The sequence below is a fragment of the Planococcus koreensis genome (assembly GCF_004761975.1).
Classification (GTDB): Bacteria; Bacillota; Bacilli; order Bacillales_A; family Planococcaceae; genus Planococcus; species Planococcus koreensis.
Window position 1 is genome coordinate 1 of record NZ_RQII01000057.1, and the last position, 50,904, is coordinate 50,904.

Here is a 50,904-nt window from a genome sequence, read left to right on the forward strand (position 1 = left end):
GATATGGAGCAAAACAGTGGAGACGCCTGCGGGATAGTGAGACAGCCGAGACCCCGCAGGGAGCGAAGCGACTGAGGAGGCTTGGCGCTCGCCCGCGGCAAGCGCAGCTGTTTTGCGGAACATTGGTCGAATATCCCACTTTTCTTCACCCACAATTTACAGATAATTATTGACAGAAAGTTTCAATCGTGGAATAATCAGAATTACTTTGTATAGCGAAACCAATTGAATACGCATTCTTATTCAGAGCAGGTGGAGGGACAAGCCCTATGACACCCGGCAACCGGTCCAGCAAATGGACACGGTGCTAATTCTTGCAGCCCGTTTAACGGGCTGAGAAATAAGAAGTTGTTAAGCCCATTAACCTCTTCTTGTTTGAAGAGGTTTTTTATATTTTCACAGCAAAACAGATCAATTTAAACGGAGTGTGGATGATTTGAGCAGATTGACAGCGACTTACCAGCTTTACGGAAAACCAGGTTCTTTCGAGAAAAAGGCGGAAGGCATCGCGCTCGGCTTGACGATCGGTTCTTGGACCGATTTGCCGTTGCTGGAGCAGGAGCAATTAAAACAACATAAAGGCGAGGTCGTATCGGTCACCGAGTATGAAGGTACGCCGCATCCGCTGAATCCTGGACTGATCCGCGCGGAAGCGAAAATCTCGTATCCGAGCGCGAACTTCTCGCCGGACCTGCCGGCCATCTTGACGACGGTGTTTGGAAAATTGTCGCTCGACGGCGAAGTGAAGCTGCTCGACCTGGAGTTTGACGATGAACTGCTCGGGCATTTCCCTGGACCGCAATTCGGCATCGAAGGCGTCCGCAATTTGATTGGCGTCCAGGACCGGCCGCTTGTGATGAGTATTTTCAAAGGCGTGATCGGCCGGGACTTGGAATTTTTGAAAGCCCAACTCCGCCAGCAGGCGCTTGGCGGCGTTGATCTTGTGAAAGACGATGAAATCCTTTTTGACAATCCGTTAACGCCATTTGAGCAGCGGATTACCGCCGGCAAAAGCGTGTTGCAGAGCGTATTCGAAGAAACGGGCCACCGCACTTTGTATGCAGTGAATCTTTCCGGGCGCACGTCCACTCTGCGCGACAAGGCGAAAAAAGCGCGCGAACTGGGTGCTGACGCGCTGCTGTTCAATGTCCATGCTTACGGGCTCGACGTACTGCAGGAATTGGCGGAAGACAAGGACATCCGCCTTCCGCTGATGGCCCATCCGGCATTCAGCGGCGCATTCACTTCTTCTCCAACATACGGGTTAGCGACAGCGCTCGCACTTGGCAAATTGACGCGCATTGCCGGAGCGGATTTCTCGTTGTTCCCCTCCCCTTACGGCAGTGTTGCGCTCGAAAAGAGCCAGGCCTTGGCGCTTGGCGAAGAGCTGGTGAAAGCAAACCCGTTGAAACGCTCTTTCCCGGTGCCTTCAGCCGGCATCCATCCTGGCCTCGTGCCGCAGCTGTTCGAAGATTTCGGCACTGACAGCATCATTAACGCAGGCGGCGGCGTCCACGGCCACCCGGACGGCGCGGCAGGCGGAGGCAAAGCATTCCGCCAGGCAATTGACGCCGTGCTTAAGGGTCAGTCACTAGCGGAAGCCGCAAAACACCATCACGAATTAAAAACAGCCTTGGATATGTGGGGGTAACAACTATGAATAAAACAGTCATCTTCTGTGATTTTGACGGCACCATCACCAACTCAGACAACATCATCGCCATCCTGCAGCATTTTGATCCGCCGGGATGGAATCCGATAAAAGACCGAATCCTGTCCCAGGAAATATCCATCCGCGATGGCGTGGCGCAAATGTTCTCGCTGCTGCCAGCAGCGAAAAAAGATGAAGTGATCGAATTTGTCCTGGAACAGGCACAAATCCGTGAAGGATTCGCCGATTTCGTCGCCTATACGCGCGAACGCGACATCCCGCTTTATGTCGTCAGCGGCGGCATCGACTTTTTTGTCCATCCGCTCATTAAACCGTTCGGCCTTTTTTCCGGCGTTTATTGCAACGGAGCGGATTTCTCGGGTGAGACGATCCGCCTTGAATTTCCGCATGGCTGCGACGAAAAATGCCCGAGCCAAGGCTGCGGCTGCTGCAAGCCGTCCATCATTCGCGAATTGCTCGAGGACGGCGCACAAAGCATCGTTATCGGCGATTCCATCAGTGATTTAGAAGCCGCAAAGCAAGCCGATTTCGTCATCGCGCGCGATTATCTTATTGGCAAATGCGAAGAGCTCGGCCTCCCGTACAAGCCATTTGAAAACTTCCATGACGTCATGACGATCATCGATGAAAAACTGGGGGTGAAGTCATGACCGTATTCCAGGAAAGATGGCAGGAGCTCGCAGACATCAAAGACGAATTGGCATTGCGCGATTGGTTTATGGGAACAAGCGGCAACCTGGCCATTAAAGTTCAGGACGCGCCGCTGGAATTTCTCGTCACAGCGAGCGGCAAAGACAAACGAAAGCGGACATCCGAGGATTTCCTGTTGGTGGACGCGGCCGGCAAAGCGGTGGAAGAGACGCCGCTGAAGCCTTCAGCTGAAACTTTGCTGCATTGCGCAATTTATCAAAAGACCGCGGCCGGCTGCAGCCTGCACATCCATACGGTCGCCAATAACGTCATTTCCGAAATCTACGGCGACCGAGGCAAGATTGACTTTAAAGGCCTCGAGCTCATCAAAGCATTCGGTTTATGGGAAGAAGATGCAGTGCTGACGATTCCCATCATTCCGAATCACGCCCATATCCCTGACCTAACGGAAGAGTTCCGGAAATACCTTTCTGCCGACAGCGGTGCGGTGCTGATCCGCAACCACGGCATCACAGTATGGGGCAAAGACCCGTTCGAAGCGAAGAAATTACTGGAAGCCAGCGAGTTCTTATTTCAATACCAGCTCGCTTTATATCAAATACAATCCCATTAAGAGAGGAAGATTATCATGGCAATCATCAAAATCCAAGGCACAAACGAAACAATCGAAGCGCAAAACGAAGTAGCTGCATTTTTAGAGCAACAGGAAGTCGTCTACGAACATTGGGACATTGAAAAACTGCCGGAGCATTTGCGTGAGAAATTCGACCTCAGCGACGCTGAAAAAGAAGAGATCTTAGCGGCATTCAAAACCGAAATTGATGACATCTCCAAGCGCCGCGGCTATCAGGCTGCAGACATCATTTCGCTTTCCGATTCCAATCCGAAGCTCGACGAATTACTGAAAAACTTCCAGCGCAAGCACATCCACACAGACGATGAAGTCCGCTATATCGTCAGCGGCCACGGCGTCTTTATCATCCAAGGCAAAGACGAGCGCTTTTTCGAAGTCCATTTGACGCCTGGCGACTTGATTTCCGTTCCTGAAAACATCACGCATTACTTCACATTGGCTGACGACCGCAAAGTTGTCGCAGTGCGCATCTTCGTTACTACTGAAGGCTGGGTTCCTGTTTACCAAGAAGAAGAAGGCGTACAATCGTAAAACAAAAAAGAACCGGCGAAAACGCTGGTTCTTTTTTGTGCCTTATTTCCGGAACTTTTCCCCTCTCCACCCGTAACTTATATCAAGAGCGTTTGAAGGGATGTGAGGAAAAATGAAAGAAAAGGCGGCCCGTCTGAACTTCGGAACCGGCATAGCGATCGGATTGCCTTTCCTGATTCTCGGCATCGTCCAGAAAAACCTCGCGTTTGTCATCATCGGCGTGGCGTTGGCGATTTCCCTAAGTGCTTCTTCCGCCCTAAAGTCAAAAAGCGAGAAAAAGTCTGATAAATGATCATGTAAAAAGCAGGTGCCTCTTCTTCAAAAGGCCCTGCTTTTTATGTGGTTTGATTTAATAAACAAAAATATTTCGAAACTGAAGCATTTAACTTTAAACCCACTAAACGACTTGGTATAATAATGAATAATTAAAGGAGGCTAACGTATGTCCATTCCAAAACCGCTTGTGCAATCCAACCAAGCATTCATCGTCCTCACTGTCATCCTTGCCCTTGTTTTCCATAAAGCGATCCTTTTGCTGCCGTTCTTAGTCGGCGCTTATACATTAATCACCAAGAAGAATCCGGTCATCCAGTTCAATAAACGATTTTTGAAAAAACCCGCGAACACGTATATCCAGGAAGACCGCGACCAGCAGCTCTTCAATCAATGGATTGCTACAATCTGCCTCGGGCTGTCGCTGCTTTTGTTTGCGCTCGGTGCAACAACGGCGGGCTACGTGTTCAGCATCATGGTGCTGATCGCTTCTGGCGTGGCGCTGATGGGCTATTGCATCGGCTGCACGATCCGCTACCGCTATATGATGTGGAAGCACAATAAAACCAAAATCCAGTATTAAGGGGGTGTCCAATAAATCGAATATTAGACTTATTGAACAGCCCTATTTTCTAGCGTAGGTGAAGGGAATACTATTGCTCCTGTCTCTGTCTCTTCAACGCTTCGCTAGCTTCGAGACATTTAAGACCGTCGCAACGCTGTGCTAGCTTCATCGCCAAGGAGGTGCCCCAAATCACTATTGGGGCACCTCCTTTTTTGCTTTATTTGATTTGGCCGTTGCCGCGGATCAGGTATTTTGTCGAAGTCAATGCCGGCAAACCCATCGGCCCGCGGGCATGGAGTTTCTGGGTGCTGATGCCGATTTCGGCGCCGAAGCCGAATTCAAAGCCGTCCGTAAAGCGGGTTGAGGCATTGTGGTACACAGCAGCTGCGTCGACTTTATTGAAGAATTCCACGATGCTGTCATCCGTCTCCGAGATAATCGCCTCTGAATGCTTCGTACCATAGGTGTTGATGTGATCGATCGCTTCTCCGGTGGTGTCGACAACTTTCACTGCCACTTCAAGGCCCAGGTATTCCGTCGCCCAATCGGTCTCGGTTGCTGTCGCTACACCGTCCCATTGCTGAGCGGCTTTGTCACCGTGGATTTCCACGCCTTGCTGCTGCAACGCATCTATCAGCTGCCCAAGATGCTGATCCGCCCATGCTTGATGGACGAGAACCGTTTCACAGGAATTGCAGACAGATGGGCGCTGGGTTTTCGCGTTCAGCGCAATCTTTAAAGCCATGTCCACATCGGCCGTGTCATCGATATAGACGTGGCAATTGCCTGCGCCTGTTTCAAGCACCGGAACGGTGGCGTTCGAAACAACCGTCTGGATCAGCTTAGCCCCGCCTCTTGGAATCAGTACGTCCAGATAATTATTGAGCTTGAACATCTGCGCCGCCGTCTCTCTGCTGGTGTCTTCGATCAATTGCACGGCATCGATTGGCAGCGCACTTTTTTCCAGCGCATGGTGGATCACGCTGACAAGCGCTTTATTGGAATGGATGGCGGTCGAACTGCCGCGCAGCACAACCGCGTTGCCCGTTTTCAAGCACAGGCTCGACGCATCGACGGTGACATTCGGGCGCGCTTCGTAAATCATGCCGACAACGCCGAGCGGTACCCGGATTTTCTCCATCTGCAGGCCATTCGGGCGCTCCCATTGCTCGAGCACTTCACCGACTGGATCCTTAAGCTCTGCCACTTGGCGCAGTGCCGAAGCAATTTCCGCCAGCCTGCTTTCATCCAGCTTCAAACGGTCGATGAGCGATTCGCTCATTCCCGCACCGCGCCCCGCTTGCACATCTTTTTCGTTTTCTCCCAAGATGAATTCCTGCTCTTTCAGCAATTGCGCCGAAATCAATCTCAGAGCCTCATCTTTTTGTGCCGTGGTCATTTGTGCCATGATCGCTGCTGCCGCTTTCGCTTTCCGGCCTTTTTCGATCAGGCTATCTTTTTGAACTGTTTCAAGAACTCCGCTCATTCATCAGATCCCCTTTCCTGCGTGGCTGAACCACTGGCTTCGGTGGATAACCACCTGCCGTTTTCCGGTTTTGGTAATGACGCGGGCCGCTTTGCTGCACAGCCCTTTAATTTCCTGCAATTCTTCTGAAGAAAAGTTTACCTGCCCGCGGCCGATGACTTCCCCCGCAGGATCGACGACTTCCACGACCTCTTCGGCTGTAAAGCGTCCGAAGATCTCCGTGATGCCCACCGGCAATAAACTCCTGCCTTGCTGCGAGATGGCCAATGCTGCACCGTGATCCACTTCGATTTTGCCATGCGCCACCGAATGCAGCGCCAGCCATTGCTTTGAATTTTTCACTGTTGCCTGCGGCTCATCTCCGATATACGTCCCGTCGCCATTGCCTTCAACGATATCGAGCAGCTTGTCCGGGCCGCTCCCTGAGCCGATGAAGATATGGGTGCCAAGCGCAAGCGCGGTCTGCGCAGCTTCGACCTTCGATTTCATGCCACCGGTGCCCACAATCGATCCTTCGCTCGACGTTTCTTCAATGAGCTGGTCCGGTATTTCCGATAAGAAGTCATAGCGTTCGGCATCTGGGTTGCTGCGTGGATTGTCGCTGTAAATGCCATTGATATCTGTCAGAATGATCAACATCTGTGCCTGCACCAATCCACTTACCAGCGCCGAAAGCATGTCATTGTCTCCAAACGTCAGCCCTTCAACCGACACCGAGTCGTTTTCGTTAATGATCGGCAGGATATTGCGCTTCAATAATTCCGCCAGCGTAGCGCCGGCGTTCTGGTAAAGGTCTTTCGCAAGGAGGTTCTGGCGTGTCAGCAATAATTGGGCCGTGACAATGCCATGCTTCCTGAACTCCTCTGAATAGGCATGAAGCAGCTGTCCTTGGCCGATAGCGGCAGCTGCCTGTTTGCCGACGATGCTGACCGGACGTGTGGAGTAGCCTAAATCGGTGAAGCCGGCCGCTACTGCTCCGGAAGACACCAAAATCACCTCATGCCCCTGTGCTTTCAGCCGCGCCAAAGCCTGGCCATGCTCCTGTAGCTTTTCAATGCAAAGCCCGCCGTGAGTATTGGTCAATGAACTGCTGCCTATTTTCACGACAATCCTCTTCTTCTTCACAAACTGTCACCCCTGTCTTTAATCGTTGTCCGCTCAACCAAAAATCAATAATAGAATTATTATGCGTTATTATGCATTTTTAGTCAATATATTTTGATTATTTATACAATATCCTTATAAATAAGCATAAGATGCGTATATTCTTAATGAAAAATACATAAGCTTCATATTGAAAATCGCTCCAGATGCGTTGGGCGCCGCCCTCGGTATCGGGGCGCATTCATTAACAAGGATTAAATCGGACTTAACATGAATTAATTTTGATTTAACATGACCTAAATTTGATTTAACATGCAGCAGCTGGCCGTTAACATGAATTGGCCGAATTTTAACCGGCATTAGCCAAGTGGCGTCCCTGATTCTAGTTCAAAAATTAGCTTATAGACAGCCGAATATCCGAATCACCCCACAAAAAACCCCAGATTCAATGGAATCCGGGGTTTGAAGAAAATCAGGCAGTATTCGGTTCGGCGTCAGCGGCTTTCAACGCTCTGTATTTGATGATTTGCGCCGCGTACCATAACAGGACGACCAATGTGATGCAGAAGCCGATGATCATGGAAAGCTGGTAATCCATATTCAGCCCTTCAGGTGCGTAGAAGATGTAGGTCGCTACGACGCCTGTCATGAAGCTTGCCGGAATTCCGGCGATCCAATGGAATTTGAAATTGCTCAATAGGTAGACGGTCGCTGTCCATAGCATGACGGTCGCCACGACTTGGTTGGTCCAGCCGACGTATCTCCAAAGGAATGTGTAGTCGATTGTCGCCATGAAGAATGTCGGAATCCCCAATGGAATCGTCACCAATAATATTTTCCACTTGCCTTCCATGTCCATGAATTTGGACATGATATCCGTTACAATCATGCGGGACGAACGCAATGCCGTATCGCCCGTCGTAATCGGCAGGATGATGACCCCGAAAATCGCCAGGATGCCGCCCATCGTGCCAAGCAGCGAAATGGAGATTTCGTTGACGACGCCAGAAGGTCCACCGGCTGCAAGCGCTGCTGCCAATCCTTCTGTGCCGCTGAAGAAAGTCATGCCGGCTGCTGCCCAGATCAAGGCGATGACGCCTTCAATGATCATGGCACCGTAAAAGATTTTGCGGCCGTCTGTTTCTTTCTTCATGGTGCACGCCACAATCGGGCTCTGCGTGCAGTGGAAGCCGGAAATCGCACCGCAGGAGATAGTCACCATCAGAAGCGGCCAAATCGGCAGTTCGCCGGGATGCAGATTCGAGAACGTCAGGTTCGGCATCGGCTTGCCTGAGAATACAAGCGCCACCGCCACCGCGATTGCCATGAACAATAGGATGCCGCCCAAAAACGGGTAGATGCGGCCGATGATGCGGTTGATCGGCAAGATTGTCGCCAGGATGAAGTAGAAGAAAATGAGCCCCAATGCCACCATGAAGCTGATCGGCGAGATTTGGGAAATCAACTGCGCCGGACCTGCGGTGAACGCCGCTGCCACCAGCAGCATCAACACGAGCGACAGGCCATTGATGAAAAGTTTCATGTGCTTGCCAAGGTAGCGGCCGACAAGCGACGGAAATTGGGCGCCGCCGTGGCGCATGGACATCATGCCGGAGAAATAATCATGTACAGCTCCTGCAAAAATCGAGCCAACCACGATCCAAATAAATGCAACCGGCCCGTATAAAGCGCCCGCCACTGCTCCGTAGATCGGCCCGAGCCCCGCGATGTTCAATAGCTGGATCAAGTTCCCTTTCCACCAGCTCATCGGGATGAAATCCAAATTGTCCCTTTTCGTATAGGCAGGTGTCGGCGTATTGTCGTCCACCACAAAAACCTTTTCAATGAATTTCGAATAAAATACGTAACCAAGAATAAGAAATAAAAGTGCGCCAAAGAAAGTTACCATATGCCGTGTCCTCCTGTTGTGTGTTTTAAGATACGACTATGATAACATGAATTTTCAGAATATAAATATAATATTTTGAAAAAACAATATTTTCTTTCAACTTTAATCAATTTGACCCTTTTTTTCCCTCCCAAATAATAAAAAAGAAGGAATAAATGCCCCCAAACCGCGGCTTCATTCCTTTAATTGAAGATATTTTAATTCGAAATACTTTGCCAATAAAACAACAGAAGAAGCGGAATTTCGCAAAAATGCTATTCGAAATGAGGCAGGAAGTGAATTATAAGGTATTTTTCCGCTGGCTTTTATACTTTTTTCCAGTCTTTCAGAGGCATTTTCTCGCGTACCGCGGCTTTCCGGAACCCTTGGAAAATGTCGATCGCCGATAATAGCGCAACTGTAAAAATGAGGCCGCCGACGACCCAATTCAGCCCTTCCAAAGATCCGAAAAGATTCTCGAGCCGCGACAGAAAACCAGAAGCGAAAATGTCGGGATTCCTGAAAATCAGAAAGAAAGCGAGCACCGACAGCGCCTGGGCAGCCAAATTGAACGTGGCCAGCTTCATATCCCAACGCCGGCGCACCCATTTCCATAAATCCAGGGCCACTTGCAAAATGATGACGAGCAGCACGAGCGGCCAATAGGACAAGAGAACGCTTTGGCTGAACACCGGCGCCACCATTTCGAGCCCATTCGAGCCTTCCTCATAGATGCCGACCAATTTATCCGCGTTAAAGTAAACGGACGCCCAAATGGCGGTCCAAATTAAATCGGCCGCTGGCTCGCTCCGCGCAATCGTTCTTTTCTTCGGCATCATTTCCGGGCTGGATTCCAAATCAGCAGGCGTCCACCCTTTTTCCGGCAATTGCAGCGGCGGTTTTCCGGCCGCGCGATTTGTGCGGTCCACCCATTCGATGATTACAAATACCAGCGTCACCCAGAACAACACATGGAGTGCCACGTCAAAAGCGGCTGCGATCGAATCCCCAATGAGCCCTGCAATAACGCTGACCACTGAAGCTTCACCGGCACTGGAAAAAATGGTCGTGATGATCAAAACCACCACCACAACAGTCACGACGACGGGTATGATGATTTTCAGCAAGGTGAGATACACGTCAAAAAAGCGGGGACCGACCAAATACATCGGCTGCGAACGGTATTTGCCAGCCAGCACAGCCGGGTCGCCGAACTTCGCCAACAATTCCCGCTCTTCTTTTTCCGAATAGCCCGCCGGCAGCAAATCTTCTATTGTCGAACGCAGCTCCTGGCCAATATCTTCGCGTTCTTTAGCCGGCAGCCTGCGCGTGACTTCTCCGATATAGCGGTCAATCAATGTCATGGCGGCCATCTCCTTCAATGAGAACTTGAAGTTCCTGTGTGACGTTCTGCCAATCGCTGTTCAATTGCTTGAATGCTTCCGCCCCAGCTTCACTCAGCGCGTAATACTTGCGCGGCCGGTTCCCGGTCTGGTCCCAGCTGCCTGTCAGCAGCTTCTGCTTTTCAAGGCGGCGCAGCAATGGCGGCAATGCTCCAGGATCCATTAACAACCCATGCTTCTCCAACATTTTCACTAGCGCTGAACCGTATTGAGGCGTTTTTAATTGGCTCAGGACTGCGAGCACCAAGACGCCGCTGCGGAGCTCGGATGCCCAGCCATCCAGTGATGATTTGTCCATCCTATTCACCTCCAGGTTTTCCTCTGCTTAACGAATTGCCTTCTACTATGTATCCTAAAGCATTGGAAAAACAATGGCAAAATATAAACTGATTATTCTATAAATTAACCTGAATCGGCATTCCTCTCATCATTCTCCTCATAAAAAAAACCCCTTTAAAGGGGTTTTTAGCTCAAAATGCGATCTCAATTTTTTCGGCAGCCTGGATTTTCTTTTCATCTTCATCGAACAAGTCGCTGGTGGTGATGGTGATGGCATCGATGTCAGGGTTTTCAACGATAAAGCCGATGCTGCCTTTTTTCGTCTCGCCCGGTGCCACTTCACCGTTCAGTTCTTCAAGGTAAATATCATCTTCCCATAATTTCGTTTCGCCCGCACTCGTCTCCAACAATGCGACCGGTGCGAAATTCAGTGGCTTTTCTGTCGTATTTTTAATTTCCACAAAGAATTTCACCACGTGGAAATCCGTGTCGTGCGTGTAGGAATGGTAAAAGTCGATCAAGCCATAAGACGGTTTGTAATGGAAGAGCTTTGCTTCTCTCAGCGTCAACTCGATGCCGCCGATTTGATGTGTGCCGCTTTCCGAATTGGATGCGTTCAAGACGATTTCACCTTTATCATCGCGGATGCTCTGGCCGGCTTTCAGCAGGCTTTGGTCTCCCGTCACTTGCGGATTCTCTACATGGCCTTCGTAATAGGCCGGAACCTCACCGTTCGTTGCTGCAGCTTCCGCAATTTGGGTTTCCCCTTTATCGGAACATCCTGCCAGCAAAAGCGCGGATGCCAGGAATACATAGATGGCTTGTTTTTTCATAGCGGCTCCTCCTTTTAAAAAGCCCCTTCGCCTTTACAGGCAAAGGGATGCTTTCAGTTTTTCCAATTTACTTGTCGTCGATCTCGACTTTCGCTTTCAGTAAGTCGAATATACCTTTGGCCATGTCGGTATTTTCAATATTGCCGGCAAACTTCTCGCTCGATGGCCCGAACGCGTAAACCGGAACGTCTTCACCTGTGTGCCCGCCAGTAGTCCAGCCGGTATGCGTGCGCTCGTTGAAGATTTCCTCAATTGCGTTATCGATTTGTGTCAGGTTTTTCGTTTCTGCCGCTTTCTTGACTGCGTTGATTTCTGCGTCAGTCAGCTCCAAATCGATGAACTCGCTTAATGTCTCTTCTACACCCGCGCCGTCCAGAATTTGCTGTGCCATAAAGTCAGGTGTGCGTTTAGCAGCTTTGATCGGCTCGCCAAACCAGTTGTAGATGCCATCAGAGCCGATTGAGAATCCACCGGTCGAATGGTCAGCTGTTGCAATGACCAATGTGTTCTTGTCTTTCTTCGCAAATTCGATTGCCGCTGCGTATGCTTTTTCAAAGTCCTGCATCTCGCTCATAGCGCCAACGATATCATTGTCATGTCCAGCCCAGTCTACTTGGCTTCCTTCGACCATCAGGAAAAAGCCGTCTTCGTCTTTTTCGAGCCTGTCAATTGCCGATGTCGTCATTTCTTCAAGCGACGGCACTGACTCTTCACGGTCAATCATTTTCGGCAATCCCGCCGGAGCGAATAAACCCAGAACCTGCTCATCGTCATTGGCCAATAGCGCTTCACGATCGGTTACATAGCTATAGCCATCTTTCTCAAACTCTTCCGTAAGGTTACGGTCTTGGCGTTCAAACAATTTTGTTCCGCCGCCAAGCAGAACATCCACTTTATGTTTGCCGTCAATCATCTCATCATAATAGTCATCTGCGATGGCGTTCATGTTTTTGCGCGCCACGTCATGTGCACCGAATGAGGCTGGCGTTGCATGCGTAATTTCAGATGTCGCTACAAGGCCGGTTGCTTTGCCTTTTTCTTTCGCGGCTTCAAGAACCGTTTTCACTTCGCTCTCATCGTTATCGACAGCGATGGCATTGTTATATGTTTTAATCCCTGCAGACATTGCCGTTGCAGCAGATGCCGAATCCGTCACGTTTTGATCCGGATCTTCCGGATACGTCATTTGCTGTCCGACGAGGTGTGAATCGAATGCCGTGCCTTCAGCAAATTTCGTTCCCGCATTGTCCTGCATATAACGGTAAGCTGAAGTATAAGAAGTTCCCATGCCGTCGCCGATCAGAAAGATGACGTTTTTCACTTTCCCTTGATTATGCGCTTTCCCTTGGCTTTTTCCAGGTGCTTGCGCTTCGGCGCTAGGGACTGAAACAGCGATTCCTGACAATGCGACTGCTGATGCGATGATGAATGGAAGTACTTTTTTCTTGAACGGTTTGCTGGTCATTTTTCCGCCTCCAATAAGTTAGTTGCAAGAACAGCATACTTTTTTATTGTTAAGGACGCATAACTGCTATTTATGGTTTTTGTAAATTATTTTAAAATAAAATTACAAAGTCTTTTGTAAAAAGTTTTGGCTTTGCCTTTTTGGACAACGAAAAAGCCGTCCCACAGTCGATGAAATGACTTTGCGGGACGGCTTTTTGGCTGGCTTGAATTTATAGACGTTCATTCACCTGTTGCTGATCGGCGTTCTTTGCAAGGAAAAGATAGGCGAGCAATGCAATAAGGCACATCGTGAAAATCGTGAGCCCCATCGGCACAGCCGTTTCTTCTCCAGCGATCCCGACTAGCGGAGCCGTCGCCGCACCTAGGATGAATGGCAGCAAGCCGAGCAATGCAGAAGCGCTGCCTGCTGCTTTGCTCTGGCTTTCCATAGCGAGTGTAAACGAAGCCGTTCCGACTACACCAATTGATGTGACGAAAAAGAAAATCGGAATGGCGACAGCCCATAGCGGACCATTGAAACTTACCACAGCAAGGAGAACTGCGCCTGCGGCTACTGCTGCATATAAGGCGCGTTCCAGAAATTGCTTTTCAGAAATCCGATGGGCAAAGCGGCCAACCGCATAGCTTCCGATGATCAACCCGATGCCGTTCATACCGAACAGCAAACTGAAGACTTGCGGCGATACGCCGTAAATGTTCTGATAAATAAAAGGCGTACCGGAGACATAAGCGAATACCCCACCGATCAAAAAGCCCTGGGCTAACGCATAGCCGGTGAACTGCCGGTTTTTTAAAATGGTGGAGAAACTGCTGAACGTCGACAGCAGATTGCTCGGGATGCGTTTTTCCACTGGTAAACTTTCCGGCAACCGGAATGCCGAGATGAGCAGCAAGATCAGGCCAAGCAAGGACAATGCCAAGAAAATGCCTTTCCAATCGGAGAACAAAAGCACTCCGCTGCCGACAGACGGCGCAAGCAACGGCACAAGATTATTCACGACCATCAATAACGCGAATAAACGAGTCAGTTCTGCCCCGCTGCTGACATCGCGTACTATTGCCCGGGAAATAACGAGTCCGGCTGAAGCCGCAAACCCTTGTGCAAAGCGCAAAAGGACAAAGATGAAAATATTCGGTGCAAAAATACAAGCGGCTGAGGCAATGACGTATATTGCCAAAGAAATGATCAACGGCTTGCGGCGGCCGTGCATATCGCTGAGCGCACCTGCAAATAATTGGCCAATAGCCAGCCCCAGCAAAGTTGCGGTCAAGCTGAGCTGGACGGATGAAGCTGAGGTATCGAACACATTTGCCAATATTGGAAAAGCCGGCAAATACATATCGATTGTAAAAGGGATCAGCGATGTAAGCGCCCCTAAAAGTATAATGAAACGTGCTCGTTTGAAACCGGTCAAGTCGCCCATATATAAACATCCTTCTTTCTTCCAGGAACCATTCCCGTTCTTTTGATTTATTTTCTTAGATTATTACGGAATACGAAGAAAATAACTGTTTCTACAATAGCATAATTTGCGGAGTGTTCATCTTTTTTTGACTTGAAAAACGAAAAAAAGAACCAGCTGCATTAGCCGGTTCTAATATCTTATGAATATCAGTTACTTGATTATGCCTTCTTCTTTTAAAACTTCTTCAAATGCTTCAACTACTTTTCTATCGTAATGAGTATCTGTCATTCCTTTAATTTCATCGAGTGCAAATTGTGCATTGAAAGCTTTGCGATAAGAGCGATCTTCAGTCATAGCATCGAATGTATCGCTTACTGCGATAATGCGGGCTTCCAAAAGAATCTCTTCTTCTTTTAAGCCGTTGGGATAGCCACCTCCGTTGAGGCGTTCATGATGCTGGGCTAAAATAGGATAAGCTTCTTCATAAACAGTCCCTTTTAACATTTCAGCACCATCCAATGGGTGTTTTTTTATTATATTGAACTCTTCGTCGGTTAAAGGAGTTGGTTTATTGAGTATTTCTGCCGAGATGTAAACTTTTCCTATATCGTGAAGCGAAGCGGCAATATTAAGATTTTCCAATTGAACTTTGCTCAACTTCATTTTTTTCGCAATTTTAATGGAATAATTGACGACCCGATCTCCATGATTATATGTATACCGATCTTTTTTCTCCACTTGTTTAACAATATCCATAAGAGCTGAAATTTCCTTGCTGAGGTGAACAAAAACAGGCTCTGTACTTACCCATATAAAGCTTGTATCTGTTAGAACTTCGAAATGGACAGGCTCCTTTATTCCACTGACAGAAAAGTATTCATGAGGGCCAAACTCTATTTTTTGCCCATCAATTTCCCCAACCACCTTGCCGGTAAGAATGTAACAGAATTCCATCACTTCAGAATTATCGGCTGGATACATATAAAATAGTTTGTCTTTTTCAAGAAATTGGAGCATGACTTCCGTGCCGTCCCCTCGTGAGAGCAGGCTGATGTTTGAGACATCTAATTGAACACTATCCAGCACAGTGCCGTTCTTCCCTACTTTAAAACCCTCCAAGCCAATCACCTCGGTAGCATTAGAAAAAGAGCTCTTTCCTAAGAACTATTTTTTCATAATTATACAATAACTTTTAATGCTTTAATATTTTTATTTATAGCCGACGATCCGAATTGGATCAATCCAAACGGATTTATGTGCAAATTGTACCAATCTCCAGCTGCATTCTGCCAAGACACCATAGCCAGCGGCCTTTTCGATGGCTTTCTCAGACATCTCTAAGGTTTCGTTATAGACTTTTTCAATAATTTTGTCGAGCTCCTCTAAATAGCGCTCTGTTTTCGCTTCTGCTTTTTCTGTTTTGCCAAGCAATTGCTTTTTCAATTTCTCGATTTTTCCGTTCAGTTGCTCACTGTCCTGACTGTGGCCGGATTCAAATGACTCGTTGAATGCTTCAATATCCTGTTCAAGCGCCCCGATTTTCTCATTGATCCGATTTTCTTGGACGGCCAGAGATGACTCCAATTGGCTGATTTTGTCGATGTGGCTCTTCGTGTCTTTGCCTTCATCAGCAGCCTGCGCCAATTCTTCCCGTACCTTTTTCAATTCTTCCTGGATTTTCACTGCTTCTTTACCTTCTTCAATTCTGCGCAGCTCCAATAGATAGTCTTCCTGCAGTTTATCCGCTTTTTCTACAGCCTGGTTAATTTTCCGGTCGATTTGTCCGTTTGCTTTTTCGATAATTTGATACCCTTTTTCATAATCATAATTCTCTTCTGCTAAAGCGCTCGTTCCAAATGCTAAAAATAACACCATTGCCAGCATCGCTGTAAAAAATTGTTTCATCCTTGGACCTCCAGTGTACTGTATTAGGTAATTAAGTTTATTAGCTACCATAAAAAGTAATTCTTAAGTTCTATACTATCTCCGCTACCTCTTTTAGTCAATTAATTTAAAATGTTCAGTTTTATTATAATAAGCCCATCCACAACAAAAAGTGGACAGGCTTCTAGTCAAGAATGGCGGTTGATGAATTCACGAATTTTGTGTCTGTATATTTCAGGCGTTTCGTACCCCGGCATGTGCGAGCAATTTTCAAATACTTGAAATTCCGCTCCCGGAACCAAGCTCGCGTAGTATTCCGTTGCTTCAGGTGTAGCTTCATCATGGCGGCCGCAAGTGAACAGCGCAGGCACATGGATTTCAGAAAGCCGGCCAGTGACGTCAAAGTCCTTCAACGTTCCTGTTACGGTGAACTCGGAAGCTCCCCACATGAAATTGTAGATTTGGGAATTCAGCTTCTCCAGCTCTTCCTTCATTTCTTTCGGCCATGGATCCAAGCGGCACATATGCTTACTGTAGTATGCCATCATCGCCTGCTGGTATTCCTCTGTATCAGTCGTTTTGAGCCGTTCGTTCTTTTCGATGATGTTTTGGACTTCAGCTGGAAATTCCTCTAAGCAACTCCGTTGATCCGCTTCCCAACGCGGCGCGCTGAGTGCTGGGCCGGAGAAAATAACACTCTTGACGCCTTTTGGCTTCTTATTCACCAAGTAGGAAGCTGCAAGCATCGTGCCCCACGAATGCCCCAATAGATGGAATTCTTCCAATTCCAATGCTTCGACCACATGTTCCAACTCTTCCACGTAGCGTTCAACTGTCCATAATTCCGTATCAGTAGGATGGCCGGATCTGCCGCATCCGAGCTGATCGTACTGGATGACCGGCCGTTCGGATCCCAGCTGCCTCAACGGATCTTTCTCTGAGCTCATCCCCCCTGGCCCCCCATGCAGCAGCAAGAGCGGAATGCCCGGGCCGTCTCCTGTGATGCGGAACCAGACGTTGCCGCCTTTGACCGGTATAAACCCTTCTGTCACATGTTCCATTGGTTCAACCCCTTTCTCTTTAAGTAATTCCATGCAAGCCGCCATATCCCTTTAATCGATTCTGGCCGTTGCGCTGTAAAACAAAAAGCACCGATCCCCATAGGAACCGATGCCTTACTGATTTTATTTATTTCACTTCTACTGTCCAGCCAAGTGCATCTTCCACTTTGCCAGTCTGGATACTCGTGATCGTATCGTATAGTTTTTGCGACAGCTCGCCAATTTCGTGGTTATTGACGACCATTTTGCGCCCCTGCCAATTAAGTTCTCCAACAGGAGAAATGACAGCCGCGGTGCCGGTGCCGAACACTTCTTCGATCTTGCCATCCGCAAAGGCCTGGTAAATTTCCTGAATGGAGATTTTCCGCTCCGTTACCGGGATGCCCCATGAATTCAGCAATTCGATGATCGATGTGCGCGTAATGCCTTTGAGGATACTGCCATTCAGTTCAGGCGTCAGCACTTCTCCGTCAATCTTGAAGAAGATGTTCATGCTGCCGACTTCTTCGATGTATTTCTTTTCGACGCCATCGAGCCATAAGACATCTGCATTACCCGCTTGTTTCGCTTGGGCTTGTGCCTGATAGCCGGAAGAATAATTCCCCGCAGTCTTTGCCATTCCCGTGCCGCCTTTTACCGCACGCGTGAACTGGTCTTCAACATGGATGATGACCGGTTTCATGCCGCCCGGGAAATAAGAACCCACAGGTGACAAAATCACCATGAATTTATACGATTGTGCAGGTGCTACGGCCAAATTGGCTTCTGTCGAAATGATGAACGGACGGATATATAAAGATGTACCTGGTGTTGAAGGCACCCAGTCCTTCTCCAGTTCAATCAATTTCGTCAAATATTCCAGCATCAATTTTTCGTCGACCGGTGGAATGCTCAAGCGTTCGCTCGACAAATTCAGGCGCTCAAAGTTCTTTTCCGGACGGAACAGTAAAACGCGTCCGTCTTCCGTGCGATAAGCCTTCATGCCTTCAAAAACCGTCTGCCCATAATGGAAAATCATCGCTGCCGGATCCAGTGTTATCGGAGCGTACGGCGTAATCTTCGGTTCATGCCAGCCTTGGTCGGACGAGTATTCCATTGTGAGCATATGATCCGTAAAAATGGTCCCAAAGGGCACCTGATCCTGTGAAGGCTTCTCTTTCTTATTCGTGCTGTTAACAATTTCAAGTTCAAATGTACTTACCAATGTCAGGCACTCCTTTCGAAATCGTGGATGGGATTGGGTAATGCGGATAATTATACACTCCCTCTCTGCCAAGTTAAAGCGTTTTTTATAAAATAAAGAAAATTAAGAGAAAAGGCCTGACATTGGTTTTGATTAATCATTCATTTGTTAATCTTCTATAGGAACTAAACCACTGAATTCTTCGAAGCCTCCATACTTTTCATGCATTTTTTCTCTGTACTCCTTAAACGACAAATGAAAATTTTCCGGCGGGTTTCCAAGTATGATCTCAAAGACGCCGTCTAAAAATGTGACAAGATAGCTTTCTTTTAATTCCGGATCGCCGTTCTCGATTTCCAGCTTGAACTCCTCCAAGTTATCGGGGTAGCAATTGAATAGAATCATATTGCGTTTGCCCTCTGAAGATACCTGGCAACAGACGCCATAGCCTAAATTCTCTTGGATTTCATGACCATATCTTATAGCTTCTTCCGGCATGCAGGATCGAACAGCATTATATCCGCAACGGCTGCAGACAATGTACCCCACACTAATTTTATAATAATAATCTTCCATAGCGGATCTTTCGCAATGCGGGCATTCAACAGCAGAATAAACTGAAGCCATTCTTGGATTCTTCCCTTCTATTTTTTGATGATTACAATAGAAAGGGCAAGGTGTTCCGTCTGGAAACAAGGTGATTATGGGGGTTTGAAGAGCAGGGGATTGCGAAGATGCCACTCTATTCAGTTTAAACTGATTATATATTCTGTCAATATCGGCAGCGAGAAAAAAGCACTGCCTCGAGGCCGTCCGGCTCCTGCGGCAGTGCTTTTTATCGGATTACGTCAATAAAATGCGCAAGAATCCGGGCCGTCAGCCCCCAGATCACTTTGTCTTCATAGAGGTAGAAATACTCCTCCATTTCGCGTGCGCGCCAGCTGTAATCCCGGCCGCCTTCGATCAATTCGTACGGAAAATCGTCTTCCGGCTGCACATCGAACTGGATTTGGTAGACCCGCGGCCCGTTGTTGATGAAAAACGACAACGGCACGCTGAACAAGCTGTCGACTTCTGCCGGGTTCGGCTCGAATGTCGCAGATGGTGCGATAAATCCGGCAAAGGCATAGACGATCATGCCGAACGGCGACACGATATAGTCGAGTGCGAACACTTCGGAAATCTCGTCTTCACTGATGCCGAGCTCTTCGTTGGTTTCCCGCAGCGCGGCGGATTTGGCCGAAGGGTCCCCGGGATCGATCCGGCCGCCCGGGAAACAGACTTCACCCGGCTGTTTGCGGAGCGTATGTGCCCGCGTTTCGAACAGCACGTGCACTTCGCCGTCCTTTTCGATCAATGGCAGCAAAATGGAGAATTTCGAGAAATCCCGGCTGCCGAGCACTTGCGGTTTATGGCTTTTTATTTTTTCGGTAATTTTTTTGGCGTCCATCATCCAATCACCTCTCACTTAATCATCAGTATTTCCCGAATGTCTTCTTCTGTCAAGGCGGCCAGGGAGTCCTGCCCCGAATGGATGATTTCATCGATCAAGTTCTTTTTGCGCTCTTGCAAGTCGCTGATCTTCTCTTCGATCGTCCCTTTGGCGAGCATGCGGATGACCTGCACTTCGTTCTGCTGGCCCATCCGGTGCGCCCGGTCCGCTGCCTGCTGTTCGACCGCCGGATTCCACCACAGGTCGTAGAGGATGACCGTATCCGCACCGGTCAAGTTCAATCCTGTACCTCCGGCTTTCAATGAAATCAAAAACAAATTCCCTTCCCCGTCATTGAAACGGTCGCATAATTCGACGCGCTCGATCGGCGGCGTCTGGCCGTCTAAATAGAAGTAAGGGATGGCGTGCTTGTTGAGATTCCTGCCGATCAACCCGAGCATTTGTGTAAACTGCGAGAAAATCAAGACGCGGCGTCCCGCAAGCCGGCTTTCCTCTATTATTTCCATCAATTGATCGAATTTGGCAGAGCCGCCGTCGTAGCCTTCGACAAACAGCGCGGGGTGGCAGCAAATTTGGCGCAGGCGCGTCAAGCCGGCCAGAATCTTGATGCGGTTTTTCCGCAAACTGCCTTTTGCCAGATGCTTCAATGCATCTTGCTTTAATTCCGCTAAATAAGCGGCGTATAATTTTTTCTGCTGCGGCTGGAGTTCGGAATATTGGGTGGTCTCCACTTTTTCCGGCAGCTCCGCGAGCACTTCTTTTTTGGTGCGCCGCAAAACGAACGGCCGGATGCGCTTCGCGACATTGTCCCGCCGCAATTCGCTGAAAGCTCGGCGGTTCGGCAGCAATTCCGGAAAGACGACACGGAAAATCGACCATAACTCATCGAGCGAGTTTTCGATCGGGGTGCCCGTCAGCGCGAAGCGGTATTTCGCCTGGATGGCGCCTGCCGCTTTCGCCGTCTGGGTCACCGGATTTTTGAAAGCCTGCGCCTCATCGAAAAAAACGGTATGGAATTGCTTGTCGCGGTAAAGGTGGCCGTCCATTCGCAGCGAAGGATACGACGTGATGACGAGGTCGCAATCCGAAACGTCCTTCAGCTTTGAGGCACGCACGGCACTCGTGCCGTCGATGATGCGCGCGTTGACCTGCGGAGCGAATTTCTTCAGTTCATTCAGCCAATTATACGTCAGCGACGAAGGCGCAACGACCAGCACCGGCAGTTTGCGCGCCTGGACTTCCGGCAGCACCGAAACGATGAACGCGATGCTCTGCAGCGTTTTGCCGAGCCCCATATCATCTGCCAATATGCCGCCGAAGCGGTATTGCGCCAATAGCTTCAGCCAGTGGAAACCGGCTTTTTGGTAATCGCGGAGCACCGGCTGCAGCGATTCCGGCACAGCCACTTCCAAAGTGTCCGGATTCCCCAGGTTTTTCATGAGCTTCGCAAATTCTTCTCCCGGTTCCGCGATTCCGCCTTTTTCGAGCCCTTCCGCCAATCGCATGCCCTGCAGCAGCGGCACACGGATTTCCTCTTCTTCCAGATCTTCAGCGTTTAGGTCCATTTCTTCCATGAATTCATGCAGCGCCCAGAATTCGGGCGTTTCCAGCGACATCAGCGTCCCCGAAGGCACCCGGTAATACTTGCGCTTTTCCTGGATTGCTTTCATGAGCTGCTGAATTTCCGATTCCGGAATCCCTTTCAAATCAAATTGGAACGCCAGCCAATCGGTCCGTTCTTTTATTTCAATGCGCATTTTCGGTATGCTGGGCGCTTTTTGCACGCGCAGCTTGACTGCTGTCGTCGCGAAAATTTTTGCCAGTTCTTCCAGCTCGTGCACCGTGTGGTAAAGAAACTCGTATTCCGCCTCTTCATCCTGCAGGAAAAAACCGCCAGGCGTCTGGATGAACAAGCTGTCAGCCATGATTTTCATGATGCGCTGTTCGATATCCAAACGGCGCCGTACGCCGGGAATCGAACGGTATTCATGCTCCTGCTCCTCACACGGATTGACGGTGAACCGGCCGTATTGGAATTCGATGCCGGCCAGTAGCCGGTTGCTGACCCGGTCGAGAAACACTTTTGCCGTCAACGGCGTTTCTTTCAAGGTTTTCGAAACGGTATCCGCTAGATCGACTTGCCCGAGCCGCATCAAGCCGGGAACCGCGTGTTCCATGAAATGGCTCAGCTGCTGCGCGGAAATATCCATGTACTGCGGCCCTTCGCCGCTGAGCATTTCTTTCAACTCAGCCAGCCGGATGCAGTCTTCCTCCGCCAGCTTGAACAATTGCCCTTCGGCCAAAGCGCAGCCGTATGCCCGGAAGACTTCGATTTCTTCCAGCCCACTGACTTCCAATTCGTAGCCGTCGCCTGCCCGGTCCACTTCAAACGACAGCGGCAGCCGTTCACCGTAGCGAAGTCCTTTGTAGCTGCGGCCGTCCTGCAAGAACTTTACGGCCGGCGCCGCTTCGAGCAATGGCAGCAGCAATTCCCAAGCAGCTGCGGAGATCAATAAAGTCTTTTCTTCAGTTAAAGGTCCAAGCGGCTGGCTTTTCAACAGAAAGCGCAGCACCGCATCAGTTTCACGTGTGAAATTATGGCGTTCGGGATTATAAATTGAACCCGGTGCAAACTCGGTGATTTTCCGTTGCCCGACATGCTGGAGAAAAGGCCATGGCTCCGCAATTTCCTGCAATGCCGCTCCTCCCGCTGCCAGGCGGATGCCAAAGCCGTTGCCTGCGTCCCCAAGCGGCACCGGCACGCACGTGAATTCGACATTGAGCGTCTGCCGCGCATCGAAATGCAGTTGTTTTCCGCTCGGTCGTTTGGGCTGGTTGTCGAATAAACCCAGCATGCGGTCTGCCAGCGGCTGTTCCGCTTGCTGCCGTTCCTCGAGCGCGAGAAGCGTTGCTGCAATGTGCTGGCAATAAGTTTTCACGAAACCGACCGGCGGGCAGCTGCAGGATGCGTTTATCGTTCCATCAGAATCCGGCTGCACCGTGACAGTGAAAACTTCGCCGCTGTAAACGCGTGCTTCCGCACGCTCATCCGTTTGCGGAAGGAGCTCCACTTTTCCAGCCAGAAAATACGCCTTCCCTTTTTTATAAGCGGCATCGCCGCATAATTTTTTTATGACTCTGTCATTCAACGAAAAATTCATGGTTTTGCCCCTTTGCCGTCCATCTCTTGTATTCTCCATTATCGCTAAAATCTCTCTTTCTGTACAATGGACAGCCTGTTGCAGATAGTGGAATTGCTGAGTTTACAAAAACCCGACACGCTTGCAAGGCCGCAAGTGTATCGGGTTTCTATTTTACTTTCCAGGCAAGAGAAATCTTGCTTCGCGTCATTTTGAATGATTTACGCAGGTCCATCTAAATTAATACCAGTTAAATCCTCTTTTTTCCCGAAACCGCTACCGTGTGAAATTGTCTTGAATTCGGCCCCTTTATTAATGCCACTTCTAAAAATCCGTTGTCCTTCATCAGGGGGATTAATTGATCGCCTATCATGTTATCAATTCCTTCCCATTTCTCCTCGTCCTTGCCATTACACAGCGTAATTACACAAGCACCGCCAGGTTTTAAGACTCTAAATATCTCTGAGATGGAAGCCGATAGTTCATCCCAAAAATAGATGGTATGGATGCTGAATACTTTTTCAAATTGTTCGTCTGCGAAAGGCAGGCTATTCACATTTCCATGTACCAGTTTTGCCTTTTCATCCTTCAGCGCTTTTTTATTTCTGATCGCAGCTGAACGGATTACCGCAGGCGAAAGGTCCAACCCTACTACCATCTCTGCCTCATTTTTTTCTGAAATCAATTTCATCGCGTAACCTGAGCCACATCCAAGTTCCAAGATATGTTCTCCCAGCTGAATATTCAGCAACTCAATTGTCCATAAGGTCTCTGGCTTATGCTGCAGCACCATCTTTTCGCCGATATAAGCTCCGATCAACCCTTTAGGTGCTCTGTACTGGCCATCGATAAACGCTCTAACTCTACTCACTAACTCCATAACTCACCAACTTTACTTTATTGTTTAAAAATAAGTGTTGGTAAAAGTATACCGATTCGGACACTTTAAAACAGTTAAAAAAATTCTTATTTTCAGCTGTTTCACGTGGAACAAAACAACTCCTAACAATGAAACAAAAAAATGACCCCGGACACAATGCCGGAGTCATCCTATGGAAACAGAAAGCTGCTTGCCCATCCTATTCACTTGTTCTCAAATGTGGACAGGTTCGCCTCTCCCCTGCCTTTGGTTCATTTTTTTGTGAGGTCGGTTTTCTTTTCGTTGTTCTGTTTTTCTTCCAATTCGAATTCTGATGTCACGTCGTCCATCACTTCTTTGGTTGAGTTTTTGAACTCTTTCAAGGTTTGGCCGACTGCTCGCCCTAATTGCGGCAATTTAGCTGGTCCGAAAATGATTAACGCGATAATCAGGATCAAAATTAATCCAGGCACTCCGATATTCGGCATTCGATTTCCCTCCTTTACAATAGAATTTCTTTTTCGAGCCTTTGGTTCATCTTTCTCATGGTGAAGCTGGAGACGAGGATGCTGATTTCAAATAAAATGAACAATGGAATGATGATCAGGATATCCGACATGAAATCGGGCGGTGAAATCAGCACACCGATGATCACCAGGACAAAATAAGCGATTTTCCGCATCTTCCGCAACGACATGGGCGTGACAATGCCCAGTTTCGTCAGGAACATGATGACCACGGGCATTTCAAATACGATGCCCACCGGAATGATCAAATTGAACATGAATGTAAAGTATTGGCTCATGCCGTAAGTTTCAGTTGCCCCGATTGACTGGTTTATATCCGACATGAAATTCAGCATCATGGGAAACAAGATGAAATAACTGAAACTGACGCCCGCCAAAAACAGGAAAAAGGAGACCGGGATAAACAAAAATGTCCCTTTGGCTTCATTCTCTGACAAGCCGGGTTTTACAAACAGCCAAACTTGATGGAGAAGCACCGGCAACGTAAAGAGAATCGCCAGCAGCAACGCACATTTAAAATAAATCATGATGCCATCGGTGAAACCGAAGACGTTCCAATCGACATTGACCGCCGTCGGCTGCATTTTGATGAAGTTCAAGATTTTTGCAGCGATGGCAAACCCAATGCCCAGCGACACGATAAATGCGATGGCGACCACAATCAGCCGCTTTCTTAGCTCTGTCAAATGCTCGACGAGCGTAAATTCTTGGTCCATATTCCTTACCCACCTATGTGATTGAATGTGGAAACTTCGGCGACACAGCACAAAGTAAACCTCACCATAAAAACGCTTCTACCGTTAAAAACTTTATTAAAATAGTGATTGACGTTTGTTTCCACTTGTTATTATACTCTTCATAAGCGATTTGTAAATCATATATTTATGGTTATCGAATTTTTATTGAGGCAGGTGAATGATATGACAAAATATAACGACGAGGAATTGAGAATGCTCAACCAAATGCTTCTCGGGATTTTTATGGTAGGCGACTTCGCCTATTTCCTTTTCTTGAACAACGCCGTCTTTCCTTGGTTCGCTTTGGCCGGAGCTTCTTTAGGCCTTGCTATCATTGTCTTATGCTGGTCAGGGACAAAATATCTTTTATTCACAATCAGTTTGGCACTTTCAACGGTGATCTTTTCATTGGCTTATAATTGGATGGTCATTTTCTGATCAAATTCGAAAAGAAGGTTTCTGCTATTTGGCAGAAACCTTCTTTTTTTCATTATACATAACTAAAAGTATATGTATTCATGGATAAATAAGTATTATTCTTCATGCCTTCATCGGCGTATAATCTTATTTTGTGCATACGGAATCATTTTTCTTGTATCAGATTAATCTGTTTTAGATAGAGGATGTAACTAAAGAGTTCCCGCTTTACGCTGAAGAAAATGGAGGTTTTAACATGGCAGACAACAGCAATATGCAAACTGGCAAAAAAGGGACAACCAGACGCGACTTTTTGAAAAATTCCGGGTTGACCGTCGGCGGCGTTGTGCTGGGAGGCGCGATTGGCAGTTTGTTCGGCGGCGGCAGCACGGCGACAACGCAGGAAACCGCACCCGCTGCACCCGCATTGACCGTCAATCCGTCAGCGGCATTAATGTTCTTTACGCCCGACCAATACAAATTGGCGGCAGCAGCTGCTGAACGCATTTACCCGAAAGATGATAACGGCCCAGGCGCTATGGAATTGAACGCCGCCATCTACATCGACCACCAACTGGCTGGCGCATGGGGCATCAATTCCAAGGAATACATGGCCGGACCGTTTTACAAAGCAGAAGAAACCCAAGGCAGCCAAATCCGCATTTTGCGCAAAGACCTGTTCGTTATGGGACTTGCCGCTTTGAACACATACAGCAACAAGAACTTCGATGCCAACTTCGCCGACTTGGAAGCGGAGCAGCAAGACGAGGTATTGACGGCTTTCAGCGAAGACAAAGCACCTGAAATTTCAAAAGTGCGTTCGGGCATCTTTTTCAATTTGCTGCGCAGTTTGACGATTGAAGGCGTTTATGCCGATCCCCTATACGGCGGCAATAAAGAAATGCAGGGCTGGGCGATGCGCAAATACCCAGGCACCCGCTTAAGCTTTGCAAAGGAAATCCAAAACAGCGATTTTGTTCAATTGGACCCCGAGAGCCTCACCAGCCACATGGGCCATTAATGACAGGAAGGATTGATTTATTATGGCTACAAAATTACCGAAAGTACCCGTTGTTGTCGTCGGCATGGGATGGGCAGGCGGCATCGTAGCGTCTGAGCTGACCAAAGCTGGCATATCCGTTGTCGGGCTCGAGCGCGGCAAAGACCGCAACAGCAGCGATTACATGATGGCCCACGATGAGCTGCGCTACCAGCACCGCGAGGAATTGATGCAGGATCTGTCCAAAGAAACCATTACAAGCCGCAATAACGAAAAAATGCGCGCCTTGCCGATGCGTGATTATGGAACGTTCATCGTCGGAGATGGCGTCGGCGGAGCCGGAAGCCATTGGAACGGCCAAACTTACCGCTTCCTGCCTTACGATTTCGAAATCAAGACGATGACCGAAGAGCGCTACGGCGCTGATAAAATCAGTCCGGACATGCCGCTTCAAAATTGGGGCATCACGTACGACGAAATTGAACCTTATTACGATACATTCGAAAAAATGGCCGGAATTTCGGGCGAAACGGTGGAAGGATTCGGTTATGGCCCCCGTTCTAACCCTTATCCGACCGGTCCGATGCTGAAAACGCCGATCATGGAATTATTCGAAACGGCGACGAAAAACTTGGGCTACTCGCCATATATCCTGCCTTCCGGCAACCTTTCGGAAGCTTACGAAAACCCGGACGGCATTTCGCGTGCCGCCTGCCAATACTGCGCTTATTGCGAAAATTTCGGCTGTGAATACGGCGCCAAAGCAGACCCTGCCGTTACGGTCATTCCGGTGGCAAAACAAACTGGCAACTTGGACCTTCGCACCCATTCCAATGTGACCGAAATCTTGAACGACGGCGTTAAAGCAACAGGCGTCTTATACGTCGACACGATTACAGGGGAAGAATTCGAACAGCCGGCTGAAGTGGTCGTCGTGGCAAGCTATGTGTTCAACAACGTCCGCCTGTTATTGAATTCCGGCTTGGGCCGCCCTTATAATTCCGCCGACCAAACCGGATCGATCGGCAAGAACTATTGCTACCAGGTCAGCTCCGCTTCTTCGATGATGTTTTTTGAAGGCAAGGAATTCAACCTTTATGGAGGCGCCGGTGCACTTGGCATCGAAATCCCTGATTTCGTCGGCGATGCATTCGACCATTCCGAGCTGAACTTCCTTCACGGGGCCGGCATCCGTGTCACCCAATACGGCAACCGCCCGATCGCGAACAACGTGGTCCCTGCAGGCACTCCAGCTTGGGGTGCAGAATTCAAAGCGGCATCGATCAAATACGCGAACAGCTTTTTTCCGGTGAAATCGCAAGGAGCCAGCATGCCGCACCGCTATAATTACCTCGATTTGGATCCGGAGTACAAGGACGCTTACGGCAAACCCTTGCTGCGCATGACATTCGATTACACCGAGCAGGACCGTGAACTGGTGAAATACATCTCCAAAGTCACGCATAAAATCGCGGAAGAAATCGGCGCCGATATCATCCAGACAAACGAAGAACAAGGCGCTTTCAATGTTAATAAAGACACCAATACCCACAACACAGGCGGCGTCATCATGGGGGCAGATCCCGAAACGTCCGCAGTGAACAGCTACCTGCAAATGTGGGACGCAGAAAATGTATTTGTTGTCGGCGCATCCGCTTTCCCGCACAATAGTGCATTCAACCCGACAGTCACTTTAGGTGCGCTTTCCTACCGCGCAGCGGAAGGAATCCAGCGTTTCCTGAAAGAAGGCGGCTCGCTCGTCTAAGCCGATGCCATCCAAAAAGCTTCAAGTTCCGATTGGGACTTGGAGCTTTTTTGTGTATTTGCCGGATAAGGCCCGGGTGTACTACAATGTGTTGAGCACATGAAAGCTTTCGGAAAGGAGAAAAGGCATGGATTTTCTGCAATTAAAGTATTTTCAAGAAGTGGCGAAACATCAGCACCTGACAAAAGCCGCTCAAGCACTCAACGTGTCCCAGCCCGCACTCAGCAAGACGATTGCCAAACTGGAGACGCGCCTGGGCTACCAGCTGTTCGACCGCACCGGCCGGCAAATCCGCCTGAACACGTTGGGAAAAGCTTATTTGAAAACGGTTGACGCGATTTTCCTGGAACTGCAAAAAAGCGAGAAAGAATTGGCGTTTTTGACCGAAAAACAAAATCGCCTGATTTCCGTAGCGGTCACCATCCCGACCATCTTACCCGAACTATTGGGCGGATTTTTGAAAATACATCCCCAAGCCCAATTCCGCCAATACCAGGCATTTGCCCAGCGCATGCAAAGCCAGCTTGAAAGCGGCGAAATCGATGTCGGCATCTCCACTTTTCCCATCCACGGAGAAAACATCGAATGGTATCCGATTATCGAAGAAGAGATCCTGTTGGCCGTGCCCCTCACCCACCCGCTCGCTGCCCGCAAAAGCATCGAGCTGACAGAAGTCCGAAATGATCCGTTTATCGTCATGCCGCCTGGCTACGGATTTCGCGATTTAACGGAAAACTTCTGCGCCCAAGCCGGATTTTACCCGGACTTCGCCTTTGAAGGCGACGAAACGGGCGTCACCTACGAACTGGTCGAGAAAGGGCTCGGCATCGCCTTCAGCCCCTCTTTAATCAGAAGCAAACGCCTTGCTACGCTTCAATTGGCCGAGCTGAAGATCTCGGAACCCAAATGTACACGTTCGGTAGGGCTCGTCTGGCATAAAGAACGCAGCCAGACAGACACCGTCAAGGAGTTCATCGCTTACACAATCGCCTTTTTGGAAAAACAGAAACAACAGGCGCTTGCAGATCAAGCATGATAGACGGCCGATAATTTTCACGGTTGCCGAATCTTATGCTTGATTCAATGTTAGCCCTTCTAAATACAAAAAAAGACAGGATGTCCGGTTGCCGGCATCCTGTCTTTTTCGTTGTTGCTCGCTCGCTGCGAACCCTGCAAGTAAAACGTGAATCCATTTTTCATTCCAATTCTTGTACCGCATAAGAAACCATTTCATAGCGCGGTCCTACACGAACCACGGTGAACGTTAAGCGGAGATCATTCCGATCCGCCAAATGCTGGATGGAATCATTTCCTTGATACAGGTTTATCGCATAATAATCATTTCCCACTTTCACTTCGATGACGCGGCCGTCTGCCAATCCGAAAGGTTCTTCTGTGGTGATTTCCAATACTTCACCCGAGACTTTAAGCTTTTGAAGTATTTGCAATGTACCACTTGGCAAAGTGATGGTGTTGCCGAATTTGTTTTGCAGCGTATACTTGGTGTCGCCTGACTTCACGGTGTACGAGGCAGAAGTTCGGTATATGACCCCCGTGTCCGGATAAAGCGTCAAAATTTGCCCGATTTTAATGATGTCTGATGTTAAGTTGTTCAATCTCTTGATGCTGTCGATTGAAACACCGGTCCGTTTCGAGATGGAATACAAGGTATCCCCTTTTACCACCTGATAGTTTCTGTCATCCAGATTTTCCTGGTTTCCAGACCACGGCTGGTCTTTGGGCGGAATTGCGATTTTTTGCCCGACGATTATTTTGGTGCTTGTGGTGAAGTTCGCTGCCATCAGCTGTTCAACCACCAAACCGTATTTTTTTGCAATGCTGTAGAACGTGTCGCCTTTTTTGACAATGTAATAACTGGCCACTTCCGTCGCTGCACTTGGCGAACTTACTGGGCCGACAAGTGCAGCGGAAGAGACTAACGCAAACGACAAAAGGATTTTTGCCATTCGCTTCTGTCCGCTGGACGAGCGCGGCTCTTTCTTCTTGTTCTGAGGAACGGGTTTCAAACTGAACTTTTCCATCTTACTCCCCTGCTTTCCGGTTTTATTTTACTGCCATCACCCCTTAAATTCCCGTTAACGAAAATTAATAATCATTTTTTTGTTATTTTTCTGATAATATTACAAATTCTTAATCGATTGACCCTGAGTGCCGTTCCAAAGAGGAGCACAAAATACCTCAATAAAACAAATAGCCACTCCTGGAAATGGTGATTTTCCAGGAGTGGCATTGGATAACTTATAAATTGCGGTGCAGGGCAAAGTTTTATTCTTAGGCGGGTGGAATTATTCAGCCACCGAACGCAGCAATTTAATCAACGGTGCTTTTGTTTCGAAACCGATCCCTGGAACGTCAGGCAAACCGACATAGCCATTTACAACCGGAATATCATCGGCAAATCCACCGAATGGTTGAAAGATTCCCGGATAAGACTCATTGCCGCCCAGACCCAACCCGGCTGCAATGTTCAGCGACAATTGATGGCCGCCATGCGGAATGCACCGGCGTGAAGACCAGCCATGCTCTTTTAACATATCCAGTATTCTCATATACTCCACAAGCCCATAACTTAACGCACAGTCAAATTGCAGGTAATCCCGATCGGGCCTCATTCCCCCGTAGCGGATGAGGTTGCGGGCATCCTGCATGGAAAACAGGTTTTCCCCCGTTGCCATCGGGTTTTTATAATGCTTGGCAAGCTCCACTTGAAGCTCGTAGTCCAGCGGATCTCCTACTTCTTCATACCAAAACAAATTATAGGGCTCCAGCTTTTCAGCGTATCGAATCGCCGTCTCCAAATCAAAGCGGCCATTCACATCCACCGCCAGCGATTGGCCAGATGGCACCACTTCCAGCACGGCTTCAATTCGCCGAAGATCTTCTTCTAAACCGTTTCCGATTTTCATTTTCACGACGGAATACCCGAGGTCAAGATAGCCTTTCATCTCTTCCTGCAGCATTTTATCGTCTTTTCCTGGCTGATAATAGCCGCCTGCCGCATATACAAACACTTTATCGTCCGGCTTTCCATCGCCATAGCGTTCGGCCAGCAGTTGATAAAGGGGCTTTTCTTCAATTTTTGCAATAAGGTCCCAAACTGCCATATCCAGTGTTCCCACCGCAACCGAGCGTTCCCCATGGCCGCCTGGCTTTTCGCCCGTCATCAAAATATCCCAGATTTTATGAGCATCAAAATTTGAGCCTTCATCATTTAGAATGTCATTTGTTTCCGCTTCCAATAAACGCGGGATAAACCTTTCGTGGAGAAGTCCGCTTGGCGCATAGCGGCCATTCGAATTGAAACCATAGCCGACAACCCTTTTGCCATTTTTAAATACATCCGTGACGATTGCCACGACAGAAACGTTCATTTTTGAAAAATCAATATACGCATTTCTGATGCTCGATTTAATCGGTACGGCTTTTTCTTTGATATCAATGATCTTCATCTTAAAACCTCCCATTTCGAATGATTGTTTATTTTAAGAATAATTAATAAATTTATTAATGTCAATAAAAAGCGATAAATTAATTAAAATAACGTAAATAGTCATTTAATAAATTTTTTAAATTTCGAAGCATAATAAAAAGACGCTTCTTGTCCAGAAACGTCTTACGTTATTTTCCTTGCTTATTTATTGGCTTGCTTTCGATAATCGCCAAGATTTCCTGTCCGCCGCGATGCCTATGGGAATGCATGAGAAGCTGCGCTGCTTTGCTGTCCTCGGCTCGCATGGCAGCTACGATTGCCTTATGTTCCTTGATGGAGCGGACAGGAAGCTTTCGCTCATTAATGGTGAATAAGCGAGCCCGGTACAATTGATCTGAATGGCTGTCCATGATATTTTGCAGCCGCTCATTCCGGGAGTACGCAACGATCAAATGATGAAATTGGTTATCTGCCTCTAAATAAGCCTCTAAATTATTTTCATCCAGGCATTTTTCCTGGCGCGCAATAAGGGAATCCAGCATGTCGAGCTGTTTTTCCTCCATATTCAAAGTGGCTAACTCCGCAGCCACACCATCCAGCGCTTCAGCAATTTGGCAAATTTGCTCGATGTTTTCTTTGATGATCGGTTCAACACTAAAGCCTTTTCGAGGGGTCAACCGAATCCAGCGATCCATCTCCAGTCGTATCAACGCTTCGCGAACGGGCGTCCGGCTCATTTCCAGCATGTCGATAATTTCCCGTTCCAAAAAAGCCTCATTGGGTTGAAGCTGCAGGTTTCGAATCGCTTGTTGAATAATGATATAGGCCTGCTGCGGCAAGCGATCTTCGTTTGCTTCTTCTTTGTATTGCAATAAGGTTTTCTTTAAAGCACTGTGATCACTGCTTCGCTTCTCTTTTTGCTTCATGCTATCCACCAAATTTCATTTTATTAAAGTCGCCGATATTAACTGAATTATATCAGATTTCCGCCTAAATGATTGAGGCCTTACACGCAACTTCCGGCCAGGGATGCATACGGCATGAATTGCATAAGATTATCAAAAAACGTAAAAATCCTTGCTTCATTAAAATTCCAAAAACTGTTGATAGCCTTCTGTGAATAAATTAAATCGGTTTTCTTCGGTTTCTTCAGGAAGTAAAAAAGACAAAAAGTATACCCCATCGTATTTATAGGTCACTTTGAAAATCCATTTTTCTTCAATTTTTTCATTGTCCGTATAGACAATCATTTGATGCTTCGATCGTATTTGAAAATCATCCAAGTACCCGTCCTGCACTTCACCTTTAGCGTAAATCTGATCAACAGCCGGTTCATCATCATTCGTTACTGCTATACCTTCCTTTATGACAACATACCGGTTCCCATAATCTCCGCCTTCGTGGAGATACTGTTCCACAATGTAAATACTATCGTCATTGTAGAACCCATAATTTCTTGGAGTGAGAAGATATGAGCCTTCCACCTCTCCAAATTCCTCAAGATTGCTTGCGCTTACCATTTCTTCGACATCGTTTCTGTCAGGGGCCGGTTCATAGTAAAACATGAATAGAACCAGCAGGATACCAATGGCAATTAAACCGATTAGCATAGCAAGAAAAAGCCATAAGCGTTTTTTCATGTCATTTCCCCTTATGAAATCAGTATTTCATGACTTCAAATCATTCCAGTTCTTCTTTCAATAGATATTACCATAAAAATCCAATGGTTCAATATCTCGTGTCATGAAAAAGTTAGCCATTTCTTCTAATTTTCCCCCGTATAAAAATATTACGATTCCCCAGAAGAGAGTTTTAAGATACTCCAAATGGAAATCGTCTGTAGCTTGGCTTTCTTCAACTGTGCCATTTCTAAAAGCTTCATTTATTTTTAATTACCATTCTTTTTATTAACTATTCAATGCATCAAACTCGAATCTTTTTCAAAGTAGATAATTCTGAACAGTCATCAGCATTTATGCTTGATAAGCATTGCATAAGAAAATCCTATCTGCTGAAATTATATTAATAAATCTTGGTAACAAGAAAAGGACCACCTCAAAAGGCAGCCCATGTTTCTTTCACTAATTCTTGTAAATTTTTTAACTTTGATAAAGCGTTAACAATCTCGCCTTTCAACCATCGGATTAAAAAGCCGTATACCCGATGGCTGTCATAACCGGATAGGCGGTCATTCCAAGGAACATTAAAAATAAAACCAGCCCTATCAAAAAAGATTTCCGGTTCATCCGGGAGCGGTTCATCAGCAGGACAATGAGCCAGATGGGCATGGCAATCAGAATATTGAACCCGCATAAGTAGATGGCGAGCCCAGTATAAATGGTGTTAACGGGATATACATCTATAGCGATATTTATGACATAATCCAGCACGATCAAAGCTGCAAGAATTAGAACCGCAATGCCATTATAAGCAATCCAAACTTTTTTCATTTGACACCTCGGTTCTTAAGAGTTAATTCTTTGCCTACTCTAAGGTGTTAACGGGAATAATTTCTCCACTGACCATTTTAAAGCGTTGTTTTATTTTCGCTTTCCTATAAGTGAACGCCTACTTGTAACCTATTTTCATATGTAACAATCTCTTTTTTTCATAAAAAATCTTCTCTGGGCTTCTATATACTTATTTTACCATTTCCTGATTTTAAAGATAGAAGCAACTCCAATGGACTCAAATTAATTCCAAGCGTTCATAAAAGTATACTTCTACAAACCAAAAGCGAGAAAATAAGCTTTAATCTGCCTATTTTCTCGCTTTCTATTTGTGCAGCTTCCTGCAAATTCATGATATGTAAACGAAACGCAACTGCCTACATTACTAGTTGGAATTTTAAAATAGATGCTATTTTTTCCTAGATAAAAAGGATTCAACCTATTGTTGTTTCCATCGGTTTCATAATTCGCTTTTGATAAAGCCAAATAGTGAAAATGAACAAGGTGATTATAGTGAATACGGTAGGCATGGAGAACAATTGCCATACAGTAGGAAAGTAATGCTTTATTTGATGCGCATTTTCAACTGTTGGTAGATAAGATTCCTTGTATTCAAATTGAACCACCCATTCCTCATTTGCCATAACCATCGTCCCGATATCATAATCATTTGGAACAATCGCTTCTGTCATATTGCCATTCTCCCCTACGACAATCAAAGCTTTTTTATAATCAACGGGAAATGTAGTCATTGGCCCTTGTTGCCAAGTCGGCGTATTCTCAGTATCTTCAGAGGCGAATAGTGCAATGTGCTCCAGTTGCTCTTGGTATTGTTCGAAAACAGATTGGAGAGCTGCCTCGTCTGGCATACCTTGAGCCAGTATCGCTGCAAACGTCTTATCCATAATATCTTGCTGTTCTTGCTCCACCCGTTGTTGTTCTTGTTGATTCTCCTGCCACTCTGCCAAATTAGTGAAAGCGAACACCAACAGGATCAGAGTGATTAATAATGAAAGCCCAAACGAAACTTTCAAAAATTTTGTAAAGTCCAGCTGCGCCTTTAAAAATCTGGAGACTTTTTCAAACGGCTTTTTTTGTTCCATACGCAGGGGCAGGTCTCTTTGTTCTACGACATTCAATTCTTCTTTCATTTGGTATAACATGTGGGAACAAGATTCGCAGTGAGCCATATGCTGTTCGATAAATTGCTTGCTTTCGTCACTGCACAATTGATCTATATAGGAAGGCAATAAATCACGGACAATGTAACATTCATTCTTCATACACAGTTCCTCGCTCTCTCAATTTTAACTTGGCTCTATAAAAAGTTACCCTAGCCCAATTTTCTTTTTTTTGGTGGATTTCGCCAATTTCCTTGAACGATAAGTCCCCCAATAACCGCAGCAATACAATCTCCTTATAGGGCTCGTCAAGTAAATGAATAATACGGAAAAGCTCCATTTTATTTTCGTTATCAACTAAGTCGTGCTCTAAAGAGGTGATTTGCTCAGCTGTATGTATTGGATTCGCTTGCTTTACTTGTCTATCGACATATTTATAATAGGTATGCTTCGCAATTTGACAGAGCCAAACCGACATTTTGCAGTCACCGTTATAATTATCAATCGAGCGAATCGCTTGATAAAAGGTTTCTTGCGTCAACTCTTCTGCCACATCTGCATTTCGGCAAAGTGTGATTAAATATTTACCTACTTGCTCCGCATGTTGTTCATATATTTCCGTAAGCTGATCCACTCTTCTACCTCCCTTCACCCTATATATCTGTAAAAACCACTTTTCGTTACAAGATTTTTTAAATTTCTTAATTTCTATATTTTAACATTTACGTTTTAATCCAAGATAATTAATTTTAATTAACTGTTGAAAAAACCATTCGTAAAAGTACACTTACACAGACAAAAGGGGAAAAGCATCGCTATTAAGCACTGCTTTTCCCCTTTTGATTTCGCTATAAGAACAACTACTGCTTCTGACAATCCCTCATATATTAACTTACTTCCTACTAGTTTAGCTCTAAGAGTTCAGAAATGATTTCATCGCTACCGGGCATAAGCATAAATAGTGAGCCACCGACAAAGAAGACACCAAGTACGAAAAGTATTATGACCATCTTAGTAGCAAGCGAAACTTCTTTCTTTAAAGCACCTATTACAAGAAAAGAAATACCTATTAAAAGTAATAATATATACCAAAATCCCATTTCATCACATCTTTCTATAAGTTTTAAAAGTCTGGAGTTAAATTATCACTGGAAGTAGAGTAACGTCGTTTTAATGATCAGTTCCCATGCTTTCACTCCATAATCTTTGAACATCCACTAATTCATGCCCGCTGAATTCCATTTTATAGATATCAGGTTTTGATGTATTAGATAAAAAATTCAGGTCGTATTTTTCGTCATAAAAGCCCATCATTAAAGTCATTACGGCTCCGTGAGTACCTATTACAACCTTTTTTTCTTCATAGGTAGTTAACAGTTCTTTTAAAACTTTTACAGCCCTTTTTTGACAATCAACATTTGACTCCCCTCCGCCTAAAGCGTAATTTGGCTCTAAAAACGACCTTTCCAAAAGTGGAAGCAATTCCTTATTTGAGACTCGATTGGCTTCCGAAGAAAATTTTCTTTCTTTTAAGTCTTCAAATACTAAAACCTCCTTACCTATTTGATGCGCTAATTTTTCAACTGTTAATACCGAGCGTAGGTATGGGCTTGAAATAACAACATCAATTTCTTCAGCTTTCAATATTTCAGCTACTTGCTTAGCATGTGTTTGTCCTTTTTTCGTTAATCCTCTCGTTCTCTCATTTCCTTCCTTTGGAGACTCCCCATGTCTAACCATATAAATAAATGTGCTCAAAATATAAGCCTCCCATATTTTTATTTTAGACTCCAAAACGAACTATTTTCTTGCTTCATTTCTTACTCAATAGATTCCAATAGATGGAAAATTCTTGTCATTTATAACAACGAGTTTAATTCATAAAAAGTTTCTAAGGATTGACGACAATTAAGATAACCTTAAGTAAAAGTAAACTTTTACACAAAAAAGAGAGAAGATAACTTTAATCAGCATCCTCTCTCCATTTCTATTTGTGCAGCTTCTGATATGTAAGCCTAATTCTTTTTAAATGAGATCTTAGGAAGCTTGGAAAACGATATTTTAAATCATAATTGGTATCCCGTCAGTTTTTCTGCTAAGCCAGTTCAATGCTAGTCAAGAAAAAACATAAATGCCTTTCCGCTAATAAACGGAAAGGCATTTTCTCTATTATTCTTTTTATTTCAATCTTTTAATATAAAGATAATAGTGGTAAACTTAAGAAATTTTCTAACAAAGGAGCTTCTAATGATGAGAGAAATTTGCCCTTGCTGCGCCTATCCAACTTTAGAAAAAAGATCTTATGACGAAATTTGTATACTGTGTGATTGGGAGGACGGAAGTTACAATGAACTCGATCCCGAAAAAATTGATGGAGGTCCGAATGGAGATTACTCCTTAGCAGAGGCCCGGAGGAATTTTGAAGCGCATTTGACCATGTACCGGAAAAAAACAAAAGACATAACTCCAGCAGTTATAGAGAAAAAAAGAATGTTGATGGAGGCCTATGAATCCCTAAATATAAATAACGAAGAAACTGAAACGATCAAGTGGGACAAAATTGTGAAGTTAGAACAGAGTTTGAATTTGCAAGGATAGGATTAGTTTCTTAGCTCTATTCTTAATTCTGAATGTAACTTACTTGCAATTAAGTTACATTCAGAATTAGTAAAAGTCGTTCAAACATGGTCAGCTTACTTCTGCAACAAGTTCTCTAAGTCACGATAACTGTATTCTGTAGTAAAGACTCCCGTTATCATTTCATTGATGTACCGGATAATATCCAGATCGTCATGGTTGTTGTCTACACCCTCTATGTAGACGAATTTTACATTGGCGAAGCCTTTTTTGACCAATGCCTTCCCCAGTTCTTTTTTTCCATATCCCATATAATGCTGCCCTAAATCTGTGTAGTTTCTAACAATATACGGGTAGTCCTGGATTGACCGTTTTAATAAGAATTCGTAATGAGCCTTATCCTTGCTCTGATAATGGTCGGCAAGCAGCAGTGAAATAATAGATGCTATTTCGGGATCTGCTTTGTGCTGCACTTCTTCGGCTTGCTCCACGAGTTCGTCATCCAGTTCTCCTTGGTACCAGGGAGTAAAAGAAAGAATCAGGATAAAGTAAAGCAGATTGGTTGGGTGGTAATACAAGGCGTCCCGAGCAAAGTCAGCGGCTTGTTCGTAATCTTCAAATGGCGTGAGCGTTTCCAGTACAATTAATCGATTCCATCCCTCGGTATCATAGGGATTCTGCTCGACGTAATCGATCAATAACCGTTCAGCTGTCTCCATTTTCCGTTCCATCACCAATGCGGTAATCTGTTTTTGTAATTCTTCATCAACCATATTCTCACCGACTTCTCGTTCGATTATTTATATTCTGGCGTGACCAATAAACTTCAGAAACGAATGTAACTTAATTAGGACTAAGTTACATTCAGTTTTATATTTTTAGTTGAAGGAATTACAGAACTGATTTTTCACGCTTTAGTACTTTTTCTAAAAAACCTCTTTCAAGAACCCATAAAACTTGGAAATAAAGAAATAGCGCTATAAACCAGAATGCTAGTGTTTCAATAAAATTATTCAAGTAATTTTGCGTTGATCCCATTAGCAAATTATAAACTGTTCCTAAAAAAAAACCTGCAAGAGAGTAAAGGGCTATCCCAATAAAATATTGATTAGTAATTGTAGTTTTTTTAAAACGTTTTCTGGATTTGTCTATTATCCAAGAAGAAGGAACGACCACCACTAGGTAGAAGAGTAGATAAACCCATAGAGTTAAAATAAAGTAAACTCCTTCACCTAAATAATACACATCTGATTCTCTCTGGTTTAGTGAGACATAATTTAACACAGCAACCCCTAATCCCAGTATAACTGCGCTAAGAAAAACTCCTATAATTCTTTTAAACACTCTTCCAGCCCCCCATTTAATAACCCTTATCTGATTTATCGAAGCTGCTGATACACAACGAACGAATGTAACTTAATTCCTAATAAGTTACATTCAAACTGGTCAGGCATTAATATTCCCTAAAAGTATCGCGATATTTCTTGCTTTTCCATTCCTTTTTAAAGCGTCTGTAATTCCATGATTCAAACAGAAGAAACCCTGTTAATGAACCAATAGGGGCTGAATATGTCACAGGACCACCAATCAAAATGACACTTGAAACATATCCAATTGTTATTGCAAGAAGAAAAAGTGATATCGTCCATTTCTCTTGTTTTAAAAAATCTTTTTTCATGTTCTTGTCTCTTTTCCATAATTATAGACTGGTTTGAATGTAACTTGACTGCACGTAAGTTACATTCAGATCCTTGATATTCTATGTTATTTCAGTTCTTTCGTTTCTATGACCTTCTTGCAGATATATCCGACAATGTATTCTCTCTTTGTTATTTCTTCGATGTCCTGATTTTCAACTAACTCATCTAGTGCCTGATCTATTTTTTTCCATAGCTCTGTATTTTCATATTTTTCATATTTTTCATATGGATGTGGCATTCTACTATTTACCTTCACTTTCAATTTTTGTGTCTCTTCTTTATAATACTTATTTTACCATTCTTGAGTTTTATAGATAGAAGTCGATAAATTATTTCTCGCTAAAAAAGCGTTCGTAAAAGTACACCTTTCCGAATGCTCTAAAAACAGCCAAAAACCCAAAAAAAGAACGTTCATAAACGTGCCAAAACACTTTACAAACGTTCGCGATTTTTGCTGCACATTTACGACCAATCCCTCTCATCAAACAAGGAAGCCCCTAGAAAAACTAGCCGCAGCACAGCCAAAAAAGCTGCCGAATTTTCTCGGCAGCCGGCTCTTTGGTTGTATATTTGTGTCCGTTTCACGTGGAACAACTTCACCCTTTTTTGACGAATTCCGATTTCAGTTTCATTGGTCCGAAGCCGTCAATTTTGCAATCGATGTCGTGGTCGCCTTCGACTAGTTTGATGTTTTTGGCTTTGGTGCCGATTTTCAGCACTGATGACGTGCCTTTCACTTTCAGGTCTTTGATGACGGTGACGGAATCGCCGTCAGCGAGAATGTTGCCGTTTGCGTCGCGCACGACTTTCGCTGTTTCTTCCGCTTCCTCTGCAAGCGTCCATTCGTGGCCGCATTCCGGGCACACCAGCAGGTTTCCATCCTCATACGTATAGGCTGACTTGCATTCAGGGCAATTTGGCAATGTTTCCATCTTTGTTTCCTCCATTCGTTGTTGAAACCGCTCGCTAAGTAGTTTCTTCTATCCTATCATGCCAGCCGTTGTTTTCGCAGTTGCTTTTTAAATACCGTCATTTCCACATTCGACTGGATCAATGAAAAAACGGCAGGCCTCCCGGTTTCCCGGAGACGCCTGCCGTTTGAAATTCTTGTGCATAAGGTTTTGGATTTTCAGCTTTCTGAATTCGCCGCAACCGCTGTGCCCAGCTTTTTCCGTTTGACCATTTCCGTGAAGGCTTCTTCGCGTTTCGTTTCGTCAAATTCACCGACGCTTTTCGCTACGACGATCGTCGCGATGCCGTTGCCGATCAAGTTGACGATTGCGCGCCCTTCGCTCATGAAGCGGTCAACCCCCAGCAGCAGCGCCAAGCCTTCAAGAGGAATGACCTGCAGCGCGGACAATGTCGACGCAAGAACGATAAAGCCGCTTCCCGTCACACCCGCTGCACCTTTAGACGTCAGCATCAACACCAAAATGATGGTGATTTGCTGGGCGATCGACAAATCGACGCCGAATACTTGCGCCAGGAATACCACTGCCATCGACAGGTAAATCGATGTGCCGTCCAAGTTGAACGAATACCCCGTCGGAATGACCAGTCCGACCACCGATTTCGAAGCACCGTAGCGCTCCATTTTATCCATCATGCGCGGCAGCACCGATTCCGAAGAGCTCGTGCCCAAAACGATGAGGATTTCTTCTTTGATGAATTTCAAGTATTTCCATAAGCTGAATCCGTACATTTTGCAGATCAAGTTCAAGACGACAAAGATGAAGATGAACATTGTCGTGTAAACGGAAAACATCAATTTCGCCAATGGCACCAGCGACGTTAGCCCGAAATGGCCGATCGTGTAGGCCATTGCGGCAAATGCACCAATCGGCGCAGCTTTCATGACAAAGCCGATGATTTTGAAGAATACCAATGACAGCTTGTCCAGCAAATCGATGATCGATTTCCCTTTTTCCCCAAGCGTAGCAAGCGCCACACCGAACAGCACAGAGAAGAACAGCACTTGCAGAATGTCGCCTTTAGCGAACGCATCGACCATATTGGACGGTACGATGTGAGTAACGAATTCGATCCAGTTGATGCCTTGTGCGCCGGTTTCGGTGTACTGGGACACGTCCCCTTTTTCAAGTTTGCTGAAATCGAGTCCAGCACCCGGTTTGATCACGTTGACCACGATCAGTCCGATGACCAATGCGAGCGTCGTGACCACTTCAAAGTAAAGGAATGCTTTCCCGCCGACTTTGCCGACTTTTTTCATATCGCCCATTTTTGCAATGCCAAGAACGATGGTCAGGAAGATGATCGGCGCGATGACCATTTTCACCGCGTTGATGAACGTATCGCCGACCGGCTTCATTTCCTTGCCGATGTTCGGCCATACCAGGCCGACCAAGACGCCAAGGGCGATTGCGGCCAGTACTTGGAATGTCAGGTTCTTGTATATTTGCTTTTTCATATGCTCTCCTCCTCAATTGAATGTCGCTTCATTTTCTGATTCTTTCAAAATGATAACGCTTTCAGTGAGAGAGGAGAAGTTTATGGTCATAATGGCTCTTTTGGTCTTTTTGGTCTCACTTTACTCGGGGTTGTAGACATAGCGGTTGACCGGCCGGCCGACTCCACCGTATTGGACATCCAGCGCAATGACGCCGCTTTTCTCCAGGTAATCCAAATAGCGGCGCGCCGTGACCCGGGCAATGCCGATCGCACTCGCCACTTCTTCGGCTGACCGCGGCACTTCCTGTGCGCGGATGGTGACGATGATTTCGTTCAACGTAAACTCATTCAAGCCTTTTGGCAATAAACCCGTCTCCACTTTCTTCGCCGGCCCTGCATGCAGCAAGACATCCAATTGTTCTTGGGACACGGTTTCCGACCGGTTGAAGCTGGCGCGGTAGGCCTGGTATTTCTCCAATGCCAGCTGGATGCGGTGCAGCTTGAACGGCTTGATGATGTAATCCATCGCGCCGTTCTGCAGCATCAATTTGATGGTGTCGCTGTCTTTAGCCGCTGAAACGACGATCGTGTCCACTTCGATTTTCTGTTTGCGAAATTCCCGCAGCACCTTGATGCCGTCTTTTTTCGGCATGAAGATGTCAAGGATCACCAAATCCGGCCCCAGCTCTTTCGCCAGCTGTAGCCCTTCTTCGCCATTGTCCGCAACCGCAAGCACGCGGAAGCCTTTGACGCTTTCGATGAATTCCTTGTTCACTTCCCTGACCATCGGATCGTCTTCGATCAATAACACAGTAAACCCTTCATTAATTGCCATGCGGTTCATCCTCCTCCATCGGGAAATCGATTATGAACGATGTCCCTTCCCCGTGCTGGGAAGATACGCTAATCGTTCCTCTTGCTTTGTCGACAATCTGTTTCACCAAATACAGGCCATAGCCGGTGCCTGATATTTTATTGGCCGTGAATCCTTTTTCGTAAATCTTGGGCATATGCGTTTCCGGGATCCCAGAGCCGTTGTCTTCCACCAGAATCGCGCAAATGCTGGGCGATTGTTCGATGCTGATGTCGATGCGCTTCGCGTCTTTGTCGGTGCTTTCAAACGACCCGAACGCGTTTTCAATCAAATTGCCGAGCACCACCACGAAATCATGCTGGTCAGACCCCGGCGGGAAATCGGTAAAACGGCTGTTCGCGTCAATGGCGACGTCGATTCCCAGCTCTTTCCCCCTTTTCACTTTGCTGAGCAGAAGGCCTGCAATGGCATCGTTCCTGATTTTTTCATTTAGGAAATAAGCGGACAATTCCTGTTCTTCAGCTGCGTGGTGAGCCAGCTGCAGCGCTTTTTGCGGTTTGCCGAGCTGAATCAACCCTGCGATGGTATGCAATTTGTTCATGTGTTCGTGGCTTTGCACGCGCAGTGCGTCCACGAAGTTTTTGACGCCGGTCAGTTCTTCTGCCAGTTTCGCCACTTCCGTTCGGTCCTGGAAAATGGCGACGGCTCCGATCAGCTCGTCGTCTTTCCAGATCGGGATGCGGTTGCTGACGATGACTTTGCCGCTGACTTTGATTTCTTCGTTGTAAACCGCCTCGTTTTTTTCGACGATTTCCGGCAGCCGGGTGTCTTTTAAAACCGAACGGATCGGGCGGCCGACAAATTCGCCCGTGACATTAAAGATCTTTTTCGCTTTTTCGTTGAATACCGTGATGATTTCGCTGCTGTCGATGGCGATGACGCCTTCGTTCATCGAATGGAACGTCGCCGTCCGCTCTTCGTGCATCCGTTTGATTTCAAACGGTCCAGCTGGAACATCTGCTTTTTGATGTGGTTTGCCAGTAGGATCGAGCCGAGCAGCCCGAACAGCAGCGTCACGACCACGATGAACAGGATTTCTTTTGACAGGCCCGACATGATGTCGAGGACGCTCGGGATGCGGTTGCCGACCACGACCACCCCCGTCTGGTTCAATTCGCTGTCTTTTATCGGCACGAATGCCCGGATGACGGTGCCGAGCTCCCCTTTCGCTTTCGAGAAATACGTATGTTCCGCAAAAGAAGGCTCTTCGTCTGTGCCTTCCGATATGGTGCCGAGCATGTCCGGGACCGGGTGGGAATAGCGGATTTTCGCCATGTTCATGACGACGATGTAATCGGCTTCGTTGATGGTCCGGATTTCCTCGACGACTGGATTGATCTCTTTCCAGCCTTCGGGCTGGTTGATGGCCGATTTGATATCGGACAATTCAGCGACTGTCCGCGCCGTATTCATCGACCGCAGCCGGAGTTCCCTCTCTTCGGTCTGCTGGATATTGACCGCAATGACAAGTCCGCCGATCAACAGCGAAAAAATCACCACGGCATAGGACAGGATCATGATTTTCCACCGGATGGGAAGCTGTTTCATCTTCCGGCCTCCTTTCGCTTTACGGATAACGGGCTTGTGATTATGCTTATGGTATGGATTTATGAGGAGGCCAATTGTGAACAAAACTTATAAATACGCGCTGCTTTTATTGATTGGCATGGCGGCTATTGCCTTGATGGTCTTCCAGCGCATTTCATCCGAAGCGGAGACTTTGCCTTATGATGACGACCAGGAAGGGCTGAGCGGCCAGATTGTTTTTAAATTCAGCCATGTGGTCGCTGAAAACACGCCGAAAGGACAGGCTGCGGACAAATTCGCCGAACTGGTTTATGAAAAATCAGACGGCGCCATCCAAATCGTCGTTTTTCCGAACGGCAGCCTGTATTCGGATATTGAAGAAATCAATGCCTTAAAAGACGGGCAAGTCCAAATGATTGCCCCTTCGACCTCCAAACTCACGAGGCTGTCTGAAAAATGGGGCGTGTTGGATTTGCCCTACGCCTTTACTTCTTATGCCGCCATCACCGAAGGTATCCACGGCCCCCTCGGAGATGAGCTGCTGAAATCGCTCGAAGCAGACGGGCTCAAAGGGCTTGCCCATTGGCCAAGCGGCTTTAAGCAATTGACCAGCAATAAAGGGCCGATCGAAAAGCCGGAAGACCTGGCCGGGCAAACGTTCCGGATCATGCAAAACGACATCATCCAATCCCAATTCAACCTGCTCGGCGCAACGGCCAAGCAGGAATCCTTCAACTTCACTTACAACCTGATCGAAGCGGGTGAAGTGGACGGCGAAGAAAACACCATTTCCAATATCTACTCGAAGAAATTCTATACTGTCCAGGACCATATGACAATCACGAACCACGGTTATTTGGGTTATGCCGTCATGATGGACCAAGACGTATGGAACCAGCAAACGGATCAGACGCAGCGGATTTTGCTGGAAGCGATGAACGAAACCACTGCCTGGAACGACGAAAATGCCCAAAAGCTCGAGTCCGAACAGCTGCAGCTCATCAAAGAAAAATCGGCTATCCGCATACACGAACTTTCCGAAAAGGACAAGCTCGAGTGGGAAGAGAAATTGGCGCCGGTTTACGCCGAATACGCCGATGCGATCGGAGCCGGATTGTTGCAGGAACTGGCTGCACTGCAGAAGAAACACCTGGAAAACCAGTAAACGCATGCACAATAAAACCCGCAGCCAGAGAGGCTCTTGAACCTCTCTGCCCTGCGGGTTTTGCCTTTGTTCTCGGTGTTAACGATAGGCTGGAACGGTTTAGCGAAGCGTCCGTTTCAAAAACTCCTGGGTCCGCTCTTTCTTCGGATGGTTGAAAATCTGTTCCGGCGGCCCTTCTTCCACAATGACGCCTTTGTCCATAAAGACGACCCGGTCTGCGACTTCTTTGGCGAATTCCATTTCGTGCGTGACAATGAGCATCGTCAGCCCGCTTTTTGCTAAGTCTTTCATGACTTTCAGCACTTCACCGACCATTTCCGGATCAAGTGCCGAAGTCGGCTCATCAAACAGCATGACCTCGGGCTCCATCGACAACGCGCGCGCAATCGCCACACGCTGTTTCTGGCCTCCGGAAAGCTGTTCCGGCTTCGCGTTGACGTATTGGTCCATGCCCACGACGTGCAGGAATTTCTTCGCGGTCTTTTCCGCATCCTGCCGCTTGCGCTTCAGCACCTTGATCTGCCCGACGACGCAATTGTTCAGGACGTTGTGGTTGTTGAACAAATTGAATTGCTGGAACACCATGCCGAGCTTCGTGCGGTAGGAATGGATGTTATGGTGGGCATCGAGAATATTTTTTCCATTGTAGATGATCTTGCCGCCGCTCGGTTTTTCGAGCAAGTTGACGCAGCGGAGCAGCGTCGATTTCCCGGATCCCGACGATCCGATGACGCATACCACTTCCCCTTTGCTGACAGAGAAATCGATATCTTTCAACACTTCATTCGTTCCGAAGGATTTGCTTAAATGCTGGATTTCAATTACTTTTTCCATAAGGTCTCCTCTTCTGCTTCTGCGGATTTCTTATTCTTTGATTTTGTGCTCCGTGTCTTCCGGAGTGACCACTTGCATCGGCAGTCCGCCGATCATGCTGTAATTGGACGGCCCCGCCATCTTGCGCTCAAGCTTGCGGAGCAGCAATGTGATGGTGAACGTCATGACAAAGTACAAGACGCAGGCAATGAAGAACGATTCGAAATACCGGAAATTATTGCCCGACACCGATTTGGTCTGGAAAAATAATTCCGTCACACCGATGACGTTCAATACGGCCGTATCCTTGATGTTAATGACGAATTGGTTGCCGGTTGCCGGCAGGATGTTGCGCACGACCTGCGGCATGACGACATTCATCATCGTCTGGAAATGGTTCATGCCGATTGCCTGTGCCGCTTCGAACTGTCCTTTGTCGACCGAAATGATGCCGCCGCGGACAATCTCTGCCATGTATGCGCCGGTATTGATCGAGACGATGAATATCGCCGCCGTAAAGACATCCATATCAATGCCGAACGCCATCGCCGAGCCGTAGAAAATGACCATGGCCTGTACGATCATCGGCGTGCCGCGGAAAAATTCCACATACGCGGACAGCAGGAAATTGATTGTTTTCTGGAACAGGCGCTTCACGCCGCGCTCCGGCATCGGAATGGTATTGACAATGCCGATGATCAATCCGATGGCGGCGCCGATCAGCGTACCGATGATGGAAATCAGCAGCGTCATGCCTGCTCCGCGCAGGAACATCGGCCAGTTATTTGTAAGTATCGTGATAACCCATTCAAGACTCATGGTTTTCCTCCTAAAAAAATTTAAAGCCGGCTGCATTTAGCTGCAGCCGGCACCGCCTAAGCTTTATTGGGCAGCTGGTTGGTTTTGGATCGCTGTATCCATGATTTCCTGGCGCTGCTCTTCTGAGATGCCAGCCAATGTTTCGTTGATCTGCTCCGTGAACTCACTGCCTTTTTCCAAGCCGACTGCAACCGCTGTGTCGTCTTCTGACGTTTCAAAGCCGTCCGTGAATTCCACCATTGCAAAGTTTTCGTTGGCAGCGGAAGCACTGACCGCTTCCGGGCGCTCTGAAACGTAGCCGTCGATTATGCCGGACTCAAGTGCAACCCGCATTGCCGGGAAGCTTTCCATTGCTGTTTCTTTGGATACGCCTTCGATCTGGTCGATGACGGAGTAATGGAACGTGTTCAATTGCGCTGTGACTTTCGCGCCGTTGAAATCTGCCAATGTGCTCGCGCCTTCAAATTCGCCGCCTTTTTTCACGACCATCACCAATTCCGATGTGTAATAATGATCGGAAAAGTCGATGGTTTCTTTGCGTTCTGCTGTCGGGGACATGCCCGCAACGATGGCATCAATCTTGCCGAGTTCAGTGCCGGCACCAAGCCGTCCCATTCCGTTTTGACGATTTCCAGTTCCATCCCGAGATCTTCCGCGATTTGTTTTGCGATTTCCACATCGTAGCCGCCCGCATATTCCGCATTGCCGGAAATTTTCACAGCGCCATTGGAATCATCGCTTTGCGTCCAGTTGAACGGCGCGTAGCCCGCTTCCATCCCCACTTTAAATGTCTTGCCTTCTTCACTCGAACCGCCGCCCGACGATGCGCCTTCTTCCGACCCACATCCTGCAAGCAGCATACCCAGTGACAACATAGCCGTTAACATCAACCCTGATTTCTTTTTCATCTTCTCATTCTCCCCCTCGTGTGTTCTGTAAAATAGTTCTGAATACAGCAAAAAGGGCAGCTATGTACAAAAAAAGACCTGAGATAGACTCAGATCGCTATATGCATAGTTGCCCTAAATCCTCTTTTCCCTTTTCGAGATAGCACACCGCATCGGACTGGGAGTCCTATGCGGCAGTCCTGCAATTGTTCACTGCAGACCCAGCAAGTAATAATGAGAACTATTACAAACTTCGGCGGTCTTTCCTTCTCCATAGCATCCTTGCTTCTCAAACTCTTCTATGGACTAATAAATCCCGCGCCTCTACCTCACCGGAAAGTGAGGTTATATTCACTTGTTTTTCATAGTCTACATTATTACTTTTTTCCTGTCAACGCCGCCCTAAATTCCATTCCACGCTCGACTGCTGGACCTTGCCATTAATCAAAGCTGTCCAAAGAATCTAGAGCTGTTATAATTAATTCGAATATTCAATTTATTACAGATACTGCTATCCATTGAACGCCAGAAAACGGAGGGAGCGTTGGCCATGGATTTTCACGAGATGGACCGGGCGCAATTGCTGAAGGCAGTCAAAACCGATCCGTTGCACGGATTGAGCGCTGAAGAAGTCCGGCTGCGCCAAGACAAGCACGGCTTCAATGTATTGGCTGAAGCCAAAAAGCAGTCCCTGCTCCTGTCTTTCTTCAGCCAATTCACGGATTTGATGATTGTGGTGCTATTGGCCGCTGCCGTAATCTCTTCCGTCCTTGGCGAATGGATTGACGCGGCTGCGATTGTGTTGATCGTCATCCTCAACGCCTCCCTCGGCTTCTATCAGGACCGCAAAGCCGAAAAATCACTGGAAGCGCTGAAAAAACTTTCAGCTCCCCAAGTCCAAGTGCTGCGCAGCGAGAAATGGGCACGCTTGCCTTCGCGCGAAATTGTGCCGGGTGATGTAATCCGTTTCTCCAGCGGCGACCGGATCGGAGCGGATGTGCGGCTGATTGAAGCGGCCAGCCTGGAAATCGAGGAATCGGCGCTGACCGGTGAATCGATGCCTGCTTCGAAGCGGACCGAATCGCTGGCGATTGTCGACCCGAACTTGGCGGACATCAGCAATATGGCGTTCATGGGAACATTGGTGACAAGAGGCAGCGGCGTCGGAATTGTGGTCAGTACCGGCATGAACACCGAAGTCGGACAGATTGCGGGGCTTTTGCAGGCGTCCGAAGGGATGGATACGCCGCTGCAGCGCAAGCTCGGGCAGCTCGGGAAAATCCTGATCATCGCCGCTTTGCTGCTGACGCTGTTAGTAGTTGCCATCGGTGTATGGCGCGGCAATGATTTTTACACGATCTTTTTTGCGGGCTTATCGCTTGCCGTTGCCGCGGTTCCCGAAGGCCTGCCGGCTGTCGTCACCATTGCCTTGTCGATTGGCGTCCAGCGGATGATCAAAAAAGACGCAGTGGTCCGCAAACTGCCGGCTGTCGAGATTCTGGGCAGCGCTTCTGTCATTTGCTCGGACAAGACCGGCACAATGACTGAAAACGAAATGACCGTTACGCATTTATGGAGCGGCGGGCAGGAATGGACGGTTGAGGGAACCGGGTATGAACCGGATGGCCGTTTTTTTGAAGCAGGCACCCTCGTCGAATTGCAAGGCGTCCCAGCGCTGCATGAGCTCCTTTTATATGGGATGTTATGCAATAATGCGAAAGTGTTTAAGAAAGACCAGGAATACGCCATCGAAGGAGATCCGACCGAAGGCGCCATGGTCGTGGCCGCGATGAAAGCGGGCATAAGCGAAAAATGGCTCATGGAAAATTTCACCGTGGTCCAGGAGCTGCCTTTTGACTCTGAACGCAAAATGATGAGTGTCATTGTCAAAGATAGGAACGGACAGCTTCTCGCAGTGACAAAAGGGGCCCCTGATCTGTTGGCGACCCACTGCGGTTCGATTCGATGGGGCGAGCAGCAGCTGCCGCTCACTGCTGAACGGGCTGCCGAAGTGGAACGTGCGGTAATCGGCATGGCCAGCAATGCGCTCCGCACGATGGCCATCGCCTATAAGCCGCTGCCGCCCCACACCCTTGTTTTCACTGAACAGGAAATTGAAAAGGATCTCGTGTTCATCGGGCTCGAGGGCATGATCGATCCGCCGCGCGAGGAAGTGAAAGCCGCCATCCAGGAATGCTGGAACGCCGGTATCCGCACGATCATGATCACCGGGGATCATGCGGTAACAGCGCTGGCGATTGCCGAAAAACTACACATTTCCGGTGAGGCCGGCATTGCGGTGGAAGGCAAAGAGCTGGACGAGATGTCCGCGGAACAGCTGCAGGAAGTCGTGGAAAAGGCGTCCGTTTTCGCCCGGGTCACGCCCGAACACAAGCTGCGCATCGTCCAGGCATTGCAGCAAAACGGCCGCGTCGTCGCCATGACTGGCGACGGCGTCAACGATGCGCCTGCCCTCAAGACGGCGGATATCGGCGTTGCGATGGGCATCACCGGCACAGACGTCGCAAAAGAAGCAGCTTCTCTTATCCTGCTCGACGATAATTTTGCGACCATCAAAGCGGCGATTGTCGAAGGGCGCAATATTTATGATAATATCCGCAAATTCATCCGCTATCTGCTGGCGTCCAATGTCGGAGAAATCCTCGTCATGCTGTTTGCGATGATTCTCGCATTGCCGCTGCCGCTCGTTCCGATTCAGATCCTCTGGGTCAATCTCGTGACGGACGGGCTGCCGGCGATGGCGCTGGGGCTCGATCGTCCGGAAGACGACGTCATGAAAAAGAAACCGCGCGATCCAAAAGAAGGCGTCTTCGCCAGAGGGCTGGCATGGAAAATCCTGTCCCGTGGCTTTCTTATCGGCGCGTCTACCCTG

49 protein-coding genes, 2 pseudogenes and 2 riboswitches are annotated in these 50,904 nt (G+C 47.2%); of the genes and pseudogenes, 13 read left to right on the forward strand and 38 right to left on the reverse strand.

What is annotated here, in order from left to right; all coding sequences use genetic code 11:
- Positions 1-236 precede the first annotated feature (236 nt).
- Positions 237-347: riboswitch (SAM riboswitch) on the forward strand.
- A gap of 89 nt (positions 348-436) precedes the next feature.
- The 6 genes from EGV91_RS13475 to EGV91_RS13500 all read left to right on the forward strand — a co-directional run bounded on the left by EGV91_RS13475 (position 437) and on the right by EGV91_RS13500 (position 4,344).
- The gene (locus EGV91_RS13475) at positions 437-1,651 is read left to right on the forward strand and encodes a 2,3-diketo-5-methylthiopentyl-1-phosphate enolase (RefSeq protein ID WP_135504559.1); all 1,215 of its coding nucleotides are present in this window, start codon (positions 437-439) and stop codon (positions 1,649-1,651) included.
- Positions 1,652-1,656: 5 nt separating this feature from the next.
- Positions 1,657-2,322 carry a 2-hydroxy-3-keto-5-methylthiopentenyl-1-phosphate phosphatase gene (locus tag EGV91_RS13480; RefSeq protein WP_135504560.1) on the forward strand — a complete coding sequence of 222 codons (666 nt, stop codon included), beginning with the start codon at positions 1,657-1,659 and terminating at the stop codon, positions 2,320-2,322.
- Positions 2,319-2,936 carry a methylthioribulose 1-phosphate dehydratase gene (locus EGV91_RS13485; RefSeq protein WP_135504562.1) on the forward strand — a complete coding sequence of 206 codons (618 nt, stop codon included), beginning with the start codon at positions 2,319-2,321 and terminating at the stop codon, positions 2,934-2,936. Before EGV91_RS13480 ends, EGV91_RS13485 begins: the two co-directional genes overlap by 4 nt.
- Positions 2,937-2,951: 15 nt before the next feature.
- Positions 2,952-3,488 carry a 1,2-dihydroxy-3-keto-5-methylthiopentene dioxygenase gene (locus tag EGV91_RS13490; protein WP_135504563.1) on the forward strand — a complete coding sequence of 179 codons (537 nt, stop codon included), beginning with the start codon at positions 2,952-2,954 and terminating at the stop codon, positions 3,486-3,488.
- A 112-nt stretch (positions 3,489-3,600) separates the two neighbouring features.
- Positions 3,601-3,780: a hypothetical protein gene (locus EGV91_RS13495; RefSeq protein ID WP_135504564.1), complete on the forward strand. Its 180-nt coding sequence runs from the start codon at positions 3,601-3,603 to the stop codon at positions 3,778-3,780.
- A gap of 150 nt (positions 3,781-3,930) precedes the next feature.
- Positions 3,931-4,344 carry a DUF4395 domain-containing protein gene (locus tag EGV91_RS13500; RefSeq protein ID WP_135504566.1) on the forward strand — a complete coding sequence of 138 codons (414 nt, stop codon included), beginning with the start codon at positions 3,931-3,933 and terminating at the stop codon, positions 4,342-4,344.
- Positions 4,345-4,543: 199 nt separating this feature from the next.
- On the opposite strand, the gene EGV91_RS13505 is transcribed toward EGV91_RS13500, so the two are convergent.
- The 18 genes from EGV91_RS13505 to tatC form a co-directional block, all read right to left on the reverse strand.
- Positions 4,544-5,812: a glutamate-5-semialdehyde dehydrogenase gene (locus EGV91_RS13505; protein ID WP_135504567.1), complete on the reverse strand. Its 1,269-nt coding sequence runs from the start codon at positions 5,810-5,812 to the stop codon at positions 4,544-4,546.
- 3 nt (positions 5,813-5,815) lie between these two features.
- On the reverse strand, positions 5,816-6,937 hold the full coding sequence (gene proB, locus EGV91_RS13510) for a glutamate 5-kinase (protein ID WP_135504569.1): 1,122 nt from the start codon (positions 6,935-6,937) through the stop codon (positions 5,816-5,818).
- A 451-nt stretch (positions 6,938-7,388) separates the two neighbouring features.
- Complete coding sequence (locus EGV91_RS13515; RefSeq protein WP_135504570.1) at positions 7,389-8,825, reverse strand: carbon starvation CstA family protein; 1,437 nt, start codon at positions 8,823-8,825, stop codon at positions 7,389-7,391.
- Positions 8,826-9,130: 305 nt separating this feature from the next.
- The gene (locus EGV91_RS13520; protein WP_135504571.1) at positions 9,131-10,168 is read right to left on the reverse strand and encodes an HAAS signaling domain-containing protein; all 1,038 of its coding nucleotides are present in this window, start codon (positions 10,166-10,168) and stop codon (positions 9,131-9,133) included.
- Complete coding sequence (locus EGV91_RS13525) at positions 10,155-10,505, reverse strand: PadR family transcriptional regulator (protein WP_135504573.1); 351 nt, start codon at positions 10,503-10,505, stop codon at positions 10,155-10,157. Before EGV91_RS13525 ends, EGV91_RS13520 begins: the two co-directional genes overlap by 14 nt.
- Before the next feature lie 172 nt (positions 10,506-10,677).
- Positions 10,678-11,319: a DUF4352 domain-containing protein gene (locus EGV91_RS13530; protein ID WP_135504574.1), complete on the reverse strand. Its 642-nt coding sequence runs from the start codon at positions 11,317-11,319 to the stop codon at positions 10,678-10,680.
- A gap of 67 nt (positions 11,320-11,386) precedes the next feature.
- Positions 11,387-12,784: an alkaline phosphatase gene (locus tag EGV91_RS13535; RefSeq protein ID WP_135504575.1), complete on the reverse strand. Its 1,398-nt coding sequence runs from the start codon at positions 12,782-12,784 to the stop codon at positions 11,387-11,389.
- 211 nt (positions 12,785-12,995) lie between these two features.
- Entirely contained in the window at positions 12,996-14,210 is a 1,215-nt protein-coding gene (locus tag EGV91_RS13540) for a multidrug effflux MFS transporter (RefSeq protein ID WP_135504577.1), read from the reverse strand.
- A 192-nt stretch (positions 14,211-14,402) separates the two neighbouring features.
- Complete coding sequence (locus EGV91_RS13545) at positions 14,403-15,311, reverse strand: HD-GYP domain-containing protein (RefSeq protein ID WP_135504578.1); 909 nt, start codon at positions 15,309-15,311, stop codon at positions 14,403-14,405.
- 90 nt (positions 15,312-15,401) lie between these two features.
- The gene (locus EGV91_RS13550) at positions 15,402-16,097 is read right to left on the reverse strand and encodes a hypothetical protein (RefSeq protein ID WP_135504579.1); all 696 of its coding nucleotides are present in this window, start codon (positions 16,095-16,097) and stop codon (positions 15,402-15,404) included.
- Positions 16,098-16,264: 167 nt separating this feature from the next.
- Positions 16,265-17,137, reverse strand: coding sequence for a proline iminopeptidase-family hydrolase (locus tag EGV91_RS13555; protein ID WP_135504580.1), 873 nt, complete (start codon positions 17,135-17,137; stop codon positions 16,265-16,267).
- 127 nt (positions 17,138-17,264) lie between these two features.
- Entirely contained in the window at positions 17,265-18,341 is a 1,077-nt protein-coding gene (locus EGV91_RS13560) for a branched-chain amino acid aminotransferase (RefSeq protein ID WP_135504582.1), read from the reverse strand.
- A 147-nt stretch (positions 18,342-18,488) separates the two neighbouring features.
- Positions 18,489-18,947 carry a hypothetical protein gene (locus EGV91_RS13565; protein ID WP_135504583.1) on the reverse strand — a complete coding sequence of 153 codons (459 nt, stop codon included), beginning with the start codon at positions 18,945-18,947 and terminating at the stop codon, positions 18,489-18,491.
- Positions 18,948-19,155: 208 nt separating this feature from the next.
- Positions 19,156-19,770, reverse strand: a complete 615-nt coding sequence (locus EGV91_RS13570) for an NUDIX hydrolase (protein ID WP_135504630.1) — start codon at positions 19,768-19,770, stop codon at positions 19,156-19,158.
- Positions 19,771-19,784: 14 nt separating this feature from the next.
- On the reverse strand, positions 19,785-22,934 hold the full coding sequence (locus tag EGV91_RS13575; RefSeq protein ID WP_135504585.1) for a DEAD/DEAH box helicase: 3,150 nt from the start codon (positions 22,932-22,934) through the stop codon (positions 19,785-19,787).
- Between the two features lie 229 nt (positions 22,935-23,163).
- Entirely contained in the window at positions 23,164-23,793 is a 630-nt protein-coding gene (locus EGV91_RS13580; RefSeq protein WP_135504587.1) for a class I SAM-dependent methyltransferase, read from the reverse strand.
- 251 nt (positions 23,794-24,044) lie between these two features.
- Entirely contained in the window at positions 24,045-24,260 is a 216-nt protein-coding gene (tatA, locus tag EGV91_RS13585) for a twin-arginine translocase TatA/TatE family subunit (RefSeq protein WP_135504589.1), read from the reverse strand.
- Between the two features lie 14 nt (positions 24,261-24,274).
- Positions 24,275-25,015: a twin-arginine translocase subunit TatC gene (gene tatC, locus EGV91_RS13590; protein ID WP_135504591.1), complete on the reverse strand. Its 741-nt coding sequence runs from the start codon at positions 25,013-25,015 to the stop codon at positions 24,275-24,277.
- A gap of 204 nt (positions 25,016-25,219) precedes the next feature.
- On the opposite strand from tatC, the gene EGV91_RS13595 reads away from it, so the two are divergent.
- The 4 genes from EGV91_RS13595 to EGV91_RS13610 all read left to right on the forward strand — a co-directional run bounded on the left by EGV91_RS13595 (position 25,220) and on the right by EGV91_RS13610 (position 29,254).
- The gene (locus tag EGV91_RS13595) at positions 25,220-25,474 is read left to right on the forward strand and encodes a hypothetical protein (protein ID WP_135504593.1); all 255 of its coding nucleotides are present in this window, start codon (positions 25,220-25,222) and stop codon (positions 25,472-25,474) included.
- Positions 25,475-25,709: 235 nt separating this feature from the next.
- A complete protein-coding gene (locus EGV91_RS13600; protein WP_135504595.1) occupies positions 25,710-26,474 on the forward strand; it encodes a gluconate 2-dehydrogenase subunit 3 family protein in 765 nt (254 codons plus the stop codon).
- Positions 26,475-26,496: 22 nt separating this feature from the next.
- Positions 26,497-28,218: a GMC family oxidoreductase gene (locus EGV91_RS13605; protein ID WP_135504597.1), complete on the forward strand. Its 1,722-nt coding sequence runs from the start codon at positions 26,497-26,499 to the stop codon at positions 28,216-28,218.
- A 127-nt stretch (positions 28,219-28,345) separates the two neighbouring features.
- Entirely contained in the window at positions 28,346-29,254 is a 909-nt protein-coding gene (locus EGV91_RS13610; RefSeq protein ID WP_135504599.1) for a LysR family transcriptional regulator, read from the forward strand.
- A 160-nt stretch (positions 29,255-29,414) separates the two neighbouring features.
- Here the strand turns inward: EGV91_RS13610 and EGV91_RS13615 are convergent, their stop codons facing one another.
- The 9 genes from EGV91_RS13615 to EGV91_RS13655 form a co-directional block, all read right to left on the reverse strand.
- Positions 29,415-30,260, reverse strand: coding sequence for a LysM peptidoglycan-binding domain-containing protein (locus EGV91_RS13615; protein ID WP_135504601.1), 846 nt, complete (start codon positions 30,258-30,260; stop codon positions 29,415-29,417).
- 264 nt (positions 30,261-30,524) lie between these two features.
- Positions 30,525-31,688 (reverse strand): mandelate racemase/muconate lactonizing enzyme family protein, encoded by a 1,164-nt coding sequence (locus EGV91_RS13620; RefSeq protein ID WP_135504603.1) that lies wholly within the window; start codon positions 31,686-31,688, stop codon positions 30,525-30,527.
- A 169-nt stretch (positions 31,689-31,857) separates the two neighbouring features.
- On the reverse strand, positions 31,858-32,595 hold the full coding sequence (locus EGV91_RS13625; protein WP_135504604.1) for a GntR family transcriptional regulator: 738 nt from the start codon (positions 32,593-32,595) through the stop codon (positions 31,858-31,860).
- Positions 32,596-32,754: 159 nt separating this feature from the next.
- Entirely contained in the window at positions 32,755-33,309 is a 555-nt protein-coding gene (locus EGV91_RS13630) for a hypothetical protein (RefSeq protein ID WP_135504606.1), read from the reverse strand.
- A 504-nt stretch (positions 33,310-33,813) separates the two neighbouring features.
- Positions 33,814-34,119, reverse strand: coding sequence for a hypothetical protein (locus tag EGV91_RS13635; RefSeq protein WP_135504607.1), 306 nt, complete (start codon positions 34,117-34,119; stop codon positions 33,814-33,816).
- Positions 34,120-34,553: 434 nt separating this feature from the next.
- On the reverse strand, positions 34,554-35,402 hold the full coding sequence (locus tag EGV91_RS13640; RefSeq protein ID WP_135504608.1) for a zf-HC2 domain-containing protein: 849 nt from the start codon (positions 35,400-35,402) through the stop codon (positions 34,554-34,556).
- Positions 35,392-35,874, reverse strand: a complete 483-nt coding sequence (locus tag EGV91_RS13645) for an RNA polymerase sigma factor (protein ID WP_135504610.1) — start codon at positions 35,872-35,874, stop codon at positions 35,392-35,394. Before EGV91_RS13645 ends, EGV91_RS13640 begins: the two co-directional genes overlap by 11 nt.
- Positions 35,875-36,142: 268 nt before the next feature.
- On the reverse strand, positions 36,143-36,340 hold the full coding sequence (locus EGV91_RS13650; protein WP_135504611.1) for a hypothetical protein: 198 nt from the start codon (positions 36,338-36,340) through the stop codon (positions 36,143-36,145).
- A gap of 70 nt (positions 36,341-36,410) precedes the next feature.
- Positions 36,411-36,998 (reverse strand): histidine phosphatase family protein, encoded by a 588-nt coding sequence (locus EGV91_RS13655; RefSeq protein WP_135504612.1) that lies wholly within the window; start codon positions 36,996-36,998, stop codon positions 36,411-36,413.
- 489 nt (positions 36,999-37,487) lie between these two features.
- On the opposite strand from EGV91_RS13655, the gene EGV91_RS13660 reads away from it, so the two are divergent.
- Entirely contained in the window at positions 37,488-37,838 is a 351-nt protein-coding gene (locus EGV91_RS13660) for a CPCC family cysteine-rich protein (RefSeq protein WP_135504614.1), read from the forward strand.
- A gap of 95 nt (positions 37,839-37,933) precedes the next feature.
- On the opposite strand, the gene EGV91_RS13665 is transcribed toward EGV91_RS13660, so the two are convergent.
- The 8 genes and pseudogenes from EGV91_RS13665 to EGV91_RS13700 all read right to left on the reverse strand — a co-directional run bounded on the left by EGV91_RS13665 (position 37,934) and on the right by EGV91_RS13700 (position 44,348).
- Positions 37,934-38,590, reverse strand: a complete 657-nt coding sequence (locus EGV91_RS13665) for a hypothetical protein (protein WP_135504615.1) — start codon at positions 38,588-38,590, stop codon at positions 37,934-37,936.
- A gap of 118 nt (positions 38,591-38,708) precedes the next feature.
- Entirely contained in the window at positions 38,709-39,161 is a 453-nt protein-coding gene (locus tag EGV91_RS13670; protein WP_135504617.1) for a hypothetical protein, read from the reverse strand.
- Between the two features lie 109 nt (positions 39,162-39,270).
- The gene (locus EGV91_RS13675) at positions 39,271-39,495 is read right to left on the reverse strand and encodes a hypothetical protein (protein WP_135504618.1); all 225 of its coding nucleotides are present in this window, start codon (positions 39,493-39,495) and stop codon (positions 39,271-39,273) included.
- An 86-nt stretch (positions 39,496-39,581) separates the two neighbouring features.
- Positions 39,582-39,773, reverse strand: coding sequence for a hypothetical protein (locus EGV91_RS13680; RefSeq protein WP_338325058.1), 192 nt, complete (start codon positions 39,771-39,773; stop codon positions 39,582-39,584).
- A gap of 340 nt (positions 39,774-40,113) precedes the next feature.
- On the reverse strand, positions 40,114-40,449 hold the full coding sequence (locus tag EGV91_RS13685) for a zinc ribbon domain-containing protein YjdM (protein WP_135504621.1): 336 nt from the start codon (positions 40,447-40,449) through the stop codon (positions 40,114-40,116).
- A 197-nt stretch (positions 40,450-40,646) separates the two neighbouring features.
- Positions 40,647-41,945 carry a C4-dicarboxylate transporter DctP gene (gene dctP / locus EGV91_RS13690; protein WP_135504623.1) on the reverse strand — a complete coding sequence of 433 codons (1,299 nt, stop codon included), beginning with the start codon at positions 41,943-41,945 and terminating at the stop codon, positions 40,647-40,649.
- A 120-nt stretch (positions 41,946-42,065) separates the two neighbouring features.
- The gene (locus EGV91_RS13695) at positions 42,066-42,761 is read right to left on the reverse strand and encodes a response regulator (protein ID WP_135504625.1); all 696 of its coding nucleotides are present in this window, start codon (positions 42,759-42,761) and stop codon (positions 42,066-42,068) included.
- A pseudogene (locus EGV91_RS13700) lies at positions 42,751-44,348 on the reverse strand (ATP-binding protein). The gene EGV91_RS13695 and the pseudogene EGV91_RS13700 overlap by 11 nt, the downstream one beginning before the upstream one ends.
- Positions 44,349-44,424: 76 nt before the next feature.
- Between EGV91_RS13700 and EGV91_RS13705 the strand changes: the two are divergent.
- Entirely contained in the window at positions 44,425-45,492 is a 1,068-nt protein-coding gene (locus tag EGV91_RS13705; RefSeq protein ID WP_421958251.1) for a DctP family TRAP transporter solute-binding subunit, read from the forward strand.
- 99 nt (positions 45,493-45,591) lie between these two features.
- On the opposite strand, the gene EGV91_RS13710 is transcribed toward EGV91_RS13705, so the two are convergent.
- The 3 genes and pseudogenes from EGV91_RS13710 to EGV91_RS13720 all read right to left on the reverse strand — a co-directional run bounded on the left by EGV91_RS13710 (position 45,592) and on the right by EGV91_RS13720 (position 48,032).
- A complete protein-coding gene (locus EGV91_RS13710) occupies positions 45,592-46,326 on the reverse strand; it encodes an amino acid ABC transporter ATP-binding protein (protein ID WP_135504626.1) in 735 nt (244 codons plus the stop codon).
- A 30-nt stretch (positions 46,327-46,356) separates the two neighbouring features.
- Complete coding sequence (locus EGV91_RS13715) at positions 46,357-47,124, reverse strand: amino acid ABC transporter permease (protein WP_135504627.1); 768 nt, start codon at positions 47,122-47,124, stop codon at positions 46,357-46,359.
- 63 nt (positions 47,125-47,187) lie between these two features.
- Positions 47,188-48,032, reverse strand: a pseudogene (locus EGV91_RS13720) (transporter substrate-binding domain-containing protein).
- Between the two features lie 132 nt (positions 48,033-48,164).
- Positions 48,165-48,346: riboswitch (Lysine riboswitch) on the reverse strand.
- A 215-nt stretch (positions 48,347-48,561) separates the two neighbouring features.
- On the opposite strand from EGV91_RS13720, the gene EGV91_RS13725 reads away from it, so the two are divergent.
- On the forward strand, positions 48,562-50,904 hold a 2,343-nt coding region (locus tag EGV91_RS13725), incomplete at its 3' end, for a cation-translocating P-type ATPase (RefSeq protein WP_135504629.1).

Excerpts from the sequence above, each read along its gene's own strand:
- EGV91_RS13660 (WP_135504614.1), top strand. The coding sequence starts at position 37,488 with ATGATGAGAGAAATTTGCCCTTGCTGCGCCTATCCAACTTTAGAAAAA.
- EGV91_RS13570 (WP_135504630.1), bottom strand. The coding sequence starts at position 19,770 with ATGGACGCCAAAAAAATTACCGAAAAAATAAAAAGCCATAAACCGCAA.
- EGV91_RS13620 (WP_135504603.1), bottom strand. The coding sequence starts at position 31,688 with ATGAAGATCATTGATATCAAAGAAAAAGCCGTACCGATTAAATCGAGC.
- EGV91_RS13625 (WP_135504604.1), bottom strand. The coding sequence starts at position 32,595 with ATGAAGCAAAAAGAGAAGCGAAGCAGTGATCACAGTGCTTTAAAGAAA.
- EGV91_RS13530 (WP_135504574.1), bottom strand. The coding sequence starts at position 11,319 with ATGAAAAAACAAGCCATCTATGTATTCCTGGCATCCGCGCTTTTGCTG.
- EGV91_RS13695 (WP_135504625.1), bottom strand. The coding sequence starts at position 42,761 with ATGGCAATTAATGAAGGGTTTACTGTGTTATTGATCGAAGACGATCCG.
- EGV91_RS13535 (WP_135504575.1), bottom strand. The coding sequence starts at position 12,784 with ATGACCAGCAAACCGTTCAAGAAAAAAGTACTTCCATTCATCATCGCA.
- EGV91_RS13665 (WP_135504615.1), bottom strand. The coding sequence starts at position 38,590 with ATGGTTGATGAAGAATTACAAAAACAGATTACCGCATTGGTGATGGAA.
- EGV91_RS13480 (WP_135504560.1), top strand. The coding sequence starts at position 1,657 with ATGAATAAAACAGTCATCTTCTGTGATTTTGACGGCACCATCACCAAC.
- EGV91_RS13540 (WP_135504577.1), bottom strand. The coding sequence starts at position 14,210 with ATGGGCGACTTGACCGGTTTCAAACGAGCACGTTTCATTATACTTTTA.
- EGV91_RS13565 (WP_135504583.1), bottom strand. The coding sequence starts at position 18,947 with ATGGCTTCAGTTTATTCTGCTGTTGAATGCCCGCATTGCGAAAGATCC.
- EGV91_RS13715 (WP_135504627.1), bottom strand. The coding sequence starts at position 47,124 with ATGAGTCTTGAATGGGTTATCACGATACTTACAAATAACTGGCCGATG.
- EGV91_RS13550 (WP_135504579.1), bottom strand. The coding sequence starts at position 16,097 with ATGAAACAATTTTTTACAGCGATGCTGGCAATGGTGTTATTTTTAGCA.
- EGV91_RS13615 (WP_135504601.1), bottom strand. The coding sequence starts at position 30,260 with ATGGAAAAGTTCAGTTTGAAACCCGTTCCTCAGAACAAGAAGAAAGAG.
- EGV91_RS13640 (WP_135504608.1), bottom strand. The coding sequence starts at position 35,402 with ATGAAGAATGAATGTTACATTGTCCGTGATTTATTGCCTTCCTATATA.
- EGV91_RS13610 (WP_135504599.1), top strand. The coding sequence starts at position 28,346 with ATGGATTTTCTGCAATTAAAGTATTTTCAAGAAGTGGCGAAACATCAG.
- EGV91_RS13490 (WP_135504563.1), top strand. The coding sequence starts at position 2,952 with ATGGCAATCATCAAAATCCAAGGCACAAACGAAACAATCGAAGCGCAA.
- EGV91_RS13605 (WP_135504597.1), top strand. The coding sequence starts at position 26,497 with ATGGCTACAAAATTACCGAAAGTACCCGTTGTTGTCGTCGGCATGGGA.
- tatA (WP_135504589.1), bottom strand. The coding sequence starts at position 24,260 with ATGCCGAATATCGGAGTGCCTGGATTAATTTTGATCCTGATTATCGCG.
- dctP (WP_135504623.1), bottom strand. The coding sequence starts at position 41,945 with ATGAAAAAGCAAATATACAAGAACCTGACATTCCAAGTACTGGCCGCA.
- EGV91_RS13650 (WP_135504611.1), bottom strand. The coding sequence starts at position 36,340 with ATGGGATTTTGGTATATATTATTACTTTTAATAGGTATTTCTTTTCTT.
- EGV91_RS13515 (WP_135504570.1), bottom strand. The coding sequence starts at position 8,825 with ATGGTAACTTTCTTTGGCGCACTTTTATTTCTTATTCTTGGTTACGTA.
- EGV91_RS13685 (WP_135504621.1), bottom strand. The coding sequence starts at position 40,449 with ATGGAAACATTGCCAAATTGCCCTGAATGCAAGTCAGCCTATACGTAT.
- EGV91_RS13635 (WP_135504607.1), bottom strand. The coding sequence starts at position 34,119 with ATGAAAAAAGTTTGGATTGCTTATAATGGCATTGCGGTTCTAATTCTT.
- EGV91_RS13580 (WP_135504587.1), bottom strand. The coding sequence starts at position 23,793 with ATGGAGTTAGTGAGTAGAGTTAGAGCGTTTATCGATGGCCAGTACAGA.
- EGV91_RS13575 (WP_135504585.1), bottom strand. The coding sequence starts at position 22,934 with ATGAATTTTTCGTTGAATGACAGAGTCATAAAAAAATTATGCGGCGAT.
- EGV91_RS13500 (WP_135504566.1), top strand. The coding sequence starts at position 3,931 with ATGTCCATTCCAAAACCGCTTGTGCAATCCAACCAAGCATTCATCGTC.
- EGV91_RS13675 (WP_135504618.1), bottom strand. The coding sequence starts at position 39,495 with ATGAAAAAAGATTTTTTAAAACAAGAGAAATGGACGATATCACTTTTT.
- EGV91_RS13710 (WP_135504626.1), bottom strand. The coding sequence starts at position 46,326 with ATGGAAAAAGTAATTGAAATCCAGCATTTAAGCAAATCCTTCGGAACG.
- tatC (WP_135504591.1), bottom strand. The coding sequence starts at position 25,015 with ATGGACCAAGAATTTACGCTCGTCGAGCATTTGACAGAGCTAAGAAAG.
- EGV91_RS13555 (WP_135504580.1), bottom strand. The coding sequence starts at position 17,137 with ATGGAACATGTGACAGAAGGGTTTATACCGGTCAAAGGCGGCAACGTC.
- EGV91_RS13520 (WP_135504571.1), bottom strand. The coding sequence starts at position 10,168 with ATGACATTGATTGACCGCTATATCGGAGAAGTCACGCGCAGGCTGCCG.
- EGV91_RS13600 (WP_135504595.1), top strand. The coding sequence starts at position 25,710 with ATGGCAGACAACAGCAATATGCAAACTGGCAAAAAAGGGACAACCAGA.
- EGV91_RS13505 (WP_135504567.1), bottom strand. The coding sequence starts at position 5,812 with ATGAGCGGAGTTCTTGAAACAGTTCAAAAAGATAGCCTGATCGAAAAA.
- EGV91_RS13630 (WP_135504606.1), bottom strand. The coding sequence starts at position 33,309 with ATGAAAAAACGCTTATGGCTTTTTCTTGCTATGCTAATCGGTTTAATT.
- EGV91_RS13525 (WP_135504573.1), bottom strand. The coding sequence starts at position 10,505 with ATGGACAAATCATCACTGGATGGCTGGGCATCCGAGCTCCGCAGCGGC.
- EGV91_RS13595 (WP_135504593.1), top strand. The coding sequence starts at position 25,220 with ATGACAAAATATAACGACGAGGAATTGAGAATGCTCAACCAAATGCTT.
- EGV91_RS13495 (WP_135504564.1), top strand. The coding sequence starts at position 3,601 with ATGAAAGAAAAGGCGGCCCGTCTGAACTTCGGAACCGGCATAGCGATC.
- EGV91_RS13485 (WP_135504562.1), top strand. The coding sequence starts at position 2,319 with ATGACCGTATTCCAGGAAAGATGGCAGGAGCTCGCAGACATCAAAGAC.